Raw genomic sequence first — 57671 nt, forward strand, 5'->3', positions numbered from 1 at the left:
CGCCGATCTGCGCGGTGGTGTCGGCGAGGGTCGCCTTCGCCTTGCCGTCCAGCCACACCTTGTCGATGCCGGCGGCGAACGGGGGCGCCGCCTGGTCGTACGGCGTGCCGCCGGACCGCTTCGCCGACCGCCCGTTCTCCTGCGCGGCGCCGGTGAGGGCCGACCAGAAGGCCGTGGCCTGCGACCGGCGGGCCCGGACCGCCTCACCGCCGATGGAGGGAAGGCTGAGCGTGGTCCTGGCACCCGGCAGCGCGATGCCGCCCGGCGAGGCGGACGGGGCATCCGTGGCGGCGGGCTCACCGTCGGACGTGGCGCCCGTGGCGCCGGACTCACGGGACGGGGCGCTCGTGGCGGCGGGCTCGCGGGCCGCCGCGTCTTGCGTGTGAGTGACGATCAGGGGCAGTTCGCTGCTGTGCGCGTCGTCGTAGCCCTGCGCGATCAGCCGGGTCACGTCGAAGAGCTGCTTGTCGAGCCGGCCGGCCGCGATGTAGGCGACGGCCGGGTCGGGGTACACGTAGGTGTCCCCGCCCTCGGTGGAGACGCGCACGGAGCCCGTGGCTCCCGGCGCGCGCTCGACGTCCACAGAGGAGGCGGCGCCGGTCCGCTTGGTCACTTTCACCTTGTCGCCGGTGATCAGCGTCACCGTGGCGGTCGCACCGGGCACGCCGCCGCTCGTGGGCGGCGCTCCCGTAGGCGCTTGCGCAGGCGAAGCACTGTGCGCCACCGCTGGGGTGATCACAACGGCGGCGAGGGCCGCGGCGACGGACGCCGCGGCCCTCCGGGGGGAACAGGGCCTCACTTAGCCTCCAGAGTCGATGAACCGGACGAATCCGATCACCCCTGGCAAGGCCCTGTAAAGGACTTGAAGTTACTACTTTCTTCCTATAGTTTGCCCTTTTGTTAACTTTTCCGACATAAGCCGCATATCAGGACATCCGCCTCAGGGGCCTCCCAAGGACGCCCTTCACGGTGGCTCGGTGCGTCCCCGAAGGTCGCGCGTCGTGCTAGATCATCGCGGCAGGACCTCCTAACGAGTCCGGCCGGAAATCTCATCCACGAGGGCGGCAACGCGGCGACCAGTCGGCACGGTCTCCGTGTTCGACCGATTACGCGCGTATACGATCTACTGAGGCCCTTACGGCGGTTTCCATCCCCCCATGCCCCGGAGTCGATGTGAGCGAGCTGATGCGCATGCCCCTGGCCGACGGCGGCCAGGTCGTCGTGGAGATCGCGGACAACGAGCCGGCGGTCCGGCGGGCCTCACGCACCGGGGACAAGATCGAAGCGGCGGTGGACTCTCTGCAGTCAGCGCTCCAGCCCATCCGCAAGGCCGCCGAGGCGGCCCTTGAGACCTTTCGCGAGTCCGGTCCGGACGAGGTCGAGATCGAGCTGGGCGTCAAGCTGAACGCCGAGGCAGGGGCCGTCGTCGCCAAGTCCGCCCTCGAAGGACACCTGACCGTCAAGCTCACCTGGCGTCGCGTCGCGGAGTCCTGACATGCGCCGCTGGTCGGTTCGCGTCCGCGCAGGCTCAGGGACGTGCGGCGCCGGCGTCCTGATCGACGCCCGGCACGTGCTGACCTGCGCCCACGTGGTCAACGCCGCTCTTGGCCGGCACGCCGCCGAACGCTCCCGCCCGGCCGAACCGGTCGAGCTCGACTTCCCGATCGCCGCGGGGGGTGCGCGGTTACAGGCATGGGTCACCGACGACGGCTGGTTCCCCATCGAGGACGACGAACGCGGTGACGTGGCCATCCTGGAGCTTCGCACCACGCCGCCCGACGGAACCGCCCCCGCCGAGCTGACCGAGCGCGCCGAACGCGGCACGGCCGTGCGCGCCTACGGCTATCCCCCGGGACTCGACACGGGCGTGTGGGCGGTGTCGTACGAAGTGGGCGACCCCGGCGGTCCCGAATGGGTCCAACTCGACGCCACACGCGCCGTCGGCAGGCGTATCCAGCGCGGGTTCAGCGGCGCCGCCGTGGAACGCGACGACACCGGCCAGGTCGTCGGCATCGCCGTCACCGAGGACGGCGACGACGGTGCCAAGGTCGCCTGGATGCTCCCCGTCTCGGCCCTTCTACGCCGCTGGCCGCGCCTGGCCGCCTCCTGCCGGCCTCCCCATGCGGACGGGCCGGTCCGCTCGGAGATGACACCGGTCCCCCCGGAACTCACCGGCGTCCTTCGCCAGCTGTGCCAGGTCTCCGATGACCTGCCCTATCCGCTCCGCGGCGCTCATGGACGCTTCCCCCTGTCGGAGGTGTACGTACGGCAGAGCGTCGCCGCCGCTCCCGAACCGCGCAGACCGTGGGAGGAGGACGGCGAGGAGTTCCCGGAGGAGGACCGGCGGCCGTCCGCGGGCCTGGCGCAGCCGTTCGAGCAGGTCTTCGAGCAGCACGACCACCTGGTGATCGAGGGCGCGGCCGGCCTCGGCAAGACCACCCTCGGCAGGATGCTCGTCCGGCACTTCGCCAAGGCCCTGCTGGACGGCAAGGCCCAGGACGGCGAGGCGCCGCTGGTCCCCCTCATGCTGCCCGCCCGCGTGCTGGCCGTCCATCTCCGTGGCGGCTGGCCCGAGGCGTTGCGGGCCTCGGTCACCGCGGAGTACGGGCCGTCCGACGGCGAAGTGGCGGCGTCCCTGTTCACCGGGAAGGTGCGCGGCCGTCGGTGGCTGGTCGTGGTGGACGCCCTGGACGAGATCCCCGACCAGGACGACCGCGAGCGGCTGCTGACCGCGCTCGCGTCCCGGTTCCCTGGCGACGACGGCCCGGCTCGGTTCCTGGTCACCACCCGTCCGCTGTCCCCTGGCGAGATCGACCGCCTGCGCGGTCCGAGGGTCGGCTTCTACGAACTGCAGCCGTTCGACGAGGACGCCCTGGTTCAGTTCGCCCGCAACTGGTTCGACCCGGACGACGCGCCTGGGGGGAACGCGGCGGCGGAGGAGTTCCTGCGGCAGGTGCGGCTGGCCGGCCTTGAGGAGGTGCTCGTCGTGCCCCTCCTGGCCACCGTGGCCGCCCACCTCCACCAGTCCCGCCGCGACCGCCCGCTGCCGGCCGGGCGGTACGAGCTGTACGAGGAGTACATCGGGCGGTACGCCCAGGCTCGGATCGAGGCGGGAGCCTCGTCGCTGGCATCCCTGGACGAGGTCCCGGGCGGTCCGCGGCTCGCGGCGTGGCTGTACGAGCACCGGGTCGCGCTGATGGAAGCGCTGGCCACCGCCTACACCACCACCGAGACCCCGCTCATGGACGTCGCGCGGCGCTACCTGACCGACCATGCCCCGATGCCCGCCCGCATGCCCCTGGACTGGGAGAGCGCCCTCGCCGAGTGGCTGTCCCAGACGGGCGTGCTGTCGAGGAGCCGCACCCGCCTGCGGTTCCTGCACCAGACCTTCGCCGAGCACCTGGCCGCCACCGCCCGCGCCAAGACCCTTCCCAAGGACTTCCGTGCCAGCGAACCGCCCTGGGAGAAGCTGTTAAGCGACCTCCTGTTCGGCGACGACGCGGCCAACCGCGTGGTCCTGCACTACCTGCACCTCGTAGGGCCGGGCGCGGCACTCTTGGACGCGCTGCAGAACGGCACTCTCGACCAGCGCGCCACCGCGGACGGCCTGGTCGAGAAGGGCGCCCCCATCTCGGACGCCCAGCTCACGGCTTACCTGACCCGGCTGGAGAACTTGGTGGGAACGGGTTCGGTGACGGACCTGGAGGAGGTGATCGCCCTCACCCGCCACGCCCCCGTCCGCGAACGACTCGAAGGACTGCTGGCTGACGCATCCCTCGGCCCCGCGATCAGAATCTCCCTCATCGACCTGCTCCGGGAGCGATCGGGCGGAGTACGTCGCGACGGACCGGCGATATTGCGGGCTTTCACCGCTGCGGAGCCCGAGGCGAGAATCCGCTGCAAGGCCGCGACCGTCCTGTCCAAGTTCGGCGGTGATCACCGCGACGAGGCCGCGCGGTTGCTCGTCGCCCTCGCCGAGGACGGCGACACGGAGATCACCGACCGCGTCTCGGCCGCCGAGAGCCTGGCGCGGCTGGGCGGCCGACATCGGGCGCACGCGGCGGACCTGCTCCACCGGTTGGCCACCGACCCGGCGGTGACCGTCTGGCACCGCGCTGAGATGGCTGAAGAGCTGGCCAAATGCGGTCAAGAGCAGCGGCAGCGAGCCGCCGAGATCCTGCACGACCTGGCCATGGACCGCTCCTTGGACGGTATGGACCGACGATCAGCCGCTGAGAAGCTGCACAAGCTGGGAGGCCGCCACGTTCATGAGAGCGTTCACCTCCTGGGGCGACTGGCACACGATCTTCGCCGTGATCGATTCGACCACGCTCTGACCCTGGTCGCTCTTGTGAAGATCGAACCATCCCGCCGCCCTGAGGCCGTCGAAGCACTGCTGCGGGTGACCACTGACCTCAGCATCAGCGCAGGGTACAGACTCGCCGCTGCCCGCGAACTGGCGGAGCTCGGCGGAGCGCACCGGTCGACCGCTGCCCGGGTCATGTTCGACCTCGCCGTACGACCCGACGCCGAGAGCATGGTGGGCAGCCGCTACAGAGCGGCGGAGGACCTGATCGAACTCGGTGCCGGCTTCAAGGCGAGCGGCGTGCAGGCCTTCTACGCGATCAGCGTCGACGCAGTGCAGGCCGCGCACCTCCGCATGACGGCCGTCCAACTCGCCCAATTGGACGACGGCCATCGGATGCCGGCCGCCGACCTCCTGCTGAGACTGGTCGCCGGGCCCGCGCTCCCGTTCGGCCGCCGCCTCCAGGCGGCGAGCACGCTGGCCAATCTGGGAACGCGTTTCCTGCCGGGCATCCTGCGCTTCGTCGACGAACTCTTCCGTCACCCCTTCTCCTCGTCGGCCGAACGCGTCCTGGCGATGGCGACACAGGCGACGCTCCGGCCCGGCGACACACCGTTGGCCGCCACGCTGATCCATCGGCTGGCGATGACCGCGACAGCCTCCGCCGACGCTCGCTCCAACAGCGCCCAGGTACTCGTGGACCTGGGGGCCGCGCATCTCGACCAGGCGGCGGATCTGTGGAGGCGCTTGGCCTCCGACCACGCGGCGCCGCTCCGATCCCGGCGAAACGCGGTGGAGCGACTGCTCGATCTGGGTGCCCGATATCGTGAGGGAGCGGGCGCGTCTCTCCGGCGATTCACCGACGACCCCTCCATCAACGCAAGCGAAAAGACCCTTCTGCTTCTTGAGTCTCACCACCTGGCCTCCTCGCTCGGCGCCGATGTCTACGACCGCATTGCCTCCGATGTCACCGTCGATCACGATGAGAGGAGATTCGCCGTCCGCCAGGGGCACGCCGGCGACACCGACCGGCACCGCCGGGCCGTGGCCCTCCTGCACCAGCTCGCGACGGACCCCGCCGCCACGACGACGGCTCGTCTGAACTCCGTCCAGGAGCTGGCGTCCCTCGGCCCGGATCATCGTGCGCGATGTCTCGAGATGCTGGGGCGAATGGTTGAGGTGTCGGGTACCCATGTCCGGCATCGACCGGCGATCCTGGCCGATCTCGCGAAGCTCGACCCTTCACAGCGCGACAGCGTCGCCGAGCCGCTGCACCGGCACGCCACCGACCCGCTCGTCGCCCCTGACTCACGCCGCGAGGCCGCCGCCGAACTCGGCGAACTCGGCGATGAGCATCGCGAGCGCGGCGCGGAGGTCCTCACGCGGATGAGCCTCGACGTCCTCCTCGACGCACAGGTACGCCGCGAGGCGGCCGGTTCGCTGATCAAGCTGGGTGAGCAGGAGGAGAACACCGGGGTATACCTGCTGTACCGGCTGGCCACCGGTACCGGCGACGCAGGTGAGCGCGAGCCGGACGATCGCCGCCTGGCCGCGCGGGACCTCGCCAGGCTGGGCGGCGAGCGACGGGCACAAGGAGCCGAGGTGTTGCGCCGGCTCGCGGCGGATGCGTCGGCCGATGCCGGCGTACGCCTCGCGGCGGCCCAGGATCTCGCCGGACTGGGCGGCGATGAGCGCGACGAAGGCGCGGAGATCCTGTACCGGCTGGTCATCGAACTGGTCGACGATCCCGTCGAACGACTGCGGATGGCGCAGGACCTCGTCAAGCTCGGGCCCGTCGCCCAGTCCCGCGCCCTGGTGCTCCTCGGCGAACTGACGGTGGACACCGGCGCCGACGTCACGGTCCGCCGGTGGGCGGCGGAGTTCCTGGGCGGGCTACTGTCCCCGCAAGCGCTGGAGACCGCCGTAGTGGGCCTCCACCGTCTGGCCGAAGATCGCGACGTGGACTCCTGGAACCGGCTGTGGGCCATCGAGTCCCTGGCGAAGCTCGGCCCGGACGCGCGGCGGCTCGCCTTCGAGGCGGTGCGGGCGTTCCGCGAGGAGGCGGACGGGCCGGACGGCGACCTGCCGCGAGCGCTCGCGGTCGCGGCGATGGCCGACGTGAGCGACGCTTGCCACTTCGACGCGGTGGACCTGCTCACCCGACTGGCCGAGGACACCTCACGCCAGGGCCGCGAACGGCTCCTGGCCGCCACCGGTCTCCTGGAGATCAGCGACCTTCACGCGCAGCGGGGCACTCGCCTGCTCGGACTGATCGCCGAGGACCCTGCGGTCAGAGCATGGGAACGCCGCCAGGCCGCCGAAGCCCTCGCCCGTTTCGGGACCGCCTGTCGCGCGCGGGCCGTCGGCCTGCTCGACGCCATCGCCGACGACGTCTCCGCCGATCCCTGGGAGCGGGCGGAGGCCGCGATGGCCCTCGCCGAGCTTTCCGCCGACAAGCGCGAACGCGCGATCGGCCACCTGCGGCGCATCGCGGTGGGCCAGGGCGTCTCCGGCGACCAGCGCCGTCACGCCATCGGCATGCTCCTCGGCCTGGGGCCTGAGGCGCGTGCCGCGGGGATCAAGGCGCTCCAGTCGATGGCCGGCGACCGGAAGGCCGGAGACGACGAACGATGGGCGGCGCTGGCCGTCCTGATGCAACAGGAGGAGAGCCGCGACTCGCTCGCCCGCACGCTGCGCGAACTCGCGGGGGAAGCGCGCGCCGATGCGGAGGTACGGCGGCGGGCGGCGGAGGCGCTGGCGATGCTCGGCGACGAGCGACGCCGCGAAGCGGTCGAGGCGCTGCGGAACCTGTCCGCCGACCCGACCGTCACAGGCGCCCATCGGGCCCTGGCGCTGGACTCCTTGGCCGTCATGACCTCGGACGCGTCCGTCCTGGAAGAGGCCGGAGAGGCGCTGGCGCGGGAGGGGGCCGACGCCTCCACTCCGGCGCCCCTGCGTCGTCTGGCCGCCGAGGCGCTGGCCCGCCGTCACCTGGCGCACCGGGGTAGGGCCGCCGAACTCCTGCGGGAGATCGCCGCGGACGACGCGGCGGAGCCCGAGGAGCGAGTCCTGGCCGCCCAGGAACTGGCCGGAACGGGACCGGGCGGCCGGGACACCGCCGTCCGGCTCCTGGCGGAGTCCATCACCGACCCGCTCGCGAGCCCGTACGAGCGAGCCGTCATGGCCATGGCCCTCGCCGGGCTTCGGTCGTCGTACCGGAGGTCCGCCGGCGACCGCGCCCGAGCACTGCTGGACAACCCCGGCCTGCCGGCCGACCGGCGGCTGACGATCGCGCAGGGTCTCGCCGAGCTGGGGACGCCGTACCGGCAGGCCGCGATGGCCGTCATGCATGATCTTGTGGCCGACTCCTCCTCCTTCAGCACGATGAGGTGGCCCGCGGCCCAGGCTCTGGCCCGCGTGGCCGACGCCAAGGGCCGGGTCAAGGAGCCGCTCTCGCCCCGTGACGCGCCGGACTGACCAGAGACGGCGCAAAGCGGATGGAACACCAGACGGTGCGGCCGAGGCCGGGGCCGGAAGCGTGGGTGCCCCACTCCTCGGCCAGCTCGCGGATGATCAGCAGCCCCCGGCCGTGCTCCGCGTCCGGATCGTCGCGCACCACCGGTGCACAGTGCGTGGCCCCGGGATCGTTCACCTCCACGTGGATCGCGCCGTCGTCCTCCACGAGAGTCAGGGCGATGAAATCGTCCCGCCCGCACCCGGCATGCGTGATCGCGTTGGTCACCAGCTCCGAGACGGCGAGAACGACGTCGTCGGCCGCGGGGTGGCCGGCGTCCAGCCATTGGCGCACCTGACGACGCGCGAGCGGCACTGATTCGCGGACCCCGGGCAGGGCCGCGCTGCCCAGAACATTCGGCCGCGGATTCGCAGGCTCCATCGTTTCACCGTCCATTTCCGAAATCCGATGCCCAGGACTTCCGACGGTGTCAGACTCCGACTACGCTTAGTGCTTGATCGACTTCAACCAGTTATCAACGCTTCAACTGAAACCCTCGGTAAAACGCTGAGGAAAGGCCACCCGGAGCCCCCCATGCCAAAGGAAAGCGAGCTCAACCCGTCCGAATCCCCGACCGCCCTTTTCGGTTTCGAGCTGCGACGACACCGGAAAGACCGCGGTTGGTCGCAGATCCGCCTCGCCCGCGCGATCCCCTACTCGGTGGGCACGATCAGCATGATCGAGACGGCGCGGCGATCCCCGTCCGAGGACTTCGCCCGCCGCTGCGACGAGGCACTACAAGCCGAAGGCGCCCTCATGCGCCTGTGGCCCATGGTCAGCCGCCCCACCGCTCCCCCGTGGTTCCGCCCCTGGTTGGACGTGGAGACCACGGCCGAGTCCCTTCGGACATGGGAACCTCTCCTCGTTCCTGGTCTTCTCCAGACCAAGAGCTACGCACAGGCCATGCTGAGCGGAGAACCCGGCGTAAGCCCGGAGGAGGTCGAAGAACACCTGTCGGCGCGAATGGAACGACAGGCGATCCTCGGACGCCCCAAACCCCCCATGCTCTGGGTCGTTCTCGATGAGGGAGTGCTGCACCGGCACATAGGCAGTCCGGCCGTAATGGCCGAGCAGCTCACCTACCTCCTCGAAGCCGGTCAGAGCCCGAGGATCGTCATCCAGGTCCTCCCCTTCCGCGCCTATTCCACGACGGGTCTCCTAGGAGGGTTCGCCATCGCCCAAGCTCAGGGCACCCCCGACACCGCATACGTAGAAGCGGCCTCGAATGCCCAAGTGACCGACTGGACAGAAACCGTGCGAACCCTAGCATTCAGATACGAGGGAATTCGCTCCGAAGCATTGTCACAGCGCGATTCCCTAGAGCTGATCAAGGAGACGGTGCGGCGATGGACGAGCTGATCCGCGAGCTACGGAAAGCCAAGTGGATCAAATCGACCCACTCAGGAAGCAATGGCGGCAACTGTGTCGAGGTGGCGCGTCTCTCCGGAAGCCGTCGCGGCGTGCGCGACAGCAAGAACCCGCTCGGGCCGGTCCTGGTGTGCGAGGGGGCGGCGTGGGAGGTGTTCGTCGGCGGTTTGAAGGAGGGCGCGATCTCCTGACGCGGAGTCCCAGCGGGTGCGCCCGTGGTCGGCCTGTTCCGTGGCGGAGGGATCACCTCACCATGTTCAGGCATCACGGGCCGCCGGTCCCTCGCGAGGTTTCGCCGTCGAACCAGCGGAGGACATTTTGCGGGGGTATGGGTTAGTTGCTCCGTGTTCGGAGGCATGGTGAGCAGCACCCATGTTCGCGACCGGGGGCTGGACAGTGGGACGCAAGGAGACGGGCGCCCGAGACTGGGCGCGGCGGCGGGGCGCCAAGCGTGAGCGCTTGGAGGCCGTGCGGCCCTTCGCCTCCGGACGGGTGCTGGACGCCGGACACGTCCGCGAGGCCCTGGAGGCGCTGCTCCGCCCTGGCGACCGGGTGGCCCTCGAAGGGGACAACCAAAAGCAGGCGGACTTCCTCGCCGAAGCACTGGCCGGCTGCGATCCGGGCGTGGTGCACGACCTGCATCTGCTGATCTCCTCCATCAGCCTGCGCGAGCATCTGGACGTGTTCGAGCGGGGCGTGGCCCGCCGCCTGGATTTCGCCTACGCGGGCCCGCAGAGCGTGCGCATGGCGCAGCTTCTCGCCGACGGCAAGGTCGAGGTGGGGGCGATCCACACCTACGTCGAGCTGTACGCGCGGATGTTCGTCGACCTCGCGCCGGACGTCGTGCTGCTCTGCGCCGAGCAGGCCGACCGCGAGGGCAACCTGTACACCGGCGCCAACACCGAGGACACCCCGACCATCGCCGAGGCGGCGGCCTTCCACGACGGCGTGGTGCTGGTCCAGGTCAACGAACTGGTGGACGAGGTCCCCCGGGTGGACATCCCCGGCGGCTGGGTGGACCTGGTCGTGCGCAGCCCCCGGCCGTTCGCGCTGGAGCCGCTGTTCACCCGCGACCCGCGCCACATCGGCCAGGTGGAGATCCTGATGGCCATGCTGGCGCTGCGCGGCATCTACGAGCGGCACTCGGTGACCACGCTGAACCACGGCATCGGCTACGACACCGCCGCGATCGAGCTCATCCTGCCGACCTACGGCGAGGAGCTCGGCCTGCGCGGCAAGATCTGCAAGCACTGGACGCTCAACCCACATCCGACGCTCATCCCCGCCATCGAGAGCGGCTGGGTCGAATCGGTGCACTGCTTCGGCGGGGAACCCGGCACCGAACGCTACGTGGCCGCCCGCCCCGACGTCTTCTTCACCGGCGCCGACGGCTCGCTGCGGTCGAACAGAGTGCTCTGCCAGCTCGCGGGTCAGTACGCCGTCGACCTGTTCATCGGCTCCTCGCTCCAGATCGACGCCTGCGCGAACTCCTCGACGGTCACCGAGGGGCGCCTGGCCGGTTTCGGCGGAGCGCCCAACATGGGACACGATCCGCACGGCCGCAGGCACGCCTCTCCCGCGTGGCTGAGCCTGCTCACCGGTGAGGCCCCGGCGCTCCGAGGACGCAAGCTCGTCGCGCAGGTCACCCAGACCTTCCGGTCCGGCGGCACTCCGGCGTTCGTCGAGTCCCTGGACGCCGTCCTGGTGGGCGAGGAGACGGGCATGCCCATACCTCCGATCATGATCTACGGTGACGACGTCAGCCACGTGGTCACCGAAGAGGGAGTGGCCTATCTGTTCAAGGCCACGAGCATGGCCGAACGGCGCGAGGCGGTCGCGGCCGTCGCGGGCGCCACCCCGGTCGGCCGCGACATGGACGAGCGGCGCGTGGAAGAGCTGCGCCGCGACGGCCTGGTGGCCCTGCCCGAAGACCTCGGGATCGACGTCCGCAAGGCGCAACGACGCCTGCTGGCGGCGCGCAGCGTCGAGGATCTCGTCGCCTGGTCGGGCGGCCTCTACGACCCACCGGCCCGGTTCCGGACCTGGTGAGGGCCGATGTCCACGACGCACGAGCGGAGTCCGGCACGAGCACCGAGGCCCTCGGCGGACATGCTCGCCGACCTGGCCGTCCGAGCGCTGTGCGAGGAGGCCTGGTTGAGCCCCAAGCCCGGCCTGGTCGACGGGCGCGGCGCCGGCGCGCACGGGGACATGGACCTGGCGCTCCTGCTGGCCTCCGCCGAGGCGCTGCGGCCCGCGTTCCGGTCGCTCGCCGACGCGGCCCGGCGGACGGCAACCGGTGGCGGTCCTCGCGGGGAACTCGGCCTGCGCGAGGAACTCCAACCCCGCCGGGGACTCGGGCCGCGCGACGAGTACGACCCTCGACGGCTGCTCGCGCTTCGCGAGGAACTGGGACGGATCGGTCGCGCAGGCGAGGCGGCCATGTCACGGGTCACCGGAGGGGTGAACACGCACCGCGGCGCGCTGTGGACCCTCGGACTGCTGGTGGCCGCCACCGCCGTCGGCACCGCCACCGACCGCGAGGCCGCTCGCGTGGCGGCGCGACTGGCGAGCCTTCCCGACCGGAACGTCCCGGCGGGGGCGATCTCCCATGGTGAGCGGGCGCGGCGCCGGTACGGGGCGAGCGGGGCTCGCGGCCAGGCCGTGGCGGCCTTCCCGCACGTCATCGACGTCGCGCTCCCACGGCTACGCCTGGCCGGAGCGGCCGGGCTCCGCCAGGACGCGGCTCGCCAGGACGCGGCCAGGCTGGACGCCCTGCTGGCGGTGATGAGCCTGCTGGAGGACACCTGCGTCCTGCACCGGGGAGGGCTGGACGGGCTGCGCGTCGTCCGGTCGGGCGCCGGGCGCGTCCTGGCCGAGGGCGGCGCCGGTACGCGGCGCGGACGTGCCGCGCTCCTGGAACTGGACGAGCGGCTCACCGCCCGGCGGCTGTCGCCCGGCGGGAGCGCCGATCTGCTTGCCGCGGCCCTCTTCCTCGACATCGTCCCGTGGCCGTCTCCCGACGCGTGCCCGAACGCCGAACCCCACGACGCGTGGCGCAGCACCGAACTTAACGACGCGTGGCGCAGCACCGAACCTCAGGACGTGTGCCCGCGCGCCGGATCTCCCGGGTCGAGAAAGGCACCCGCATGCGAGTCCTGAACGACGAGATCACCGTCACCGCCGAGGGGAGGCGTCCCACATGCAGACGCTGAACTATCAGTTCCCCGCCGATCGGGAACCCGCCCGGCGGGCGCACGTCGGGGTGGTGGGGTCGGGGGACCTGGAGATCCTCATGACCCCGGAGGCGTCCGGCGGCGCTCGGGTACGCGTGCGCACCAGCGTCGACGGGTTCGACACGGTGTGGCGCACCGTGCTGGAGCGGTTCTTCGCGCGTCACCGCGTCGGCGGAAGCTTCGAGCTCAACGACTTCGGGGCGACGCCGGGCGTGGTCACCCTGCGCCTGCGGCAGGTGATCCAGGAGGGCGGCATATGACCTCCGCGCCGCTCTCTGGACAGGCGTCCCCAGACCGGCCGCCCCCGGACCGAACGGCCCCGCATCGAACGGCGCCGGATCCCGTGGCGCCGGACCGGGTGGCGCCGCTCGCCCGCGACAGTTTCATCGAGCTGCACGCCCGGGCGCGCGCCACCGCGCTGCTCGACGACGGCACCGCCCGCGAGCTGTGCGGCCCCTTCGACCGCATCGAGTCCCCCTGGCTGGCGGCCCAGGAGGTGGTCCCGCAGTCCGACGACGGCGTCGTGGTGGTCAAGGGAGAACTCGGCCGGCGACCGGTGGTCGTGATCGCCATCGAGCAGGCGTTCCAGGGCGGCGGCATCGGAGAGGTCTCCGGAGCCAAGATCACCGCCGCGCTGTCCCTGGCCGCCCAGGACAATCGGCACGGCGTCCCGACCGCCGCGATACTGCTGCTGGAGACCGGCGGCGTACGCCTGCAGGAGGCGAACCTCGGCCTGGCCACGGTCGCCGAGGTGTGCTCGGCGGTCCTGGAGCTGCGGGCGCTGAGCCCCGTCATCGGCGTCATCGCAGGAGCGCTGGGCTGCTTCGGCGGCATGAGCATCGCCGCCGGGCTCTGCACCGAGCTGATCATGACGAGAGAGGGGCGTCTCGGGCTCAACGGTCCCGAAGTGATCGAGTCCGAGGCGGGCGTCGCCGAGTTCGACGCCTCGGACCACACGCTGATCTGGGCTATCCACGGCGGCACGCAGCGCACCGCGACCGGTCTGGCGGACGTGCTCGTATCCGACGACGTGGCCGAGGTGCGATCCGCCGTACGCGAGGCCCTGGGACGCGGCGTGCCGGACGAGCACCGCTCCCAGCGGATCGGCGAGCTGCGGGCGCTCCTGGAGGCCGTCGACCCGGCGCACCCGCCGGACCCGGCCGACCTGCCCGCCCTACGGGCTAACGCCGCACCTGTCGGCAGCGCCGCACGGACGAACGCCGCACCCGGCGAATCGGCAGTACCGGCCAACACCGCACCCGGCGAATCCGCGGTACCCGCGAACGCCCCACCCGGGGAAAGCGCAGGACCCGCGAACGCCGCCCCCAGGGAAAGCGCCGTACCGGCCAACACCGCACCCGTACCCGCCAACGCCGCACCCGAGGAAAGGGGGCGCCCGATGAGGACGAGGGACGCGGCGACGGCGTCGCGGGGACTGGCCTGGATACGCGCGCTGGCCGGAGGGGAAGTGGGGTCCGTGGTCCCGTCCGTGGTGACGGCGGACGTGATGCTGGGGGACGATTCGGCCCGCCTGCTCGCCGTCGTGCCCGACCCGGGCAGCCCCTACCACCGTGCCCGTGCGGGCGAGGTCGGGCTCCGCGAGGGGCTGGCGCTCGCCGAGGCGGTGACCGAGGTCGTCACCAGGGATGTCGGGCTGCCCGAGGAGCGCCGTCGTCCCATCGTCGCGGTCGTCGACGTCCCCAGTCAGGCGTACGGACGGGTCGAGGAACTGCTGGGCATCCACCACGCGCTGGCCGCCGCCGTGGACGCCTACGCCTCGGCCCGCACCGCCGGGCATCCCGTGATCGCGCTCATCGTCGGAACGGCGCTGTCCGGCGGATTCCTCGCCCACGGTTCGCAGGCCGGCCGGATGCTGGCGCTCGACGACCCGAGGGTGGTGATCCACGCCATGCACGAACAGGCCGCCGCGCGGGTGACCCGGCGGACCGTCGCCGAGCTGGAGGAACTGGCCCGGCGCATCCCTCCGCTGTCCTACGACGTCGGCGACTGGGCGAAGCTCGGCCTGTGCGACGAACTGCTGGACGTCGGCGATGCCGACGAGCCGACCGGCGAGGACGTGCGGCGGGTGCGGGCCGCGCTGACCGCGGCCGCCGGCCGAGCCCGCCACGGACCTCGCGACCTGAGCGACCGCCTCACCTCACCCGCCGCCCTGCGCACCCGGGCCGCCTCACGCCGCATCCACGAAGCGCTCACGGCCCAGTGGCGATGACCAGGCGGCAACAGTGGCAGCCGCACGACCTGGTGCGGATCACCGACATCGCGGAGATCGCTGACGCGCTGCCTGACTGGTCCTGCGCCGCGCTCGAAGACACACCGCCCAGTCCGGCCCGGCCCGCATTCCCCGGCCACCCCCGACTCGAAGACACACTTACGGACCGGTCCCGTGCCGCGCTCCAAGACGCACCGCCCACTCCAAACCAGCCCGCATTGACCGACCGCCCCCAGCTCGAAGACACGCTGCCGGCATGCGCCCCGGCACCATTCCAAAGCACACCGCCCAGTCCGAACCGGCCCGCATTCTCCGACCACCCCCCACTCGAAGACGCGCCATCGGACCGGTTCCTTGCCACGCTCGATGACACACCGGCCAGTCCGCACTGGCCCGCATTGCCCGTCCGCCCCCGGCTGGAAGAGGCGCTGCCGGGGTGGGCCTCGGCCTCGCTCGCCGTCTGCCCTTGGGTCGTCGTGCGCCGGGCGCCGCATCCGTCCGGCCTCATCCCGATCGGCGTACGCGGCCCCGACCGGTGGCAGCGTCATGCCGCGCTGGTCCCCTCCCACGCGGTCACCCACACCGTGCCGCCCGAGGACCTGCGGGCTCGGCGCCCCGCCGATCGCCGGCTCGCCGTCACCCTGTCCGCCGTCGCCTCACTGCTCGCAGACGAACCGGAAGGACGACCCGGAGACGGTGGCCTGGTGTGGGGGCCCACCGGAGGAGTCGGCTTCGAACTCGCCACCGGGCGCGTCGTCACCCATTCCGGAAGCGACCTGGACCTGCTGGTCCGAACCCCGCACCGGCTGGATCGGGCGCGGGCCGCGCGCCTGGCGACCGCCTTCGCCGCCCTGCCCGCCCGGGTGGACTGCCAGTTGGACACTCCCCTCGGCGGGATCGCCCTCGCCGATTGGGCACGCCCGGACGGCCCGGTCATGGTGCGAACCGACCACGGCCCGGAACTGGTGGACGACCCCTGGGCGCTCGCATGACCGCCGGCCACCCACCCCGCCCACGACCCGGCGGCACGGCCTCTCCCAACCCCGCTTCTGATCCGGCGTCCGTCGCCGTGGAGCGGCCGTTCCCATGGACGGCCGACCGTCTCAGGGTCGCGTACCTGTATCCGGGCCAGGGGACCCAGCGACCGGGGATGCTCCATGACCTCCCCGATCACCCGGCCGTCACCGCGACCCTCGCCGAGGCGGAGCAAATACTGCCCGGGTCGTCGCGGCAGGACTCCGCACCCGCGTTGCGGTCCACCGTCACCACGCAGGTCGCCCTTTGCGTCGCCGGGGTCGCCGTGACCCGGGCACTCGCCGCGGAGGGCGCGACTCCGGACGTCGTGGCCGGGCACTCGGCGGGCGCGTTCGCCGCCGCCGTCGCCGCCGGGGCCCTCACCTTCGCCGAGGCGCTCATCGCCGTACGCCACCGCGGCGAACTGATGCGCGACGCCCATCCGTGCGGGTATGGCATGGCGGCCGTACTCGGGTTGGGCGTCGCGCAGGTGCGGCGCGTCGTCGCGTCGGCCGCCACCGACGCGGACCCGCTCTACGTCGCCGTCATCGACACCGACCAAATGGTCGTGGTCTCCGGTGGCCTTCGCGCGCTGGAGCGCCTGTCCGCCGAGTCGTCCCGCGCCGGCGCCCGCCGCGTCCAGCGTCTCGACATCGGCGTGCCCTCCCACTGCCCACTTCTCGGCCATGTCGCCGAGGTCATGGCCGACCATCTGGCCGCGATTCCCCGGCGCCGGCTCACGGTCCCGTTCATCGGCGGCGCGGGCCGGCTGCTCCGCGACACCGAGACCGTCCTTGCCGACCTCGCCCACGGCATCGCCACGACGGTGAGATGGCGTGACGCGAACGCGCTGCTCGGCGAACTCGGCACGGCACTGTTCATCCAGACACCGCCGGGGCACGTCCTGGCCGGCTTCGCACGGGCCGCGCATCCATACGCCCGCTGCGTCACCCTTTCCGACACCCCCATCGCCGAGGCCGCCCTGCTCAGCCACCGCGTCCATATCGGCACGTGAGCCCGCCACGAGCGGCCTTTTCTGGCGTCGATGCCCTCCCCGGACGTGCGCCTCCGCATAGAGGACAGAGCCGTGTCGGCGGCGGTCAGAGCGATGAAATCCGCGTCTGTCGAGACTCAACAGGCGCGTCTTCTCAAAGTGGTTGAAACAGTCAATAATGGCAGCGCGGTAGTAATCATCTGCACCTCGACGTCCAGGAGGTACCAGTGAGAACGACCCTTCGCGCCCTCAGGCCGGCACTCGGCGTGACAATCGGGCTGGCGCTGACGGTGTCCGGCGCCTTACCGGCGTCGGCGACGACGGTGGCCACGAGGACCGCCGCGAGTTCCTCCTCGGTCGCCACGACGGCGACGTGGGAACTGCGCGACATTGGGCAACGCATCTGCGTCACGTCGCAGTACGGTCACCCCGGCACGTACTTCTTGGTTCCGGTCTACGGGACCTGGTCGACGACCCTCACGACCGGACTGCGGAACCTGCCCCCCGGCTCGACCAGCGTCGGCGGCACACCGATCCCGCCTGGGTCGAACTACGACTCGACGATACGCGGATTCGTCCAGCTGACCGTGGCGCCGGCCCCGGTCGGAACCTACACCGCGGAGGTGTGGGCCTCGGACGGGACGGTGACCCAGGCCGTCCCCGCCACCATCAACGTCCGCGAGAGCTGCTGAAAGCCGGAGAGCACGGCGGTCTCGGTCGACAGAGCCCAGGGTGACGGCGGTCCGCCGTCACCCTTCGCGATGAGCAGGGTAGGTCACGGGGTCCAGGCCGGGTCGCGGCCGATGAGGCCGAGGAGGCGGGCGAAGGGCGGGGCGTCGTCCGGTACGGCCACCGGGGGGCCGAAGGCGCCGCGTTGCCTGCCCATCTCGACCATCTGGTCGGTGAAGCGCTTCGCCCGCGAGACGGCCTCGGCGTCCGGTTCGTACTCCTGGCCGGTGGCCGTGGCCAGGTCCCAGCCGTGCACCACCATGTCGACCAGCCACAGTTCGGGCAACGTGGCCATCGGCAGGCCCATGTCGCTGGTGCCCTCCCACGCCTCGGGCTTCGACCAGGCGGCCAGCATGCGCTCCGCCCGTTCGGGGAAGTCGCCCGCGTAAGGGCCCTGCACGGTTCTCGGCCCCTTGCGCGCCAGCGACTCGAACATCTCCGCCACCCACTCGATGTGGCTGATCAGGTCCTTGACGTCGAACTTCTCGCATGGCGTCGGGAGGCCGAGCTGCTCGTCCCGTACTCCGCGCACCAATTTCGCGGTCTGTTCGGTGGCACGCCTCATCACCGGCATCATGTCGTCCATGGCTGCCATCCTGCCGCGCTCGCCCGAGGCGCGGCTTGTAGAAACGCGACAGCGCGGCTGGGTGAACCCGTACGCGGGGCTCGCCGCCTTCGACTTCGCCCGCCAGGCGCCGTCATCCGACATTTCGGCCTATGTGGACCACTTCTGGGTGGTGACCTGGACCGGCCTGGCGGAGCCGTACGAACAGCGCATCGTCTCGCATCCGACCGTCAACATGACGATCACCCGGGACTTCCACCGGATCGCAGGGGTCATCAAGGGCGGGTTCTCCTACACGATGCGAGGCGACGGTCGCGTGCTCGGCGTCCGTTTCCGGCCCGGCGGCTTCCGTCCGTTCCTCGACGGCCCGGTGTCCCAGCTGACCGGCCGTTTCGTGGAGATCGGAGAGATGTACGGCCCGGCCGGCGCAGCCCTGGTCGAGGATGTCCTGTCCGAGCCCGACACTGCGGCCGCCATCGCACTCATCGAGACCTTCCTGTCGAGCCTCAAGCCGGTGCGGGATCCCGTCGCCGAGGAGGTCGCGGCGCTGGTGGGCATGGTGGAGAGCGACGTGTCCGTGACCAGGGTGGACGAGCTGGCCGCCAGATCGGGACGGTCGGTCCGCTCGCTTCAGCGGCTGTTCCGGGACTATGTCGGCATCGGCCCCAAGTGGGTGATCCGCCGCTTCCGGCTGCACGAGGCCGCCGAGCGGATCAACGACGGCCTGGAACTCGCCACGCTGGCCGTCGAACTCGGATACACCGACCAGGCCCACCTGACCCGCGACTTCACCGCCGCCGTCGGCATGCCCCCCGCCGCCTACGCCCGGCTGACGAACCGCCCCTGACCCATTCCACGGGTTCTACCCGCCGTACGCCACCGTCTTGCCGAGTGGTCGCTCCCTGCCCCAGCGGCGCGGTGCACGACGTCTCCGGCTTCGATGAGGGCGGGACGTACCGGTCGGGCATGCCGTCACACCCCGCGCCGCTTTGCCGTCCCCCATATACGAGCATATGCTCTTATCGCAGTACACGGGCATCCGGCCCGTACCGTGCCCGGTGCCCAGTGCCCGCGCTTGGGCGCACTGTCGCGTCACACCACGCGACGTCCTGTGGGTACGACCCTCCGCCGACTCGGCCGCGGGTCCGCCGTTCCTTCACGCGGCATGGCATGCCTGACCACACCCGCACTCAGATGCGGTCACCGACAAGGAGATCGACCGATGGTCGCCAGTGACCTTGTACTCATCGCCGGGGCCGGCGGCGTGGGCCGTATGGTCCTCGACCGGTTGCGCGCACAGGATGTGCCGGTGCGGGCGATGGTCCGCCGCGACGATGATCGTGCCGCCGAGATGCGCGCGCTCGGCGCGGAGGTCGTCGTCGGCGATCTGACCCGGCCCGAGACCGTGGCGGCCGCGCTGGAGGGCGTGGGGCGGATGTACTTCGCGATGCCCGTGTCGCCGGACCACCTGCTGGCGGCGACCGTGGTGGCCACCGTGGCGAGAGAGCACGGTGCACTCAGCGGCCTGGTGGGGCTGTCCCAGATGACGGTGTCGCAGATGACCGCGACCAGCACCGCGGAGTCGCACCAGCAACGGCTGCACTGGCTGGCGGAGCAGGTGCTGAACTGGTCGGGCCTGCCGGTCGTGCACCTCCGTCCGACGTCGTTCCTGGACAACCCGCTGTTCACCACGCTGGCGGCGCGGTCGATCCGGGCGAGCGGCACCATCGAACTGCCGTTCGGCACCGGGCGCACCTCTCCGGTCGCCGCGGAGGACGTCGCGCGGGCGGCCGCCACCGTACTGCGCGACCCGGCCCCGCACATCGGGCATGTCTACGAGCTGACCGGGCCCCGCGCGGTGGACATGAACGAGATGGCCGAGGAGTTCTCGCGGGCGTTGGGACGTCCGGTCTCCTACATCGACGTTCCTTTGGACCGGTGGCGGGCCGAGGTGCTCGCGAAGGCGGGCCTGCCGCCGCACACCGAACAGCACATCGCCACCATGGCCAGGCTGCACCGGGAGAACCGCTACGACCGCACGTCCGGCGACCTCGAACGCGTGACCGGCGCGCCCGCCCAGACGATCGAGGCCTTCGTGACCGCTCGCAGGGACTTCTACCTGGGCTGACACCGCTCGAGCGACCGCGCCGCGGGCTTACAGGGCTCGTGGCCAGGGACTGATGGTCGCGGGGGCTCGTGACGCGGGGGCACGCGGCCGGGGGCACGTGGCCGCGGGAACCGGCTGCTGTTGGTGGTGTTCCCAGAGCCGCGCCTCACTCGGCCCAGGGCTGGAAGCCGGTGTGGAGGACGGCTCCGAGGGAGGCGCGCAGCCGGGCCGCCTCGCCGGTTCCGAAGGTCTCCTCGAACCGGGCCTGCACGTCCCGCCACAGAGGCAGCGCGGCCTCCAGCCGGGAGAGCCCCTCAGGTGTGATCGTGACGACCCGCGCACGGCGGTCGGACGGCGACGACTCGACGGTCACCAGTCCCTCCCGGACGAGTGGCTTGAGGTTCGAGGCCAGCGTCGTGCGGTCCATGGCGATCATTTCGGCCAGCCCGGTGATCGTCGTCTCGCCGTGGACGCTGAGCTTCTGCAGGATGCTGAACTGCGTGGCGCGAAGCCCGGCGGAGGCCAGAGCCTTGTCATAGGTCGCGCCGAGATAGCGGGCCGCCTTGCGCAATGCCAGGTTGTTGCACGAGTCGTAGTGCTTCGCCGGCGCGGGATCCATCGTGTCCTCCAGAGCTTCTCCGTCCAGGATAAGAGCACCTGCTCCCAATTGCGGCGCCGCGCGCCCACGACCGCCCGGGGCGCCGGCGCGGAACCGAACACAAAGCGTCGCCGGAGTGCTAGGTACCGATGATCTCGTCGCGCGGAAGCGCCGCGAGAGTGCGTAGTCCACGGAGAAAGGCGTCGCGGTCCTGTTCGGGAAGCCGGGCCAGGAGGCGTTCCTCGTTACGCCGGATGGCGGCCTGCGCGGCGTCGCGTACGCGGCGGCCCTCAGCGGTCACCGACAGCAGGCGGGCGCGCCGGTCGCCGGGGTCGGGAGTGCGCTCGATGAGTCCTGCTCGCTGGAGGCGGTCCAGCACTCCGATGATGCGCGTCTTGTCGGCGCCGATGGACTCGGCGAGCGCGGCCTGGGTGCGCAGCGGCCGCTCGCCGAGGGCCAGCAGAACGGAGTACTCCCACATGGACAGGCCGTGCTCGCGCAGGACGGGCAGCTCGGCGTCGATCAGCGCCCGGGTCAGTGGGCTCATCATCGCAGCCAGGTCGGGGCGGTCGGGCACGCCAGCACTATACGGGTTGACAGATAATATGCCTACGTAGACCATAAGCATCTGCCTATTATCTATCAGTGCTTACGAATCATTCGAAGGAGACCCGTCATGGACATACGTGAGCTCGATCGGCGCGCGGTGCGCGCGAGCGTCGACGTGGTGGCCGCGGTGACCCCCGCCGACCTGCGCCGCCCGACCCCGTGCGCCGGCTGGGCGCTGTCCGACCTGCTCGCCCACATGACCGCCCAGCACCACGGCTTCGCCGCCGCGGCCGAGGGGAACGGCGACGACCTGACCGCCTGGAAGGTCCACCCGGCCGGCGAAGACGCCGTCCCCCGCTACGCCGAGGCGGCCGAGCGGGTGATCGCCGCCTTCGCCGGCGAGGACGTGCCGGGCCGCACGTTCTCGCTGCCCGAATTCGGGCCGGACGCGCGTTTCCCCGCCGAGATGGCCATGTCGTTCCACTTCATCGACTACGTGGTGCACGCCTGGGACGTCGCTCGCACGCTCGACAGGCCGTTCACCCCCGAGCCGGACCTGGTGGAGGCCGCCTGGCCCATCGCCCTGGCCGTCCCCAACGGGGAGGAGCGCCTGGCCCCAGGCGCCGCGTTCGCCCCCGCCCTGCCCGCGCCGGCGGACGCGTCCCGCTTCCACAAAATCCTCGCCCTGCTCGGCCGCACCCAAAGCTGACCCCCCGACGGGCTTCCTGAAGCGCCGTGGGGACCGAGCCGGAAATGTCGCCGACGGAGGGTACGGTCGGATCTCGGCATCTATCCGACCTGGGAAGATCCTCCCTCCGTCACGATCCAGGAGCGTACTGTGACCTCAGTTCTCAACCCTTACATCAGCTTCACCGGCCAGGCGCGGGAGGCCATGGAGTTCTACAAGAACGTCTTCGGCGGCACCCTGACGCTGAACACCTTCGGCGAGCTGGCCGCGCAGCACGGCGGCGACCCTGAGCAGATCATGCACGCCATGCTGAGGACCGACAGCGGCTTCACGCTCATGGCCTCCGACACCCCGCCCGGGATGCCGCACAACCCGGGGGACAACATCTCGATCAGCCTCAGCGGGGACGACGCCGAGGACCTGCGCGCCTACTGGAAGGCGCTCAGCGACGGCGGCACCGTGACCGTTCCCCTCGAAAAGCAGGTGTGGGGCGACGAGTTCGGCGCGTGCGTGGACCGGTTCGGCATCTCCTGGATGGTCGACATCGTCGCACCTCAAGCCTGATCCATCCACACCGCGAGCTCGGCCGACGCCGGGGAGGACCGCGCCGGCGAGACCGCGGCCCTCGCCGGCGCCATCCGAGGCCGTGCGCCCGGCGGCACCGTCCGGTCCGCCGCCCACACGACACGGGTGAGACGTCAGGCGGTCAGGCGGTCAGGCGGTCAGGCGGTCAGGCGGTCAGGCGAAGACGGTGCCCGTCTCGGTGAACAGGGCGTTGAGGACGCGGAGGGCGCGCCAGGTCTTGGTCATGCCGAACTGGGCGGAGAACCGCACGACGGCACGCACTTCCTCGGGCGTGGCTCCCGAGGCGATGGCCCGGGCCACGTGCACGCGGAAGCTCTCCTCCAGGGTCTGGAACAGCACGTCCACGGTCATCGTGGCGAACGCGCGCTCGCGCACGCTGAGCCGTCGCATCCCGGCGCGCATGCGCGACTGCAGCTCCATGTAGCCGGCGAAGGGGGCGTCGAGGTTGAGCACCGCCTGCCGGGTGGGCGCGGGCATAGGGCTGCCCTGGCCGTCGATGTCGAGCTCATGGCCTTCCCCCGACGGCTTCGGGAGGCCCTGTTCGCGCTCGATCTCGACGAGCCGGGCCAACGCGGCGAGGGCGGCCGGGTAGCCACTGTCGTAGGAGATGAAGCGCAGCAGTTCACGAAGGTCGTCGGCGCTCACGCCCAGCCGCGCCGCCGCCGCGACATGGAGTTCGAACGGGAGCCCGAGAGTCTGCTGGCAGACGTCGGCGACGACGCTGAGCAGGACCTTTTCCCGCATCGACAGCTCGGTGATCTCCTCCCACATGCGGTGGGCGGTGGCACCGTTCATCTCCGCGAAGGGTGCGTCCAGCGCCTTCACCAGAGTCTCGGACGTCATGTCCACGATCTTCCTCCATGGATGAGTGAACGGCCGTTAGTTAACGGCTGTAGCGCTACGACCGTAGTGCAACGCTCGTACGAATACAATGGCCGACCATGGACATGAGCTCTCCGCCCGACCACGGCGCCCCCCGCGGGAACGGCGGCGCCCGGGGGCGCAACCCCCGTGGCCAGGGGGAACGGCTGCGCGAAGAGATCATCACCGCCGCCCTCGTCCTGCTCGACGAGCTCGCCGACGACCAGGCGCTGTCCCTGCGGGCCGTCGCCCGGCACATCGGCATAGCGGCGACGTCGGTCTACATCCACTTCGCCGACCGGGATGCCCTGGTGCTCGCGGCCCTGGAACGATGCCACCACGACCTCGTGCGCGACATCGACCAGGCCGAGGCCGCCTCCCCCGACCCCGTGGCCCGGCTACGCGGGCGCACCCTGTGCCTCGGGAGGTGGGCCCACGAGCATTCTGGGCTGTACAAGGTGATGCACGAGAGCACGCTGAACCGGCGCAACGCCATGGCGTTCAAGCAAAGCCTCGCCGAACGCACCACCGCCGCCGTCCAGCGCTGCATGGACGCCGGGCTGGCCCCCGCCGGCGACGCCGAGGCGGTCTCGCTGGACCTGCGCGCCGCCGTCCACGGCAGCGTGTCGATGCGGGTCAACCAGCCCGACCTGCCCTGGCCTCCGCTCGAAGACCAGGTCGACCGCTTCCTCACCAAACTCGTCGGCGTCCCGGTCTCGTAACCCTGACCGTCTTCGGCCGGACGACAGCGGGCATCCGACGACCTCGCCGTCGGCGCATAGGACCGCTCCGGTTCAGAGCGCTGCTCTCTGCGCGTGGCGGTGCTCTGGTACAGTCGACGGGGTGAACGCCAGCCGCACCGCCCGTGAGCGGGTCAGAGCCGAGCTGATCGGCGAGATCAAGCAGGTCGCGCGGCGTCAGCTCGCCGAGCAGGGGGCAGCGGGGCTGTCGCTGCGCGCCGTCGCCCGAGAGCTGGGCATGGTGTCCTCGGCCATCTACCGCTACTTCCCGAGCCGCGACGACCTGCTCACCGCGCTCATCATCGAGGCGTTCGACGCGGTCGGCGCGGCCGTCGAGGAGGCCGAGGCCGCCTGCCCCCGCGACCGCCACCTCGATCGATGGATGGCCTCCTGCCGGGCCGTGCGCACCTGGGCTCTGGCCCACCCGCACGAGTACGCGCTCATCCACGGCTCCCCCGTGCCCGGCTACGTGGCCCCGGAGGACACCGCCGTGGCCGCCGCGCGCGACGGCATCGTCATGGCGCGCATCCTGCGCGACGCCCACGAGGCGGGCGAGCTGTCCCCGTTGCCGGGCCTGCCGCCCGCCCCCGCGTCCTTCGCCTCCGACGCGCAGGGGCTTCGCGAGGCTCTGTTCGTCGATCTGTCCGACGACGTCATCGCGCGCGCGCTCGCCGCCTGGACCTCCATCTACGGCTTCGTCAGCTTCGAGCTGTACGGCATGTACAGAAACGTCATCGAAACCGACCGCGCCGCCGCCTTCGACCACACCGCCCTCACCCAGGCCCACATCATGGGCCTGGCCCCGGCACCGCGTTGACGGCACCGAGATTGAGCCCACACAGAAACAGGTTCCTCCCGGTGGGTACCGAAATGGCCGATAAGATCCTCGACCGTGCTTCTCCTCCCCCGGCATGTGACCACCTGCATCCTTCTCCTGGCCGCGTGGCTCCCGACCGCTCCCGTACCCCTGCCGGTTCCTCTCGCAGCGCCGCAGACAGGCGAGGTCGCGGCGACCATCCCCTCCCCTTTGGCTTCCCCTTCCGCCCCGGCACCGGTGACGCCGCGTTGGCGTGAGGTGCCCTGGGGCTACCCCGCCGTGGTCAACAGTCCGCTCTACGCCGCACCCCGGGTTAAGGGGAGCTGCAGAATCGGCGCACTCAGGTCCGGCGGCTGGCCGTCCACGAAGAAGTACATGACGTCAATTTCGACCTGCTTGGACCGGATTTGGGGTGGCGTGTTCAAGGAGACGAGGATGCACTTCGGGCCGGCCAAACGGAAGTACATTCAGCACCGTGTACACGATCCCATCTGCGGAAATGTGCCCAGCAAGGGCGACACCGGCTACTACTGCGGCGGAACCGCCACGTACTACGTGCTGATCCCTGAGGACATGCTGCGCCCCTCAGCCGCCGCCTTTGTCGCCAAGCTGATCAGCCACGAGTACGGCCATCACGTCCAGCACTGGACGCATATCCTGGATTACGAGGCCGTAGAGGGCGACGCCACCACAAGACGAGCGACGGCGGACCTGTTGAGCAGGCGTCTTGAGTTGCAGGCCGAATGCTTCGCCGGAGTGGCCCTGAAGGCGATGCGCAGCGAAGATCTCGCGTGGCGGCAGTTCCGCGACCTGTACGTGGGCATCACCGACGATCCGTGGGCCCATGATCACGGCCGTCAGTCCACCCGGCTGAAGTGGCTCGAAAAGGGACACCGCTCGGGCAGGGCGGGTGCGTGCGACACATGGTCGGCCTCGAAGCGCGAGGTCACGTGACGAGCCACGGAGCGGGAGGCCGACCGGCGCCATCTTCTTCGCGATGTCCCTCCTCAGGCGCCATCTCCCAGTCGCCCACGAGTCGTCCCGTGGATCTGAGCTGGTCGGAGGCCGGCCGTGACCCCGCACTGACTTCCGGGAGGCCTACGGTCTCGTCATCTTCCTGATGTAAGGGCCATGAGAGTGGTTCGCCTCGAGTTATCGGGAGAAGCGTTTCGACGGCTCGCCTGTGAGGCGGCCGGGGGGCAGGCGGCGGCCGCAGATGGCGAGGAGGAGGTCCTGGGCCAGGCCCCGGACCGGTTCTCCTGTGCCGTGGCTCCAGGCGAGGTCGGTCGCCCGCAGGCTGACGCCTGTGAGGTCGGTTCCGAAGAACGCGATGTTCTTCGGCCGCATCCCGGCCAGCACCATGGCGACTCGTTCCGGCGGGACCCGGCGGTCGAGGCCGAGGCCCACGGTGATGTCCAGGCCGTGGATGACGTCGTGCGCGAGCGCTCCGGCGGCGCCGCCGCCGGGGGGCGTCCAGGGGTGGGCGACGTTGTCCCGCAACGAGGCGAGCAGCGCCTCCGGCGGCAGTTCGGCGGCGTCGCGGCGCGCGCAGCGGTCGGCCATGCGGTTGAAGTTCCCGCGCGCCTTGAGCAACTCCACCATCGTCCTGCCGAGCGAGGCGCGGAAGGGCATCGTCGTGTGGGCGACGACCTCGCGTACCCTCCAGCCGTCGCACAACGTGGGCGCGTCCCATTGTTCCGGTCGCAGAGCGGCGAGCAGGTCGGCCTGTTCGCGCCGTTCCGCCGCCACCGCGTCCCGAACGCCGTCTTCGGTCATCACGATCTCCTATCCATGCAGTGCGCACTGTCCGGCGCATGCGTTCGTGGTCGGTTCCAGTGGGGGTACGAGAGCGGCGCCGGAAAGTCATCGGTACGGCCCGCGCGATGTGTCGGTGACGGCGCATGTGGTCGTCTCGCGCGATGTGTCGGTGACGGCGCATATGGTCGGGGGATGGTGGAGACGCTGACCGGCGCAGACTCCCGTCTTGAGCCGTTCCGGGCCGAACTGACCGGCTACTGCTACCGGCTGCTCGGCTCCGGTTTCGAGGCCGAGGACGCCGTGCAGGAGACGCTGCTGCGTGCCTGGCGGTCGTTCGGCCGCTATGACGAGCAGCGGGCCTCGCTGCGCACCTGGCTCTACAGCATCGCCACCAACGTCTGCCTCGACATGCTGCGCAGCCCGCAACGCCGGGCGCTGGCGATGGATCTCAGCCCGGTGGGGACACCCGGGCCGAACATCGGTGCGCCGGCGCCGGAGCGGCTCTTCGTCCAGCCCGTTCCGGACGCGTCGGTGCTGCCGGCGGACGGCGATCCGCAGGAGCTGGCCGTGCAGCGTGAGACGATCCGCCTGGCCTTCGTCGCCGCGCTGCAGCACCTGCCGCCCCGGCAGAGAGTGGTGCTGATCCTGCGCGAGGTGTTGCGATGGAAGACCGAGGAGGTCGCGACCCTGCTGGATACCACCGCCGCGTCGGTGACCAGCGCGTTGCAGCGGGCGCGGTCGACGCTGAAGGCGATCGACGTCGTGTCCGGCGAGCCCTTCCGCCCGTCCGACCCCGCTCAGCGTGAGCTGCTCACCCGCTATTGCACGGCGTTCGAGCGCCATGACATCACCGCGCTCGTCGCCCTGCTACGCGAGGACGCGACGATGTCGATGCCTCCCTTCACCTGGTGGCTTCGCGGCCGCGACCAGATCAGGCGGGCGTTGCTGGACCCGGACGCGTCCTGCGCGGGGGCGCGCCTCATCCCGGTCGCGGCGAACGGCTCGCCGGCCTTCTGGCAGACCAGGCCTGGTACCGACGGTGCGCACGTCCCCTTCGCCCTGGTCCTGCTTGACGTGTCCGAGGGCCTGGTCAGCGGCATCACCACCTACCTGGACGCCGCCCGCCTGACCCGCCTCTTCGGCTCCCCGATGACGGCCGTTCCGGCGCCCTCGGGGAGCCCGCTCGCCGTCAGGTGATGGTCGCTCGCCACAGCGCGCTCACCGGCATGGCCCGCGTGCCTTCGCCGAAGGGAAGCGTCTGAGTTCGTGACATGTTCGTCGCGGTGTGCGTGACACGTCGGTCGCGGAGTCGCTGACACGTCGGTCGCATGCTCACTGACACGTCCGTCGCGTCCTTGCTGACACGTTGGTCGCTCCAGGGTGGCGACGGTGGCCGCCGGACCGGTGGCGGTGCCGGGGGGAGGATGCCGCGGTCAGCGGGCCGAGGACCGGCCGTGGCCGTGGTTCGGGTGGGGGGACTGCTTCCGGGGGGTGAACTGGGAGAGGTCGTGGATGCGCATGGCTTTTTCTATGTCGGTGACCCGGTGGACCACGGCGGTGAAGCCGCGCTGCCCGAACCGGCGGTGCTCCTCGGCCTCGAAGACCTCGCCCAGGCGGGCGTACTCCCTGGCGGGCGTCACCTTGCGGAAGACGGGGAAGACCACAGTGTCCTCCCGGGCCTCGTGGGGCTCGTACATGCGGATGAAGGCGGCCATGTCGGAGACCAAGGCATGGCGCTGGTGGGCCGAGAGCCTGGGATGGTGGGTGGCGGCCAGGATGCGGGCGGTCACCTCGCGTCCGCGCCTGTGCTGCTGACACAGAACGGCGACCGTGTGGCGGAGTCTGCCGGCTTCGCGGAGATGCGGGAAGACGTACTTCTCTTCCAGGTACTCGTGGTACCGCTCGATGAAGTCGCGGATGATCCGGGCCGCGGCGTGCAACTGCTGGGCGGGCACCTGCTCGCCGCGCTGGATCCGCCGGATCCCCTCCCGGTACACCAGTAGGACCCTCTTCAGCACCCCGTGCTCACGCATGAGGTCCTCCGGAGGCGTCACCCCCGGCTTGTGCCCGTGAGCCTGCGACGGGGACGCCGCCGCGAGCGCCGGAATGTCGGCTCCGGGAAAGACGGCGAGGGGCACCGCGCCGGCCAGGGCGACGGTGGACAGGCCCAGCAGGTCACGACGGCTCACCGCCGGCGAGTGATGATCTTCCACAATATCTCCGTTTTGCCCGGTTCTCAGGTTTCACCGCACGCACCTGCGTGTGATCGGAAAGTCCCCGGTCCCGCCGAGCCCCACGCCGACACGTGGGTAAATGCTTGATCCGCGGCATTGCCTCCTACTCCTCCCGTCTCGCGCCATGTGGCCTCGCGGCCATGACCGGATACGGCTTGCGCCGGGTGAGCGGCGCGGCGCGTGTGATCGGGCGGCAGGCGTCCTGAGCTGGTCCGATATCCATCGGCGGATGGATTCGGCATCGATCTCGATATTGGACGACAGCGGAACGGTCTGCTTTGCTCGCGGTTCCAGTCGATCTGCGAGTGAGGATGAGAATGCGAATGTTCGGGGTGCGCCGGTTCGTCGGGACGACGGCGGGCGCAGGTGTTCTGGCGGTCGCGGTCACGGCGGGCGTCAGCGGGTACGGAAGCGGCACGGCATGGGCCGCGCCGGGCGGAATGACACGAAGCGGGGCGACGGCGGTGCTGACGCCGTCGGCCCGCGCGGACGCCGCCGGCGGAGTGTCCCCGGTCGAGGCGCGACGGAGGCTACGCGAGCTGGAGAAGGCGTCCGACGTGCGCATCGGCGCGTACGTGGTCGACACCGCGACCGGGAAGGCGTTCGGCTACCGGTCCGGCGAGCGCTTCCCGCTGCTGTCCACCTTCAAGGCGATGGCCTGCGCCGCCGTGCTGAAGAAGGCGCGCACGTCGGACCCGGGCCTGATGAGCCGGGTCGTGCACTGGACGAAGGAGGAGCTGAAGGACAATTCGCCGGAGACCGAGAAGCACGTGGACGACGGGATGACCGTCTCCGAACTGTGCCGGGCGGCGATCATCTACAGCGACAACACCGCGGGCAACATGATCCTCAAGCAGATCGGCGGGCCGAAGGGCCTGACGCGGTACTTCCGCACGTTGAAGGACCCGGTCTCCCGGCTGGACCGCTGGGAGACCGAGCTGAACGTGTGGAGCCCCAAGGAGCGGCGGGACACGACCACGCCGGTGTCCATCGCCCGCGACCTGCGCAGGGTGGCGGTGGGCTCCGCGCTCGACGACCGGGACGAGGCGCGGCTGAACGCCTGGCTGCTGGCGAACACGACCGGTGGCGAGCGCATCCGGGCCGGCCTGCCCAAGAGTTGGATCATCGGCGACAAGACGGGCAGCACCGGCACCTACGGGGGCGCCAACGACATCGCCGTCATCCGCACCTCGCCGTCGGCCGCGCCGCTCGTCATGGCGATCTACACCAACGCCAGGACCGCCCAGGCGACCTACAACAGCAAGGTCGTCGCCGACACCGCCACCATCCTCGCCGGCACCCTCGGCAAGCTCCCCTGACCGTCATAGCCGGAATCGAACGCCGGTCCCTCACCGTGGACGGCGCCGGAATCCATCACACACCACCCCACCGACGCGGCTCCGACTGACGGCCGGTCGTGCGGAAGGGCGGCCCGGGTCCACCAGGCCGCCCTTTCGGGGTTACACGAAACCCCGCAAAAGCCGTTTTTCAGATGTTAAGGGAAAGCGAATGTCACCAGCGGCGAGAAAAGTGCTCACGGATCGGTAACGACCGCCAGCATGTGTCACTTGGAACGTGGCAAGCTTCATGGGAATCGGGGGATTCGGTGCTATCCACCAGCCTCAGGAGACGACATGAGCCAGCCGTACGGGCCACCGATGCAGCAGGGTCACTACGGCTACCCCGCTCTCCCGCCGAAGAAGAAGAAAACCGGCTTGAAGATCTTTCTCGGGCTCGTCGTTCTCCTGGTCCTCATGGGCGGATGCATGGCGATAATCGTCGGCAACGCACCCAGCGGGACCACTACGGCACAGGCCACCGACAAGCCGTCCAAGAGCGATCCGAAGACGCCGGCCGACAAGAAGCAGGACGCCGAACGCGCCACACCCGGCATCGGCAAAGTCGTCAAAGACGGCAAGTTCGCCTTCAAGGTGACGAAGCTGTCGAAGGCCGCACGCGTCGGCGGCCAGTTCCTTCACAAGGACGCGCAGGGCGTGTTCTGGCTGGTGAACATCACCGTGAAGAATGTCGGCGACGAGCCGCAGACCTTTATCGGCGACTCCCAGAAGGTGTTCGACGCGAAAGGCCGCGAGTACTCCGCGAGCACCGAAGCCGCGATCTACCTCCACAACTCCAAGAGTCTCTACGAGGAGATCAACCCCGGCAACACCGTGCACGGCGTCGTGCTGTTCGACCTGCCCAAGAGCGTCAGGGCCGACAAGATCGAGTTGCACGACTCGATGTTCTCCGGCGGAGTCACGGTCGTCCTCCACTAGCCGTGCTCCGTCGCGAACGCCGCGCCGGATATGAGGCCGGGGACGCGTCCTCACTTGATCGCTCCTGGCGGACTGGTCGGGATTTCGGGGGGCTTATTCCGCTTGTTGGAGTGCTGCGCGGGACTGGGTGCGGCGGTAGTGGGAGGGGGAGACGCCGTAGCGGTCGAGGAATGCTTGGCGGAGCGACTCGGCGGTGCCCAAACCACAGCGACCGGCCACGGCGGCCATGGGCAGGGTGGTTGAGGTCAGCAGGTGGGCAGCGGCCTCGACGCGGGCCTGCCGCACGAACCTGCCCGGCGGCTGCCCCAGGTGCCGCAGGAACAGCCGGGTCAGATGACGCTCGCTCACGCCCGCGTGGGCGGCGAGCGTCGCGACGGCCAGGTCGGCGGAAAGGTGGGCGGTGATGTGGTCGACCACCTTTCTGACCAGGCCGTCGGAGGGGGGCGGCGGGGCGGTGAACACGCTCATCTGCGCCTGGTTGCCCGGGCGTTGCAGGTAGGTGACGAGCTGCCGGGCCACGACGCGCGCCAACTCGGGGCCGTTGTCCTCCTCGATGAGGGCGAGCGTCAGGTCCAGGGCGCTGGTCACGCCGGCGGAGGTGTAGACGTTGCCGTCCCGGATGAAGATGGGATCGGCGTCCACGCGGACCTCCGGATGGGCGGCGGCCAGCTCGGCCGCCCAGCGCCAGTGGGTCGTGGTCCGGCGGCCGTCCAGGATCCCGGCGGCGGCCAGGATCCACGTTCCGGTGCACACCGACGCCACCCGCCGGCTCTCCGCCGCGAGCCGCCGGACGTGCCCGAGGATCAGCCGGTTGCCCGCGGCGTCCTGGCTGCCGCTCCCGCCGGACACGAGCAGCGTGTCGATCGGGCCGGTGATCCGTTCGAGTATCTCGCCTGGCTGCAGCGTCACGGTCGGGCCGCAGTCGATGGGCCGCGCGCCCGGGGTGGCCAGGCGGACCTTGTAGTAGGGGGCCGCGCCGTACCAGTTGGCGCATTCGAGGGCCGCCACGACGCAGGCGATGTCGAGCAACTCGGCGGCGTCGTAGCCGACGATCACGAAGTCTCGCGCGTCCATCCCCCGACTGTAGGCCGGAAGGACCGGATGCCCAAGATTCCGGACCTCACCGTCGGCGTCCCTTGGGCGCGGCGCGCCCGGCTCACATAGTCGGACCATGACGCAGACAACGACGACATCGACCTCCGCGGACGCGCGCGGCGGATGGCTCCGGTTCACCCTGCACTACGTCGAGATGATTATCGCGATGGCCGCCGGAATGGCCGTCCTGGGGTTCCTGCGGTCCGCGGCGGGTCTGGACGTCTCCCACACTCGGCACCCCGACGTCGGCTACCTGCTGATGGCCTTCGACATGTCGGTCGGCATGGCCGTGTGGATGCGGGTGCGCCGCCACTCCTGGCGGCACACGCTGGAGATGTGCGCGGCGATGTTCGCCCCGGCCGTCCCGCTGTTCCCGCTGCTCTGGCTGGGCGTGATCGACGGCGGCGCCCTCATGGTGCTCGCGCACCTGGCCATGCTGCCGTTGATGCTCGGCGTGATGCTGCTGCACCGCTCCGCGCACACCTGAGACTCCCGGCAGACGCGGCAGGCGGAGCCGACATGGCCAACGCGGCGGGGCCGGCGGGGCGGACGCGCAGGCGGGGCACGCAGGGCGGACGCGCGGGCGGGGCACGCGGAGTGGACGCGCAGGCGGGACGGCGGGGCCCGTCCGGCGGGCACTGTCGGACGAGGGTCCCGTCCGGCGGGCACTGTCGGACGAGGGTCCCGTCCGGCGGGTCGACCGCCGGACGGGCCCACGGCGCGTCAGCGTCAGCGCAGGGCGCGGTTGACGGCGCTGAGGATGGCCTTGAGGGAGGCGGTGACGGTGTTGCCGTCGACGCCGACGCCCCACAGGACGCGGTCGCCCATCTGGCACTCGACGTAGGCGGCGGCCCGGGCGTCGGAGCCCGCGCTCATCGCGTGCTCGGTGTAGTCCAGGACGCGGACCTCGACCCCGATGCGGCCGAGGGCGTCGACGAAGGCGGAGATGGGGCCGTTGCCGACGCCCTCCACCTCGCGGATCTCGTCGCCGACGCGGATGTCGGCGCTGATGGCGTCCTTCTCGTCGACCTTGGAGACGTTGCGGTGGGCGAGCAGCCCGTAGCGCCCCCACGGCTTGGTGGCGTTGGGCAGGAACTCGTCGCTGAAGACCTCCCACATCTGCGCCGGGGTGACCTCGCCGCCCTCGTCGTCGGTGTGGGACTGGATGACGCCGGAGAACTCGATCTGCAGGCGGCGCGGCAGGTCGAAGCCGTGCTCGGCCTTCATGATGTAGGCGACGCCGCCCTTGCCGGACTGGCTGTTGACCCGGATGACCGCCTCGTAGGAACGGCCGACGTCCTTGGGGTCGATCGGCAGGTAGGGCACGGCCCAGGCGAAGTCGTCGACCGGAACCCCTGCGGCGACGGCGTCGCGCTCGAGGGCCTCCAGGCCCTTCTTGATCGCGTCCTGGTGGGAGCCGGAGAAGGCCGTGTAGACCAGCTCGCCGCCGTAGGGGTGGCGGGGGTGGACCGGGAGCTGGTTGCAGTACTCGACGACGCGGCGGATCTCGTCGATGTCGCCGAAGTCGATCTGCGGGTCGATGCCCTGGGAGAACAGGTTCAGGCCCAGGGTGACCAGGCAGACGTTGCCGGTGCGCTCGCCGTTGCCGAACAGGCAGCCCTCGATGCGGTCGGCGCCGGCCTGGTAGCCCAGCTCGGCGGCGGCGACGGCCGTGCCGCGGTCGTTGTGCGGGTGCAGGGACAGGACGATCGAGTCGCGGTAGGCCAGGTTGCGGTGCATCCACTCGATCTGGTCGGCGTAGACGTTGGGAGTGGCCATCTCGACGGTGGCCGGCAGGTTGATGATGACCTTGCGGTCAGGAGTGGGCTGCCAGACGTCGTTGACGGCGTCGCAGACCTCCTTGGCGTACTCCAGCTCGGTGCCGGTGAAGGACTCGGGCGAGTACTGGAAGTAGATCTCGGTGTCGCCCATGGTCTCGGCGAGCTTCTTGCACAGCTTGGCGCCCTCGACCGCGATGGCCGTGATGCCGTCCTTGTCCTGGCCGAACACGACGCGGCGCTGCAGCGTGGAGGTGGAGTTGTACAGGTGGACGATGGCCTGCTTGGCTCCGTGCAGCGACTCGAAGGTGCGCTCGATCAGCTCGGGACGGGCCTGGGTCAGCACCTGGATGACCACGTCGTCGGGGACGCGGCCCTCCTCGATGATCTGCCGGACGAAGTCGAAGTCGGTCTGCGAGGCGGCGGGGAACCCGACCTCGATCTCCTTGTAGCCCATGCGGACCAGCAGATCGAACATCTGCAGCTTGCGGTGGGAGTCCATCGGGTCGATCAGCGCCTGATTACCGTCGCGCAGGTCGACCGCGCACCATTGGGGGGCCCGGTCGATGACCTTGTCGGGCCAGGTGCGGTCGGTGAGGCGTACGGGCGTGAAGGACTGGTAGCGCTTGACGGGCATGGCGCTGGACTGCTGCTTGGGATACATGCGTGCTCCTGGTCGTGTCGGAACCGGGGCGGCACACGTCAGGACACAACACCTGAACTGGTCTGAAACCTCAGAAAGTGGTCGCCACCGGGGTTAACCCTCATAGCGGCCGACGCGCATGGCTCGCTCCGCGGCGAGGGAGCCGGCCTCTTACAGGCCCTCGCCGCGGCAGCTAAGAAGCAGCCCGCGCAGCATACGAACGACGGTAGCAGACCCCGCCCCATCCCCGTAACGCGATCACCCGATCAGGGGCACCAAGGGGTCATAGCCGCTCGCTCAGCCCCGTCAACTACTGCCGCCAGGATCCCAGAGGCCCCGCCGGACTCGAGAATTCCCGGCGGGGCCTCTGGCTTGGTCAAACCGACAGTACCCGCAGCGCCTCGGCATACGAATTAGCCGGGGCAAGCTCGGACATCTTCCTGAAAAAGATCACCCCAGCCGCTTTGACCGCATCCAAGAACTCCACGGATGCGGCACTTGCCGTCTTCACTTCATCGCCTATCTTGACAGTCAGCAACACGCGAGACCCGGTAGCCCGGAAAGACAACTTGATCGGCTGATCCGGGAAATATGTCTCCGCGTAACCTGACGACTGCGTTTTGTTCACCATCTCGGCGATATAACACCAGAGCTGGTCAACGTAATCCCACTGTTCGGTGCCGATGACTTCCAGCCCATCAACGGACAGTCGTATTGCTCCTTCAATGTAGTCACTGTCGGGGGGCGGGGTCCGGCAAGCTTCCACCCGCACGAACTTACCGTCCACAGCCTTCAGGAACGTCTCGACCTCGACCACTTCTGGGGTCCTTCGACTACGGTTATTCCGGAAAGAACTGACCCACTCGCCCTCTGTTCACACCGAGTACGTAATCGGTACCGCCAACGTTCCCGCGAATCTGATACATACCCTGGCTTCCTCGCTGAACCAGCGTATCGCGATTCTGTCGCATGACTTGGCCGATAGCGTCTTGTACGTCATCGATGCTCATACTCGGATGGAAGAAGGTCTGTTCTTCCTTGACCGATCCATCCCAATACTTCGGGTGATGGCGAGTGAGGATGTGTTCCATTCCCTTCTTGTCGAGCAAAAAGTTCTGATCCCCGAACTGGAACCGCTGACTGCTCCAGTTCCGGAGAGCGCGAAGACATCCTCCACTGTTATGGACCAGCACCGGCGTGGTTCCGGCGACCACATAGTACGTGTGGGTGTCGGCGATGGTGAGGTCGTGGACGGTGGGGTGGATCCGTAGGGGGATGGCGGTGACCACGGGGAGGTTCTGGCCGCCGGGTGACCGTAGGCGGTCAGCCGGGGTGAGGTCTTCGGCTCGGGTCCAGGTCTGGTGCTTGGTGTCCCAGAAGAGGTGGTGTTCGGTGGCGAGGATGACGGCGGTGTCGTCGCCCTTCTTGCCGTCGGTGTCGACGGTGATCTGGACGAGGGCGAGGTAGGCGACGCCGGAGAAGGCGGCCAGGACGGGCTGGGGGGCCGTCTTACCGGTCAATGGGTCGGTGGCCAGGACCTTCTCGCCGGGCTTGATCTTCTCGATGGCCTTGGCGGAGCCGTCGGCGAGTTTGACCATGGTGCCGGCGACGAAGCTGTTGCAGCCCCGTGGGGAGCCCGAGCCGGCGCGCGGCTTTCCGCCCGCCTTGGCCGCCGCTTTGGCCGCCGCCCCCTCGGCGTCCTCCGCGCCGGCGCCCCCTAGCTTGCCCAGGGCGGCTCTGGCCTTGCCGGCCGCCTTGCCGACCGCTCCGGCGACGACCTTGCCCGCCGCGGTGGTGGCCAGCTTGCCCAGGGCCGCCGAGGCGGCCTTGCCCGCGAAGCCGCCGGCCGCTCCGCTGATGGCGCCGACGGCCGCGGACTTGAAGGCGCCGCCCGCGCTCCACTGGTCCCGGGGGGTCGAGACCAGGTAGCCGGCCAGGTTTCCCGCGGCTCCGCCCGCCGCCGCGCAGCCGACGCTCCCGACTCCGCCCGTGGCGACCTCGCAGCCGACGGTGACGACGACCGTGACGGCGACGTTGACGATCGTGGCCTTGTGCTGGTCCCAGAAGTTCTTCGCCTTGCAGCCGAAGCTGAAGGTGCCGCAGTGGCGCGGGGCACTCGGTGCCGGCGGCGGCGGACCGCCGCTATCCCTCTTGCCACCGCCACCGCCGCAGTTCTTCCCGGCGTAGTAGCAGTCCTGGTTTCCGGTCAGCGGGCCGTCGAGGCCGGTGGGGTCGCTGATCGTGACGGGGTTGTTCCCCGCGTAGGCGTAGCCGTTCCAGCTCTGCGGGTCGCCGTTGTCGAAGACCGGGTCGACGGAGATGAACCGGCCGGTCTCGGCGTCGTACTCGCGGGCGCCGAGGTGGGTGAGGTCGGTGGCCTCGTCGATGACGCCGCCGACGAAGCCCCGCCGGCCGGGCCAGTACGACGGCGGCGTGCCGCGTTGGCGGCCGAAGGGGTCGAAGCGCCGGCGCGTGGGCGTCTGGGCGGCGTCGTCGGAGACCGAGACGTCGGTGGTGCCGTGGTGGTCGCCGGCGAGCCAGGTGAGGCCCTTGCCGTTGGTGCGGGCGGCGACGACCTGGCCGCCGTGGCTGTAGTAGCGGGTGGCGCTCTTGGATCCGGTGGTCCTGTCGAGCCGGATCTCGGTGTCGCCGAGGTAGAGGGTGGTCGCGGCCGGGTCGCGGCGGATCAGCCGTTCGCCGTCGGCGTCGTAGACGTAGGTGCTGACGCCCGAGGGGTCGATGGACTTGGCCAGGTGGCCTTCGACGTCCCATTCGAGGGTGCGGCCGGAGCCGCGTTCGGTGGTGTTGCCGGCGGCGTCGTAGGCATAGGCGTCGCTCTGGCCGTCGCGTTCCCCGCCCTGGTAGGCGACCGAGGTCAGGGTGTGCGGCCGGGGCTTGCCGGGCCCGGCGTAGGTGTAGGTCTTGGTGAGGTCGCCGCCGGTCTGGTGGTCGACCTCCTTGGTGCGCTGGCCGAGCCGGTCGTAGGCGAAGGACTGCCAGTACGGGGCGGGTCCGCCGATAACGTCGGCCGACGGCGCCTCCGCGCAGTCGCCGGCCTGGGTCCAGGCCTCGGTCAGGCGCTGCAGGTGGTCCTGGATGAAGCACTGCACGTCGGGCGTCTGGCCGGACGGGGTGTCGGCGATCTTGGTGATGTTGCCGGACTCGTCGTACTTGTAGTTGGTGTCGGCCACCGAGATCGGGGAGGTCTCGCGCTCGAACAGCGACCGGGTGAGCCGGCCGGTGCCCTCCTCGTAGAAGTTGGTCTCCTTCAGCCGCTTGCCGCCGCTGGACAGCGTCAGGTCCAGCAGGTCGCCGAGCTTGGAATAGGTGCTGGCGGTGACGTACGGGGTCAGGCCGCGCGTGGTGGTGGGGTTGCCGAGCTCGTCGTAGTCGTAGAGCATCGTCTCCCCGGGCAGCCCGCCGGCCGCGGGCAGCGTCGTGCGGTGGACGGTGCCGTCGAGGTTGTAGTCGCTGGTGGCGGTGTAGGTGCCGGCCAGGGCGCCCTCGGCGGCGGGGATGGTCGTCTGGGTCTCCAGCGGCCGGTAGGCGTCGTCCAAGCGGGTGACGGCCGTGGTGTAGAGGTCCGTCGCGCCCGTGGTGGTGTTCTTGACGTACCGGGTCGAGGACGTCGGCTGGCCCTTGACGACGGTGCCGTCCGGCAGAGTGTCGTACTTCCACTCGGCGAGCTTGGTTCCGCTCGCCGAGGTGCCCTCGTACTCGGCGGTCTTGCGGCCGAGGGCGTCGTAGGTGAAGGACAGGCTCTTGCCGCGGGCGTCGGTGACGCTTCGCAGCCAGTCGGTCCGGTCGTCGTAGGCCAGCGTGGAGGAGCCCTTGTCGGGGTCGTCGAGCTGGACGAGGCGGCCGAGCAGGTCGTAGTGGTAGCTCCAGGTGTTGCCTTCGGCGTCCTTGACGGTCGTGGGCTGCCCGGTCGGGGTGTAGGTGTAGCGGGTGGAGTCGTAGTCCCCGCTGGGGCCGTCTCCCTTGTACTGCCGCAGCTCGACCAGTTGGCCGTCCGCGTCGGTGATCCGGGTGATCGGCGTGGACCCCTTGGGCGGGTCGACGCTCACCCGGTCGCCGCCGTAGGTGGTCGTGGTGCGCCACTGCTCGGCGCCGCGCTTGCGGAAGATCTGCGCGGTGGGCCACTCCATGCCGTTGTAGAGCGTGACGTCCTGCCCGGGGACGTCGTTGTCACTGGCCGGGGTCCACAGGATGGTGCCGGGCGAGCCTTCGGCGTAATACTCGTGGTTGCTCTTGCCGACCAGGCCGCGGGTGTCGTAGAGGGTGTCCTCGACGACCCGGCCGCCACCCGGCGCGGGCTGCTGGGCCTGCCTGTGGCGCAGCAGGCCGTCGTAGAGGGCGTAGCCGGTGGTGTAGTTCGCGCCGTCGTTGCGGAGGGTCGAGGTGGACACCGAGGTCGGCCCGTCCGTGCGGATCAGGTAGGCGAACCTCATGTTCGGGGTGGCCGCGTAGGAGGACCTGGCGCGGCCGGGCAGCCACACGCCGGTGAGCCGGCCCAGCGGGTCGTAGGCCAGGTCGGTGCGCTTGCCGTTGACGTCGACGGTGGCCACGGGCAGGCCCCAGGCCGGCTCGAGTTCGGTCCTGGTGACGTGGCGAGCCGGGTCGGTCTCCTGCTTGACGGTGACCAGGCCCGTCGCCGGGGTGTAGGCGGTGGTCGTCGTGCCGCCGGAGGCGTCGGTGACCACCAGCGGCCGGCCGTAGACGTCGAAGGTGCTGGTGCCGACGGTGACGTACTGCGGCCCGCCGTTCCAGGAGCCGAGCTTCTCGGTCCTTGTGACGTCGCCCTTGGCGGGCGCGGCGCCGAGCGCCTTGCCGTCGTAGTACTTGCGCACGTCGGAGAGCACGTCGCCGGGCCGGTCGGGCGTCGCGCCGCACGCCTTGGCGACGGACTCGACGCGGGAGGCGTAGGAGATCAGCCAATTGGCGTCGTCGCGGGCGGTGTAGGTGGTGCGGGTGCACTGGTCGTCGCCCGCCGTGGACTCATCGCCCAGGTCGTCCACCTGGGTGGGCAGGCCGTCGGCGTTGTAGACGGTGCCGGTCGAGGTGTACCGCCAGCCGCCGGACGCCAGCGCCGTGCGGACGCGTTCCTGGTTCTCGCGCACCATGGTCGCGGTCGTCGTCCCCCAGGAGCGCACCCGCTTGGCGGTCTGCTTCACCCAGTAGCCGGTGACGGTGCCGCTCATGGCGGGGCCGCCGGGGCCGTCGTAGTGGATCTCCTCGCGGACCCGTCCCTGCAGGGCGTCGGCGTCGTCCAGCGGCGGGCCCTCGGAGGCGGAGACCTTCACGTCGCGGGTGCCGCCGCCGGGCAGCTCGTCGCCGTCCATGCCGCGGAAGTAGGTGGTCTCCGACTGCGAGAGCTGTTCGGGGGCCTCGCCGTGGGTGACGCGCACCTTGCCGTAACCGCGCCACTGCGACCAGGTCTTGTACTTCTCCTTGGTGAGGCCGTCGTCGTCATCGTGGTGCCAGGCGCCGCCGCCGAGGTACTCGTAGCTCGTCACCTCGTCGGGTGCTCCGCCGGTGCGGTCGATCGCGCGCACCTGGGTGACGACGTACTTGTGGAACCAGTCGAGCTTGGGAGCGGTGGCGCCCTCCGGCGACCAGTACTGGGGGTAGCACCGCCGGGTGTTGGTCCCGATGTCGGGTTTGTCGCTCGCGACGCAGTCCTCGTCGGAGTAGGCGATCGACAGGGAGCCGCCCGTCTCGTTGTCGATCGCCGAGACGCGCCACTTGGTCAGCGGCGGGCGTCCCTCGAGGGCGTCCACGCGGTTGGGCTTCTGGACGCCCTCGAACTGCACCGACGGCAGCGCGGCCGAGCCGCCGACCTTGCCGGTGTGCTCGATGCCGGCCAGCCACAGGGTGGGGGCGGTGCCGTCCCCCGGGGGGCGCATCTTCTGGTCCAGCGTCCAGATGTCGACGTCCTTGTAGGTGCTGCCCGAGACCAGGACCTGCGTGGTCACCGAGGTCAGCCGCTTGCGCGACCAGAAGGTCGGCGAGTAGTCGTCCAGGCACTTCTCGCCGGAGTCGCACTTCTGGTCGTAGGGGACGTCCGGCCAGTACTTGGCGTTGTCCTTGGTGAACTTGGCGGCCGCGCAGTCGAAGGTCGACGTCGGGACGCATCGCTCATCGACCTTGAAGGAGACCCGCGCGGGCGCCGAGGAGGAGAAGATCGCGTCGGCGCGCTGGCCGTAGTCGATGCGGCTGAGGTAGCCGCCGCGGTCGTAGGAGGTCGGGGTGCCGTTGGGCACGCCGTCGGTGAGCGTGGTGACGTCGCGCCGGTAGTAGTTGCCCTCCTTGCCGTACCAGAAGGTGCTGACCGTGCCGTGCGGGTCCACGACGTAGTCCAGGTTCCACCGCCATGCCTGGCGGCACCAGGAGTCGGAGAAGCCGCCGTCCTTGTGGCAGGGCTCGCCGTCGTCGTCGCCGTAGACCGGCACGGTCCAGGTCGAGTCGGTCTCGGTCTTGCCGGCGCTCCAGCCGGGCAGGTGGTTCAGACCGAAGTAGTACTGCGTGCCGTCGGGGGTGGTGACCTTCCAGTGCTCGCCGTCGTTGTCGCCGTTGTCGGCGCCGGTGAGCCGCTGCACCTTGGTGCCGTCGTCGTCCTTGGGCTGCCAGGTCCCGGTCGCGTCGTCCAGGACGAGTTCGGTGGCCTGGCCGTTCAGCGACAGGGTGGCGTTGTGGTTGCCCCAGCACTGGTCGTTGCGCTTGGGCGTGACGCCGTCGTCGGCGCACGGCTTGTACCGGCGCTCGACGAAGCCGGGCCAGTAGTCGAAGCCCTCGCCGATCCAGGACGCCTGGTTGTTGGTGGCGACGGTGCGCCCGTCGATGCCGCCTGAGGAGTAGGCGAAGGCGAGGTTCGGGGTCGGCCCGCCGGGCGTCGGGGGCAGGCGCAGGGGGTAGCTCCAGGCGAACGCGCCGCTCTGCTCGCTGACGTCCCACGTCGCCGACGGCGACAGCGAGGTCGCCTCGTAGGTGCCCGCCGAGCCCGACGGCGCGGCCACCGCCGCGAGCGTCATCGTCGAGGCCGAGGAGAGGTCCACGTCGGCGGCCAGCCGGCCCGTCGTGACGTCGTTGCGGGTCGGCAGCGGCGTCCGGGTCTGGCACTCGGGACGGTCGGGGGTGGTGGCGGCGCAGTCGGGCAGGCGTACCAGGCGCAGCCGCGAACCCCAGTCGCCGCCGTAGGCGTACCGGAAGCCCGAGTAGTCGACCTCCACCGCCATGCGGGACCGGCCGGCGGGCGCGGTCTGGGGGGTCAGTCGCAGGCCCAGGCCGGTGATCTGGGACCGGGCGGCGGCCTGGGCGTCCAGCACCCGCACCTGGACGGCGGGGATCGGGCCGTCGGACGGCGTGGGCGACGGCTTCCCGCTCCCGGCGGCGGCCCCGTCGGGCTTCTCCTTGGACGTGCCGTCGGACTTGTCCGCGGACGTGCCGTCGGAGCTCTGCGCGGCCGCGGCGCCGGCGGAGGCCGGTGGGCCGATCCAGACCGGAAGCGTCCCGGCGCGCACCTTGGCCGGCGTCGCCGTGGCCCGGCTCCTGTCCTGGTCCGTGGCCTGGTCCGTGGCCCGGTCCGTGGCCTGGTTCGCGGCGGTGGTCGCCCGTGCCGGGTCGGCCACCGCCGTGCCCGGCCTGGGCCAGGACACCGGCGGGGCGTCCTTGAGGTCGTAACGCGCGCCGGGGTCGGCGTGTGCGGGCCTGGCCTTGCCCTCGCGGCCGGGCACCGGTGACTGCTCCTGGGCCTGGTGCCACCCCGGGCCGCCGGACGCCCGCACGTCCGGCGCGGCGACGGCCAGCGTGGCCGGCACCACGACCGCGAGCACTCCTGCGACCCGAACCCAGCCTCGCCACTCAGCGAGCACGACTACCTCCGGAGGAACGTGGTGAACGTCGATGGACGAGCACGGGCAAGCCGCTCAGCGGACGGGCAGGCCGCTCAAGGGGACGGGCAGGCCGCTCAGCCGTCCTCGGGCGGGCCCTGGGCGAGGTCGGCGATCTCGGCGCCGGTGAGCACTCCGGTGTAGACGCGGACGTCGTCGATGTCGCCGGTGAAGTAGTCGACGTAGGCGCCCTTGTACTTGACCCGGCCTATCTGCAGCCCGCCGCCGGCGTGCCAGCCGGTCGAGGGCCGGAAGTCGGACAGGTATCCGTTGACGTAGAGCCGGATCTGCTTGGCGACCTCGTCGTACACCCCGGTCAGGTGCGTCCAGGAGTTGGTCGCCGAGCAGTCGACCGGGTCGGCGGACTTGGCGACCGTCATCTTCTCGCCGTCGGTGTCGTCGCTCGGGGTCGAGAACCCCCACCGGGGCACCTGGACGCCGTTCTCGGTGTAGACGCGGTAGCTGAGGTAGAAGGCGCTGTTCCTGCTGCCGTCCTGGCCGACGGCGGTCATGACGTGGTCGGGCATCGCGCAGGTGTCGTCGCCGTTGAGGCGCACCCGGGCGGCCACGGTGAAGCCGTGGTCGGTGCGCACGGGGGCCGAGGCGGTGGAGGCGTACGCGGTGGTGCCGTTGAGGCTCAGCACGGCCGAGCCGTCGAGGCCGTCGTCGGACCAGCCGGCGCCGCCCTTGAGCGTCGCGGTCCTGCCGTTGCCGGAGGCGTCGGCGGCCGTGGCGCCGGTCCCCTCGTCGAGGTTCCACCGGCCCGCCTCGACCGGGGGCCGCTTGGCCATGGCGGCGATCTCGTTGCCGAGGTCCAGGTCGGTGGCGGTCTGCGGGTCGTCGGACAGGATGCGGTCCCAGACGCGCACCTCGTCGAGGTCGCCGGGGAAGTACTCGGTGAGGTCGCCGTTCCACTTCACCCGCCCGATCTGCAGCGGGCCACCGGCGTCCCACGGCGTCGCGGTGTACGCGCCGGGGGCGGACTGGCGGATGCCGTCGACGTACAGCCGGAGCTGCCTGGCCGGAGCGTCGTACACCCCGACGAGGTGGGTCCAGACGCCCAGCTGCGGCTCGGCGTCACCGACGGCCCGGGTGATCGTGGGATCGTCCCCGTCGGTGTCGTGCCTGTTGAAGATCCACCGCTTGTAGGAGGAGGAGTAGTAGAGCGAGAAACCGGAGGCGCGCAGGCCGGACTGGCTCACCACCGTGGCGTTCTTGGCGGTGGAGGTCAGGCGGGCCCACGCCGAGACGCTGAATCCCCGGTCGGTGCGCACCACGGGCCCGCTCGTCGCGCCGTAGCCGCTCGTCCCGTCGAGGCGCAGGGCTCCCCGCACCCGGCCGCCCGTCCAGCCGGCGCCGCCGCCCAGAGCCACCCCGTGCGGGGCGGTGCCCGAGTCGGCGGCCGTGGCGCCGGAGGTCTCGTCCAGGGCCCACCGCCCGACGGAGTCCGCGCCCGCGTTGACGTAGAAGGTGTAGGCGGCCGGAGTGGTGCCCACGTTGCCGGCCTTGTCCACCGGCCACACCCACAGGGTGTTCACCCAGTTGTGCCGGGGGGCGATGGACACCTGCACCGAGGTCTGCCCGGCCGGCAGGTTGACCTGGGTCGCGGCGGTGCCGGTGCTCGCGTCGTCCAGGGCGTACCGGAAGCCGCTCACGTCGGTCTCGCCGTCGCCGGGCGCGAAGGTGAAGGCGCCCGCCAGCCCGACCCCGCCCCGCCAGTCGTCGGTGGTGCCGGCCGGGTAGTCGGCCGAGGTCACCTTCGGCAACTGCTCGGGCCGCACGTTGTCGACCGTGAACTCGCACCAGGGGCTCCACGCGCTGCCGTCCGTGCCGTCGTAGGCCCGCACCTTGTAGGAGTAGGTCTCGCCGTCGGCCAGGCCGGTGAGGACGACCGAGTGGTCGGTCGCCTGCGTGGTGTAGGCGTACGCGGTCCTGCCGCCGCCGGGCAGCGAGGCGGTGATGCTCTCCCAGGCCGCGGTCCCGGAGTTGTAGTGGTTCATCTCGAACTCGGCGCGGACGCCGTCGTTGGCCTTGTCCGGGTCGTAGATCCTCGCGATGAGCTTGATCGGGTGCTGGGGGTCGCCGCCGTTGAGGTAGGGGCGGCTCGCCCCCGTGACGCACGGCGCGGCGGGGTAGGTGCTCACTCCCGTGGGCACGGACGGCGGGGTGTTGTAGTCGATGACCAGCTTCGGCGAGGCGCTGAAGCCCTTCCAGCCCCACACGCTGCCGGCGCCGTCGTCGTAGTCCCTCAGCCCGAACGTGGTGTTCGCCCAGCCGCCCTTGGCCGCCGCGACGACCGTGCTCGTGACGTCGAACTCGATGCCCTTGTCCGGGCAGGAGGAGCTGTAGCCGGCGTCGGAGGCCACGCTGCCCAGGTGGTCCTTCCAGGACGGCTGGTGGCTCCACGTCGTGGACTTGGAGATCGAGCCGGTCAGCCACAACTGCACGACCTGGGGATCGGAGGTGCACCCCCACGACTTGTTCTGGGTGATGCGGAAGGTCCCCTTCAAGATGTGCTTGCCATTGACGTTGTCGGAGTCCATCCGGAAGAACGACCGCTTGACCCCGCTGCCGTAGTACCCGACCTCCGGGCTGTGGGTGGAGTCCCAATACGACTGGGACGGGTAGGACTTGTCGACGTAGGTCCAGTGCTGCCTGCCGCCCGACCACTGCGGATCGATGTACACCGGGTAGGTCGTGCCGGGGCCGGTCAGCAGGGCGCGGTCCGGTGTGAGGGCGACGCGGTCCGCGGCGACCTCGACGCCCATCACGGCCTGCCTGTTCTGGCGTTCCGGCCCCAGCGCGAGCGTCGGCCGCAGGGTCGCGCCCGAGGAGTCCCACATCCGCGGCGCGGGCGAGTGGAAGACCTCCGTGCCCGCGTCGTTCACGGCGCTGAGGCCGCCGCTCGCGGTCCCGCGCACCGCCAGGCCCTTCGCCCGCATCCCGAAAGCGATCTTGGCCAACCCCGGGTCGGCCGCGGCCTCCCTGTTCTTGACCACCAGGACCTCGGAGAACCCCAGCACCGACGCGGTGACCTTCAGGTCCACGCCGGGGAGCACGGAGCCGTACGTCGCGGTGTCCCCCTGGAGCACCGGCTTCGGCAACCTCCCCGGCCAGGTCATGGCGACCGAGCGGCCGTCCTGGCCGATGGAGGCCAGCGGAGCCGTCCCGCCACCGGAGAAGGCCAGGTCCAGCGGGGTCGCCGTGGTGCGCACGGTGCCGTCGGCGGCGAAGGCCAAGGTCGTGTCGACCTCCGCCCAGCCTCCGCCACGGCGTATCCGCTCGGGCAGGGCCGAGGTCTCGGAGGTGAACGTGCCGTCCGGGTTGGCGAACACCTGGCGGGTCTCCGTGCGCGCGGCGAGCGCCTCGACGCGCCTGCCGTCGCCGCGCGCCCGCGTCAGCGCGTCCTGCTCGGTCCAGGCGGGCGGGTCGGCGGTGGCCGCCGCCGCGGGCGCCGCGGCGTGGACGGCGCCGCCGGCCACGAACGAACCGGTCGTCAGCGACACGGCCACGGCCAGGACGATCGCGTGGGGGAAGCGGCGCATCAAGTCTCCAGACAATCGCCTTGACCGCGTTCACAGGAAGCTCTGAAAAACAAGGGGGTGCCGTCTCGGAGAGGCGGCGCCGAGCCGGTTATGATCGGCTGCCGAATTCGTTTCACGAATGAACGCACAGGAGACGGCCGTCCCCGGTGCGCGCATCGCCGACGGAGAGACGCCGGTGATGATCAGGCCCCCGTCGGCCTCCGAGTGTCCTCGGGTTCCGGCGGCTGGAGAACCACCTTTCCATCTGCCTGGAAAAGCGGAGGTGGCGCGAGTGCTGAGGATCCATTTCACCAGCGAGGACCTGGCTCGCACGACGATCGCGCCGGGCCCCGACCCCTTGTGGGAGGCGCTGCTCAGCCTTTACCGGTTGCGCAACTCCGGCGGCGGGGTGTTCTTCTCGGAATGGCGCAGGCAGGTGCGGCCGAACCTTCCCGTCTCGACCCATCTGCTGTCCGACCTGGCGCCCCCGAAGGGTTACTCCGCCGATTTCATGACCCCCACCCGGCACATGACCTCCATCAGGGACGGCGTGGAGGCGGTGCGGAGCACCCCGCGCGCCCGATTACGCGACGACATCGCCGAACTGGCCCGGCGCCACCCGGGGCGTCCCTTGCGCGCGTGGATGAAGGGGCTGGCGGCCGGCGCGGCCGGGGAGCTCGCCAGGGTGGCCGACGCCATCGACCGGTACTTCGAGGTCTCCCTCGGCCCGTACTGGGCGCACGTCCGGGCCCAGGTCGACCACGACCGCGTCCGCAGGTCGCGCACGCTGGCCGCGGAGGGCTGGGAGTCGGTCTTCGCCACGCTGCATCCGTCGGCGCGCTGGAGCTACCCGGTGCTCGAACTGGACTTCCCCGCCGACCATGACATCCACCTGGGCGGGCGCGGGCTGCTGCTGCAACCGGCGTTCTTCTGCTGGGGACCCCCCACGACCCTGCTGGACACCAGCCTGCCGCCGCGGCTGGTGTACCCGATCGAGCACCAGCTCGGCTGGGCGGGCGGCGGCCTCGAGCCCGCGCGTGATCTCGCGCTGCCCGCACTGCTCGGGCGCACCAGGGCCGGCGTGCTGCGGGCCGTGGCCGAGGGCGAGTGCACGACCACCGAACTGGCCCTGCGCCTGCACATGCCCCCGCCCACCGCCAGCCGCCAGGCGGCCATCCTCCGCGACGCCGGCCTGATCACCACGCGGCGCCACCACCAGGCCGTCATCCACGCTCTCACGCCGCTCGGTGTGAGCCTGCTCGCGGGCAGGCCGTCCGCGCCGTCGCCGTAAGCTCGCTGGTGACGACAGGAGGAACAGAAGATGCAGGATGGCGAGATCCTCGCGAAGATCAAGGGTCTTATCGCGGAGGAGCACGATCTGCGCTCGCGGGTGAGCACCGGAGAGGTCTCCTCCGACGAGGAGCACGGCCGGGTCCGCGAGCTTGAGGCGGCCCTGGACCAGTGCTGGGACCTGCTGCGCCAGCGCAAGGCGCGCAGGGAGTTCGGCGAGGACCCGGACTTCTCCAGCCCGCGCCCGGTCAGCGAGGTGGAGAACTACCAGCAGTAGCCCGGCCGTGAGCGCGCCGCCACGGACTCATCTCGTGGCGGCCGCGCGCCGGTCGTCGGGCGCGCACGGCCGGCGTCAGTACGCCCGGCGTTCGTACGGCCGGCGCCGAGGTCGGCAAAGAAAGCCTGGTCGTAGCCTCGGGGCTTTTTGCTCGCATTTTCGACACTAGGTCCCTTTTGCACGCTGTAATCGGACTACGGGACGACTTCGGAAGGACGATCGCAGGGACCGTACGACGAGGAGGCGGGCTGGTGATCTACACACGGGAAGCCCCGGCTCCGGCGAGCAAGGTGGCCCGCAAGGGCCGGCTGCTTCTCGGCTGGGCCACCTCCACCGATCACAAGGTGATCGGCAACATGTACCTCATCGCGTCGTTCGGGTTCTTCGTCCTCGCCGGGATCATGGCCATGGTCATCCGGGCCGAGCTGGCCCGGCCCGGCATGCAGTTCGTCACCAACAAGCAGTACAACGAGATGTTCACGATGCACGGCACGCTGATGCTGCTGCTGTTCGCCACTCCCCTGTTCGCCGGCTTCGCCAACGCCGTCATGCCGCTGCAGATCGGCGCGCCGGACGTGGCCTTCCCCCGGCTCAACATGTTCAGCTTCTGGCTGTTCCTGTTCGGCGGGCTGATCGTGACCGCCGGGTTCTTCACCGCGAGCGGCGCGGCGGACTTCGGCTGGACGGCCTACACGCCGCTGTCGCGCTCGACCTACTCGCCCGACGTGGGCAAGGACCTGTGGGTGATGGGGCTGGTGATGTCCGGCCTCGGGACCATCCTCGGCGCGGTCAACTTCATCACCACCATCATCTGCATGCGCGCCCCCGGCATGACCATGTTCCGGATGCCGATCTTCACCTGGAACACCCTGCTGACCAGCATGCTGGTGCTGATGGCCTTCCCGGTGCTGGCCGCCGCGCTGCTGGCCCTGGAGGCCGACCGCAGTCTGGGCAGTCACATCTTCGACCCCGAGACCGGCGGCGTGCTGCTGTGGCAGCACCTGTTCTGGTTCTTCGGCCATCCCGAGGTCTACATCATCGCGCTGCCGTTCTTCGGCATCATCACCGAGGTGCTGCCGGTGTTCAGCCGCAAGCCGGTGTTCGGCTACATCGGCCTGGTCGGGGCGACCATCGCCATCGCGGGCCTGTCGATGACGGTGTGGGCGCACCACATGTTCGTCACCGGCCGCGTCCTGCTGCCGTTCTTCTCGTTCATGAGCTTCCTCATCGCGGTGCCGACCGGGGTGAAGTTCTTCAACTGGGTGGGCACGATGTGGCGCGGCCAGCTCACCTTCCCGACGCCGATGATGTTCGCCGTGGGATTCCTGGTGACATTCCTGTTCGGCGGCCTGACCGGGGTCATCCTCGCCTCACCCCCGCTGGACTTCCAGGTGAGCGACACCTACTTCGTGGTCGCCCACTTCCACTACGTGGTCTTCGGCACGGTGGTCTTCGCGATGTTCGCCGGGTTCTATTTCTGGTGGCCGAAGTTCACCGGGAAGATGCTGAACGACACCCTCGGCAAGTGGCACTTCTGGACGCTGTTCATCGGCTTCCACACCACCTTCCTCGTGCAGCACTGGCTCGGCGCGCAGGGCATGCCGCGACGGTACGCCGACTACGCCAGGACCGAGGGCTTCGAGGTGGGCAACATGATCTCGTCGCTCGGGGCGTTCGTGCTGGGCGCCTCGACGCTGCCCTTCCTGTTCAACATCTGGTACACCTGGCGGCACGGCGAGAAGGTCACCGTCGACGACCCGTGGGGCTTCGGCAACTCGCTGGAGTGGGCGACCTCCTGCCCGCCGCCGCGGCACAACTTCACCAGCATCCCGCCGATACGCTCCGAACGCCCGGCGTTCGACATCCACTACTCCCACCTGCCGCTGAAGATCCAGCGGGCGGGCCGATCGCAGGAGTGAGCGGCCCTCACCCGGCTCACACGGCTCACACGGCTCACACGGCCAGGAGGCGGTGCACCTCCTCCTCGCGGAGCTCGTCGGCCGTCCCCGCGCGCACGACGTGCCCGGCGTCCAGGATGAGGAAGCGGTCGGCCAGCCGCAGCGCGAGGTCCAGGTACTGCTCCACGAGCAGCACCGCCAGCCCCGACCGGTGCAGCCCCTCGATGGCCTCCTCGATCTCCAGGATGATGGACGGCTGGATGCCCTCGGTCGGCTCGTCCAGGATCAGCAGCTTGGGCCGGGTCACCAGCGCCCGCGCCATCGCGAGCTGCTGCTGCTGGCCGCCGGACAGGAAGCCCGCCCGCTTCTTCAGCAACGGCTTCAACCGGGGGAAGACCTCGAGGGCCTCCTCGATCGCCCCCGGGTCCCTGTGCGTGGACGCCTCCACCGTCACCATCAGGTTGCCCAGCACGCTGAGCTGCGGGAAGGTCTCGTGCCCCTGCGGGACGTAACCGAGGCCGAGCCGCACCCGCTCGTCCGGCCGCAGCCGCGTGACGTCCCGCCCCTCGAAGGTGACCGTCCCCGCGGTGGCGGGCAGCACGCCCATGACGGCGTTGAGCAGGGTGGTCTTCCCCACCCCGTTGCGGCCCATGACGCACACCAGGCGGCCGGGCTCCACCTCGAAGGACACCTCGAACAGCACCCGCGCCCTGCCGTAGCCCGCTGACAAGCCCTGTACCGACAGCATCACTTCACCTCTCCGGCGGCGGCGGTGGCGGCGGCCGCGCCCGTGGATCTCTCCTCGGCCCTGCCCAGATAGACCTCCTGTACACGGGGATCGGCCCTCACCTGGTCGACCGAGCCCTCGACGAGCACCTTGCCCTCGTGCAGGACGGTCACCTGGGAGGCGTACCGCCGCAAGAAGTCCATGTCGTGCTCGATCACGACCACCGTGTGGTCCCTGGCGATCTCGGTGAGCAGCTCGCCGGTGCGCAGGCGCTCCTCCGCCGACATGCCGGCGACCGGCTCGTCCAGCAGCAGCAGCCGGGGCCGCTGGGCGATGAGCATGCCGATCTCCAGCCACTGCCGCTGGCCGTGCGACAGCACCCCGGCGGGGCGGTCGGCGAGCAGGTCGAGCCCGGTGGTCTCCACGGCCGCGGCCACCGCCTCGCTCACCCCGCGCCTGCGGCGGGCCAGCGACCACAGCGGCCTGCGGAACGACGCCGCCAGGTCGAGGTTCTCCACCACCGTCAGCTCCTCGAACACCACCGAGGTCTGGAAGGTGCGCCCGACGCCCGACCGGACGATCTCGTGCTCCTTGCGGCCGACCAGGTCGGCGCCCTCGAACCGCACCGAGCCCGAGGCGGGCCTGGTCAGGCCGGTGATGACGTCGACCAGCGTGGTCTTGCCCGCCCCGTTCGGGCCGATGAGGAAGCGCAGCTCCCCCTGCTCGACGGTCAGGTCGACCCCGTCCAGCGCGCGGAACCCGTCGAAGACCACCGACAGCCCGCGCACCTCCAGCAGTGCCCCGCTCATGCCCTCGGCTCCGGTACCTCGATCAACGGCGTGCTGACGTCGTGTTTCGCGGCGGTCGCGCCCGGCGGGCCGCCGTCCGGCACGGCCCGGCGCGGCAACCGGGCGGCCAGCAGGGTCCGCGCGGAGGCGGCCAGGCCGAACACGCCCTTGGGCGCCAGGCTGATCACCAGGATGAACAGCGCTCCCTGCAGGTAGAGCCAGCCGTCGGCGAACTCCTCGCTGAAGGCCGTCTTGGCGTATCCCATCAGCACCGCGCCCAGCACCGCCCCGGCCAGGGAGAACCGGCCGCCGACCGCCACGGCGACCACCAGCTCCAGCGAGGGCACCACGCCGAGCAGGGCGGGCGAGATGATGCCGACGACCGGCACGAACAGCGCCCCGGCCAGCCCGGCCATGCCCGCCGACACCGCGAAGGTGACGGTCTTGACGGTGGCGGGGTTGTAGCCGAGGAACCGCACGCGGTCCTCGCCGTCCCTGACCGCGACCAGCAGCCGGCCGAACCGGCTGCGCACGAGCTGCCAGGCCAGCAGGTACAGCACGCCGAGGACCGCCGCCACCACCAGGTACAGCCCGCGCTGCGTCTGGTCGGCCGCCAGGTCCTGGCCGAACAGGTCGAAGAAGTTGGTCAGGCCGTTGGTGCCGCCGGTCAGCCCCTGCTGCCCGACCAGCAGGATCACCGTGGCGGCGGCCAGCGCCTGCGTCAGGATCGCGAAGTAGGCGCCGCGGACCCGCTGCCGGAACACCAGCGCGCCGAGCAGCACGGCCAGCAGCACCGGCCCGGCGACGGCGAAGGCGATGGCGAACAGCGGGTTCTCGAACGGCGCCCACAGCGCGGGCAGCTTCTCCACCCCGCTCCACACCATGAAGTCCGGCAGGTCGCCGCCCGCGTCGTGCAGCTTGAGGTACATGCCCATCGCGTAGCCGCCGAGCCCGAAGAACACCCCCTGGCCCAGGGTGAGCATGCCGCCCTGCCCCCAGGCCAGGCCGATGCCGAGCGCGACGATGCCGAAGCAGAGGTACTTGGCCAGCAGCCCCAGGCGGAACGGCTCCAGCAGCATCGGAGCGACCACCAGGGCCAGCACGGCGACCAGCGTGAACACCGCCGGGCCCCGGAGCCGGTCGCGCCACGACCCGCCGCGGCCAGGAGGCGCGAGCGGCACGACGTTCCGCGCGGTCGCCGTCATGTGAGCGCCCTCCGAATCCGCCGGACGCCCGTCCGGGGGGACGTCCCTGGTCTGCGCGGGGTAGCAGCCGTCATGTGAGCGCCCTCGCTCTCAGCATGAACAGTCCCTGCGGGCGCACCTGCAGGAACCCGATGATCACCACCAGGACGATGACCTTGGCCAGGCTCGCGTTGGTCCAGAACTCGGCGTAGGAGTTCAGCAGGCCCAGGGCGACGGCCGCGATCACCGCGCCGCGCAGCTGCCCGAGTCCGCCGGCGACCACGACGAGGAACGCGTCCACGATGTAGTAGGTCCCGAGCGCCGGGCCGACCGGGCCGATCAGCGTGAGCGCCACCCCGGCGATGCCCGCCAGGCCGGAGCCGATGAAGAACGTGCGCTGGTCCACCCGCCCGGTGTTGATGCCGCTCACCGCGGCGAGCTGCCGGTTCTGCATGACCGCCTGCATGCGCCGCCCCTGCGAGGTGCGGTTCATGTACGCCCAGATCGCCACGACGCTGCCGACGGCCAGGGCGAAGATGAACAGCCGGTTGTAGGGCAGGATGCCGATGCCGCCCTGCAACCACGCCGGCGCCTGCACCTGGACGTTGGGCGCGCCGAACAGGTCGCGGGCGAGCTGCTGCAGGACCAGGCTGACGCCCCAGGTCAGCAGCAGGGTGTCCAGGGGGCGGCCGTAGAAGTGCCTGATGGCCAGCCGCTCCAGGATCAGCCCCATGACCCCGGCCACGGCGAACGCGACCGGCAGCGCGACCAGCACCGCCTGCCGTCCCGCCCAGTCCTGCAGCAGGTAGGCGGTGTACGCGCCCGCCATGATGAACTCGCCGTGCGCCATGTTGATGACGCCCATCTGGCCGAACGTGAACGTCAGGCCGAGTGCGATGAGCAGCAGCACGGCCGCGATCGACAGGCCGATGGGCAGCTGGTTGACTATGGCCTCCATCCGGGGCTCACCTCCCTTGCCTTCCCCGCCGGTTCCGCGTGCCGCCGAGCGGCCGTCTCGCTGTCACTGATGGGTGCTCCTCGCGCAGCCGTGTCCTTGGCGTGTCCGGTCACGGGCACCGGGTCCGGTGTCCCGTCGGGGCCAGGACTGGTGTCCCGTCGTGGGGCCAGGACTGGTGTCCCGCGGTGCGGACCTGGCCCGGTGTCCCGTCGGGGGGCCGGGCGGGGACCGCTCCCCGCCCAGCCGTGCCGTCCATGGCGATCAGGTGAGGCCGCCGGCCCAGGAGTAGGTCTTCAGATACGGGTCGGGCTTGATCGGCTTGCCGGAGTTCCAGACCTCCTTGATCTGGCCGTCCGGCTCCACGACGCCGATGCGCGCCGTCTTGTACATGTGCTGGTTCTCGCCGTCGATGGTGACCGCGCCCTCGGGCCGGTCCAGCGTGATGCCGCCCGCGGCCTTCTTCACGGCCTCGACCTCGGTCGTCCCGGCCTTCTTGACCGCCTCGGCCCACAGGTAGACCGAGTTGTACCCGGCCTCCATCGGGTCGGAGGTCACCCGGTCGGCGCCGTACTTGGCCTTGAACGCCGCCACGAACTTGGCGTTGGCCGGGTTGTCAGTGGTCTGGTAGTAGTTCCAGGCGACGAGGTGGCCGGCGATGTTGTCCACGCCGATGCCCTTGACCTCCTCCTCGGCGACGCTGACCGACATGACGGGCATGGCGTCGGCGCCCACCCCGGCGCTCTTCAGCTGCTTGAAGAAGGCGACGTTGCTGTCGCCGTTCAGCGTGTTGAACACCGCGTCCGGCTTCGCCTGGACGACCTTGTTCACGAGCGTGCTGTATTCGGTGTGCCCGAGCGGGGTGTACTCCTCGCCGAGGACCTGCATTCCGTTCGCCGCCGCGTACGCCTTGATAATCTTGTTCGCGGTGCGCGGGAAAACATAGTCGCTGCCGACCAGGAAGATCTTCTTCTTGCCCTTTTCCTTGAGGTAGTCAAGGCCCGGGACGATCTGCTGGTTGGTGGTGGCGCCGGTGTAGAAGATGTACGGCGAGCTCTCCAGCCCCTCGTACTGCACGGGATACCACAGCAGGGCCTTGCGCTTTTCGAAAACGGGGAGCATGGCCTTGCGGCTGGCCGAGGTCCAGCCGCCGAACACGGTGGCGACCTTGTCCTGCGCGATCAGCTTGGTGGCCTTCTCGGCGAAGGTCGGCCAGTCGGACGCGCCGTCCTCGACGACGGGCACCAACTGCTTGCCCAGTACGCCGCCGGCCTTGTTGATCTCCTCGACGGCCAGCAGCTCGGAGTCACGGACGGTGACCTCGCTGATCGCCATGGTGCCGCTGAGGGAGTGCAGGAGCCCCACCTTGATGGTGTCGCTCCCGCCCGACGCGGCGGTGCCGCCCGTGGTCGTCGATGGCTGACCACCGCAGGCCGCGAGCCCGGTTGCCAGGACCGCCGCGGCGGCCCCGATGCGCCAAGCTGAATTCCGCAATTACTCCTCCTTGCCGATACCGGCCCCCGCACCGACCCGTCTGCCGCCAAGGTGATCGAGTCACGTTTCCCGTGAACGTCGCGATTGTTAATTGCCGTTTACCGGCTCTTCACCGGGTCAACGCGAAGGGACTGTAAGGCGCGGCCGTATTGGCCGTTCCGGTGCCGGCCGTTTAGGGTCGGATGGGTGCGCCATGGCCGACCCTCTTCGCCGTGAAATGGGCTTCTGAATCGCCGGACGGGTGAATACGCGGGCGCCGTCGCGTCCGACACAGACCGGAAATGCGGGCGACACGTCACCGAAACGACGGTTGCCTAGGGTCCGGCCATGCGGCTCACCCCACACGAACAGGAACGCCTGCTCATCCACGTCGCGGCGGGCGTCGCGCGCGACCGTCAGGCCCGGGGGCTGCGCCTGAACCATCCCGAGGCCACCGCGATCATCGCCTCGTTCCTGCTCGAGGGCGCGCGGGACGGCCGCACCGTCGCCGACCTGATGGAGGCGGGCCGCAAGGTGCTGCGCCGCGAGGACGTCATGGAAGGGATCCCCGAGATGCTCGAATCGGTCCAGATCGAGGCGACCTTCCCCGACGGCACCAAGCTCGTCACCGTCCACCGGCCGATCCTGTGACGCCCGGCCCGATGACGCCCGGAGAGATGACGCCCGGAGAGATCGTCCACGCCGAGGAGCCCATCCCGCTCAACCCCGGGCGCGAGCGCCTGGTGCTGCGCGTGGTGAACACCGCCGACCGGCCCGTCCAGGTGGGGTCGCACTACCACTTCGCCGCCGCCAACCCCGGTCTCGGCTTCGACCGGGAGGCGGCCTGGGGGATGCGGCTGGACGTGCCCGCCGGCACCGCGGTCAGGTTCGAGCCGGGCATCGAGCGGGACGTGACGCTCGTGCCGATCGCCGGGCGGCGCGTCGTCCCGGGTCTGCGCCCCGAATGGGCCGGCCGGCTGGACGCCCGCACGGCGCACCCGGACGCCGGCGTGGGCGGCGGCGGCCCGTCCGAGCCGGGCGCCCGCACGACCGAGGGAGAGTCCGATGACTGAGCCGCGGCCCTCGATCGAGCGCTCCCGGTACTCCGCGCTGTACGGCCCGACGACCGGCGACCGCATCCGGCTGGCGGACACCGACCTGTTCGTCGAGATCTCCGACGACCTGTCCCAGGGACGCCAGGGCGCCGGCGACGAGGTGGTCTTCGGCGGCGGCAAGGTGATCCGCGAGTCCATGGGCCAGGCCAGGACGACACGCGCCGAGGGCGCCCCCGACCTGGTGATCACCGGGGCGGTCATCCTGGACCACTGGGGCGTGGTCAAGGCCGACATCGGGGTCAGGGACGGACGCATCGTCGCCATCGGCAAGGCGGGGAACCCCGACACCATGGACGGCGTCCACCCCGACCTGGTGATCGGCCCCTCCACCGAGATCCTGGCGGGCAACGGCAGGATCATCACCGCCGGGGCGGTCGACTCGCACGTCCACCTCATCTGCCCGCAGATCGTGGACGAGGCGCTCGCCGCCGGGGTGACCACCGTCATCGGCGGCGGCACCGGTCCGGCCGAGGGCACCAAGGCGACCACCGTCACCGGCACGTGGTACCTGGCCCGGATGCTGGAGTCGATGGACGGCATGCCGGTCAACGTGGCGCTGCTCGGCAAGGGCAACACCGTCAGCGAGGAAGGGCTGCTGGAACAGCTCAGGGCCGGCGCCTCGGGGTTCAAGCTGCACGAAGACTGGGGGACGACGCCGTCGGCCATCGACGCGTGCCTGCGGGTCGCGGACGCCACCGGCGTGCAGGTCGCCATCCACACCGACACGCTGAACGAGGCCGGGTTCGTGGAGTCGACGCTGGGCGCGATCGGCGACCGCGGGATCCACGCCTACCACACCGAGGGCGCGGGCGGCGGGCACGCGCCCGACATCATCCGCGTCGCGGCGCACGCGAACGTGCTGCCGTCCTCGACGAACCCGACGCGCCCGCACACCGTCAACACCCTCGACGAGCACCTCGACATGCTCATGGTCTGCCACCATCTCAACCCGTCCGTGCCGGAGGATCTGGCCTTCGCCGAGTCGCGCATCCGGCCGACGACGATGGCCGCCGAGGACGTCCTGCACGACATCGGGGCCATCTCCATGATCGGGTCCGACTCGCAGGCGATGGGACGGGTGGGCGAGACGATCATCCGTACCTGGCAGACCGCGCACGTGATGAAGCGGCGCAGGGGGCCGCTGCCCGGTGACGGCCGTGCCGATAACCTGCGCGCTCAGCGCTATGTGGCGAAATATACGATCTGCCCGGCCATCGCCCACGGGCTGGACGCGCACGTCGGCTCGGTGGAGGTCGGCAAGCTCGCCGACCTGGTGCTGTGGGAGCCGGCGTTCTTCGGGGTCAAGCCGCAGCTCGTCGTCAAGGGCGGCGTCATCGCCTACGCGCAGATGGGCGACGCCAACGCCTCCATCCCCACCCCCCAGCCCGTCATGCCGCGGCCGATGTTCGGCGCCGCACCGGTCACCGCCGCGGCCACGTCCCTGCACTTCGTCGCGCCGCTCGCCATCGAGGGCGGCCTGGCGGACCGGCTGCGGGTGAACCGGCGGCTGGCGCCGGTCGCCGACGTGCGCACGCGCCGAAAGGAGTCCATGCCGCTGAACGACGCGCTCCCCGACATCGAGGTGGACCCCGACACCTTCGCGGTCCGCGTCGAGGGGGAGCTCATCGAGCCGGCCCCGGCCGTGGAGCTTCCCATGGCCCAGCGCTACTTCCTGTTCTGACCGGGCTCTGGTCATGGACGCGGCGCTGCTGCTTCTCGCCGACTCCCGGCTCCCGGCCGGTGGCCACGGCCACTCCGGGGGCGCGGAGCAGGCGGTACGCATCGGGGCGATCACCGGCCCGGAGGAACTGGCGCGGTTCCTCCGTGGCCGGCTCGCCACCTCAGGCCTGGTGGCCGCCGCTCTCTCCG

47 protein-coding genes (2 of these 47 running past the window's edge) are annotated in these 57671 nt (G+C 70.6%); 29 read left to right on the top strand and 18 right to left on the bottom strand.

Features of this window, described 5'->3' with window-relative positions:
- Window positions 1-664 carry the beginning of a S8 family serine peptidase gene (locus ABZU32_RS00505; protein WP_354915153.1) on the bottom strand. 3089 nt of this gene lie to the left of the window's left edge, so the window shows 664 of its 3753 coding nt (coding positions 1-664); its start codon is at window positions 662-664; the stop codon falls past the left edge of the window.
- A 509-nt stretch (window positions 665-1173) separates the two neighbouring features.
- On the opposite strand from ABZU32_RS00505, the gene ABZU32_RS00510 reads away from it, so the two are divergent.
- Both ABZU32_RS00510 and ABZU32_RS00515 read left to right on the top strand, forming a co-directional pair.
- Window positions 1174-1494 carry a CU044_2847 family protein gene (locus ABZU32_RS00510; protein ID WP_354915155.1) on the top strand — a complete coding sequence of 107 codons (321 nt, stop codon included), beginning with the start codon at window positions 1174-1176 and terminating at the stop codon, window positions 1492-1494.
- A gap of 1 nt (window position 1495) precedes the next feature.
- Entirely contained in the window at window positions 1496-7783 is a 6288-nt protein-coding gene (locus tag ABZU32_RS00515) for a trypsin-like peptidase domain-containing protein (protein WP_354915158.1), read from the top strand.
- Here the strand turns inward: ABZU32_RS00515 and ABZU32_RS00520 are convergent.
- Window positions 7746-8216 (bottom strand): ATP-binding protein, encoded by a 471-nt coding sequence (locus tag ABZU32_RS00520; RefSeq protein ID WP_354915161.1) that lies wholly within the window; start codon window positions 8214-8216, stop codon window positions 7746-7748. The genes ABZU32_RS00515 and ABZU32_RS00520 overlap by 38 nt on opposite strands.
- 54 nt (window positions 8217-8270) lie before the next feature.
- On the opposite strand from ABZU32_RS00520, the gene ABZU32_RS00525 reads away from it, so the two are divergent.
- The 9 genes from ABZU32_RS00525 to ABZU32_RS00565 all read left to right on the top strand — a co-directional run bounded on the left by ABZU32_RS00525 (window position 8271) and on the right by ABZU32_RS00565 (window position 17351).
- Window positions 8271-9179, top strand: a complete 909-nt coding sequence (locus ABZU32_RS00525) for a helix-turn-helix transcriptional regulator (protein ID WP_354915164.1) — start codon at window positions 8271-8273, stop codon at window positions 9177-9179.
- Window positions 9167-9379, top strand: a complete 213-nt coding sequence (locus tag ABZU32_RS00530; protein WP_354915167.1) for a DUF397 domain-containing protein — start codon at window positions 9167-9169, stop codon at window positions 9377-9379. The genes ABZU32_RS00525 and ABZU32_RS00530 overlap by 13 nt, the downstream gene beginning before the upstream one ends.
- 181 nt (window positions 9380-9560) lie before the next feature.
- A complete protein-coding gene (gene mdcA / locus ABZU32_RS00535; RefSeq protein ID WP_354915170.1) occupies window positions 9561-11237 on the top strand; it encodes a malonate decarboxylase subunit alpha in 1677 nt (558 codons plus the stop codon).
- Window positions 11238-11243: 6 nt separating this feature from the next.
- Complete coding sequence (locus ABZU32_RS00540; protein WP_354915173.1) at window positions 11244-12347, top strand: triphosphoribosyl-dephospho-CoA synthase; 1104 nt, start codon at window positions 11244-11246, stop codon at window positions 12345-12347.
- 40 nt (window positions 12348-12387) lie between these two features.
- Window positions 12388-12681, top strand: coding sequence for a malonate decarboxylase subunit delta (locus ABZU32_RS00545; protein WP_354915176.1), 294 nt, complete (start codon window positions 12388-12390; stop codon window positions 12679-12681).
- Window positions 12682-12764: 83 nt separating this feature from the next.
- On the top strand, window positions 12765-14651 hold the full coding sequence (locus ABZU32_RS00550; RefSeq protein ID WP_354915179.1) for a biotin-independent malonate decarboxylase subunit beta: 1887 nt from the start codon (window positions 12765-12767) through the stop codon (window positions 14649-14651).
- Between the two features lie 398 nt (window positions 14652-15049).
- On the top strand, window positions 15050-15643 hold the full coding sequence (locus tag ABZU32_RS00555; RefSeq protein ID WP_354915182.1) for a malonate decarboxylase holo-ACP synthase: 594 nt from the start codon (window positions 15050-15052) through the stop codon (window positions 15641-15643).
- The gene (locus tag ABZU32_RS00560) at window positions 15640-16680 is read left to right on the top strand and encodes an acyltransferase domain-containing protein (RefSeq protein WP_354915185.1); all 1041 of its coding nucleotides are present in this window, start codon (window positions 15640-15642) and stop codon (window positions 16678-16680) included. Before ABZU32_RS00555 ends, ABZU32_RS00560 begins: the two co-directional genes overlap by 4 nt.
- 206 nt (window positions 16681-16886) lie before the next feature.
- Window positions 16887-17351 carry a DUF5980 family protein gene (locus ABZU32_RS00565; RefSeq protein WP_354915187.1) on the top strand — a complete coding sequence of 155 codons (465 nt, stop codon included), beginning with the start codon at window positions 16887-16889 and terminating at the stop codon, window positions 17349-17351.
- A gap of 83 nt (window positions 17352-17434) precedes the next feature.
- Here ABZU32_RS00565 and ABZU32_RS00570 read toward each other — a convergent pair whose 3' ends face one another.
- Window positions 17435-17974 (bottom strand): TIGR03086 family metal-binding protein, encoded by a 540-nt coding sequence (locus tag ABZU32_RS00570; RefSeq protein ID WP_354915190.1) that lies wholly within the window; start codon window positions 17972-17974, stop codon window positions 17435-17437.
- Between ABZU32_RS00570 and ABZU32_RS00575 the strand changes: the two genes are divergently transcribed.
- Complete coding sequence (locus ABZU32_RS00575) at window positions 17973-18800, top strand: helix-turn-helix domain-containing protein (protein ID WP_354915193.1); 828 nt, start codon at window positions 17973-17975, stop codon at window positions 18798-18800. The genes ABZU32_RS00570 and ABZU32_RS00575 overlap by 2 nt on opposite strands.
- Before the next feature lie 375 nt (window positions 18801-19175).
- Complete coding sequence (locus tag ABZU32_RS00580) at window positions 19176-20081, top strand: NAD(P)H-binding protein (protein WP_354915196.1); 906 nt, start codon at window positions 19176-19178, stop codon at window positions 20079-20081.
- Window positions 20082-20226: 145 nt separating this feature from the next.
- On the opposite strand, the gene ABZU32_RS00585 is transcribed toward ABZU32_RS00580, so the two are convergent.
- Complete coding sequence (locus tag ABZU32_RS00585; RefSeq protein WP_354834893.1) at window positions 20227-20679, bottom strand: MarR family winged helix-turn-helix transcriptional regulator; 453 nt, start codon at window positions 20677-20679, stop codon at window positions 20227-20229.
- A gap of 118 nt (window positions 20680-20797) precedes the next feature.
- Entirely contained in the window at window positions 20798-21235 is a 438-nt protein-coding gene (locus ABZU32_RS00590; RefSeq protein ID WP_354915199.1) for a MarR family transcriptional regulator, read from the bottom strand.
- A 99-nt stretch (window positions 21236-21334) separates the two neighbouring features.
- On the opposite strand from ABZU32_RS00590, the gene ABZU32_RS00595 reads away from it, so the two are divergent.
- Together ABZU32_RS00595 and ABZU32_RS00600 are read left to right on the top strand one after the other, a co-directional pair.
- The gene (locus ABZU32_RS00595) at window positions 21335-21916 is read left to right on the top strand and encodes a TIGR03086 family metal-binding protein (protein ID WP_354915202.1); all 582 of its coding nucleotides are present in this window, start codon (window positions 21335-21337) and stop codon (window positions 21914-21916) included.
- 129 nt (window positions 21917-22045) lie between these two features.
- A complete protein-coding gene (locus ABZU32_RS00600; RefSeq protein ID WP_354915205.1) occupies window positions 22046-22459 on the top strand; it encodes a VOC family protein in 414 nt (137 codons plus the stop codon).
- Window positions 22460-22633: 174 nt separating this feature from the next.
- Here the strand turns inward: ABZU32_RS00600 and ABZU32_RS00605 are convergent, their stop codons facing one another.
- Window positions 22634-23323 carry a carboxymuconolactone decarboxylase family protein gene (locus ABZU32_RS00605; RefSeq protein WP_354915208.1) on the bottom strand — a complete coding sequence of 230 codons (690 nt, stop codon included), beginning with the start codon at window positions 23321-23323 and terminating at the stop codon, window positions 22634-22636.
- Window positions 23324-23421: 98 nt separating this feature from the next.
- Between ABZU32_RS00605 and ABZU32_RS00610 the strand changes: the two genes are divergently transcribed.
- The 3 genes from ABZU32_RS00610 to ABZU32_RS00620 all read left to right on the top strand — a co-directional run bounded on the left by ABZU32_RS00610 (window position 23422) and on the right by ABZU32_RS00620 (window position 25852).
- Window positions 23422-24063 carry a TetR/AcrR family transcriptional regulator gene (locus tag ABZU32_RS00610; RefSeq protein WP_354915210.1) on the top strand — a complete coding sequence of 214 codons (642 nt, stop codon included), beginning with the start codon at window positions 23422-23424 and terminating at the stop codon, window positions 24061-24063.
- Window positions 24064-24184: 121 nt separating this feature from the next.
- Window positions 24185-24898 (top strand): TetR/AcrR family transcriptional regulator, encoded by a 714-nt coding sequence (locus tag ABZU32_RS00615; RefSeq protein WP_354915212.1) that lies wholly within the window; start codon window positions 24185-24187, stop codon window positions 24896-24898.
- 375 nt (window positions 24899-25273) lie between these two features.
- Window positions 25274-25852, top strand: coding sequence for a neutral zinc metallopeptidase (locus ABZU32_RS00620; RefSeq protein ID WP_354915215.1), 579 nt, complete (start codon window positions 25274-25276; stop codon window positions 25850-25852).
- Window positions 25853-26050: 198 nt separating this feature from the next.
- Here the strand turns inward: ABZU32_RS00620 and ABZU32_RS00625 are convergent, their stop codons facing one another.
- Complete coding sequence (locus tag ABZU32_RS00625) at window positions 26051-26674, bottom strand: maleylpyruvate isomerase family mycothiol-dependent enzyme (RefSeq protein ID WP_354915218.1); 624 nt, start codon at window positions 26672-26674, stop codon at window positions 26051-26053.
- A 174-nt stretch (window positions 26675-26848) separates the two neighbouring features.
- On the opposite strand from ABZU32_RS00625, the gene ABZU32_RS00630 reads away from it, so the two are divergent.
- Window positions 26849-27853 (top strand): sigma-70 family RNA polymerase sigma factor, encoded by a 1005-nt coding sequence (locus ABZU32_RS00630; protein ID WP_354915221.1) that lies wholly within the window; start codon window positions 26849-26851, stop codon window positions 27851-27853.
- Window positions 27854-28089: 236 nt separating this feature from the next.
- Here ABZU32_RS00630 and ABZU32_RS00635 read toward each other — a convergent pair whose 3' ends face one another.
- Complete coding sequence (locus ABZU32_RS00635; RefSeq protein WP_354915224.1) at window positions 28090-28845, bottom strand: hemerythrin domain-containing protein; 756 nt, start codon at window positions 28843-28845, stop codon at window positions 28090-28092.
- 362 nt (window positions 28846-29207) lie between these two features.
- Here ABZU32_RS00635 and bla point away from each other — a divergent pair, with 362 nt between their 5' ends.
- Together bla and ABZU32_RS00645 are read left to right on the top strand one after the other, a co-directional pair.
- On the top strand, window positions 29208-30209 hold the full coding sequence (gene bla, locus ABZU32_RS00640; protein WP_354915227.1) for a class A beta-lactamase: 1002 nt from the start codon (window positions 29208-29210) through the stop codon (window positions 30207-30209).
- 315 nt (window positions 30210-30524) lie between these two features.
- Complete coding sequence (locus ABZU32_RS00645; protein ID WP_354915230.1) at window positions 30525-31166, top strand: DUF4352 domain-containing protein; 642 nt, start codon at window positions 30525-30527, stop codon at window positions 31164-31166.
- 93 nt (window positions 31167-31259) lie between these two features.
- Here ABZU32_RS00645 and ABZU32_RS00650 read toward each other — a convergent pair whose 3' ends face one another.
- The gene (locus ABZU32_RS00650) at window positions 31260-32240 is read right to left on the bottom strand and encodes a GlxA family transcriptional regulator (RefSeq protein ID WP_354915233.1); all 981 of its coding nucleotides are present in this window, start codon (window positions 32238-32240) and stop codon (window positions 31260-31262) included.
- Between the two features lie 97 nt (window positions 32241-32337).
- On the opposite strand from ABZU32_RS00650, the gene ABZU32_RS00655 reads away from it, so the two are divergent.
- A complete protein-coding gene (locus ABZU32_RS00655; RefSeq protein ID WP_354834921.1) occupies window positions 32338-32748 on the top strand; it encodes a hypothetical protein in 411 nt (136 codons plus the stop codon).
- Between the two features lie 242 nt (window positions 32749-32990).
- Here ABZU32_RS00655 and leuA read toward each other — a convergent pair whose 3' ends face one another.
- The 4 genes from leuA to ABZU32_RS00675 all read right to left on the bottom strand — a co-directional run bounded on the left by leuA (window position 32991) and on the right by ABZU32_RS00675 (window position 46116).
- Window positions 32991-34703, bottom strand: a complete 1713-nt coding sequence (leuA, locus tag ABZU32_RS00660; protein WP_354915236.1) for a 2-isopropylmalate synthase — start codon at window positions 34701-34703, stop codon at window positions 32991-32993.
- A 355-nt stretch (window positions 34704-35058) separates the two neighbouring features.
- Window positions 35059-35499: a hypothetical protein gene (locus tag ABZU32_RS00665; protein WP_354915239.1), complete on the bottom strand. Its 441-nt coding sequence runs from the start codon at window positions 35497-35499 to the stop codon at window positions 35059-35061.
- 22 nt (window positions 35500-35521) lie between these two features.
- Window positions 35522-42553 (bottom strand): polymorphic toxin-type HINT domain-containing protein, encoded by a 7032-nt coding sequence (locus tag ABZU32_RS00670; protein WP_354915242.1) that lies wholly within the window; start codon window positions 42551-42553, stop codon window positions 35522-35524.
- A 95-nt stretch (window positions 42554-42648) separates the two neighbouring features.
- Window positions 42649-46116 carry a LamG-like jellyroll fold domain-containing protein gene (locus ABZU32_RS00675; protein ID WP_354915245.1) on the bottom strand — a complete coding sequence of 1156 codons (3468 nt, stop codon included), beginning with the start codon at window positions 46114-46116 and terminating at the stop codon, window positions 42649-42651.
- Between the two features lie 271 nt (window positions 46117-46387).
- Here ABZU32_RS00675 and ABZU32_RS00680 point away from each other — a divergent pair, with 271 nt between their 5' ends.
- From ABZU32_RS00680 to ctaD, 3 genes are all read left to right on the top strand, one after another.
- Window positions 46388-47386 carry a winged helix-turn-helix domain-containing protein gene (locus ABZU32_RS00680; protein ID WP_354915248.1) on the top strand — a complete coding sequence of 333 codons (999 nt, stop codon included), beginning with the start codon at window positions 46388-46390 and terminating at the stop codon, window positions 47384-47386.
- A gap of 30 nt (window positions 47387-47416) precedes the next feature.
- On the top strand, window positions 47417-47662 hold the full coding sequence (locus ABZU32_RS00685; RefSeq protein WP_354915251.1) for a DUF2630 family protein: 246 nt from the start codon (window positions 47417-47419) through the stop codon (window positions 47660-47662).
- A gap of 251 nt (window positions 47663-47913) precedes the next feature.
- Window positions 47914-49581, top strand: a complete 1668-nt coding sequence (gene ctaD, locus ABZU32_RS00690; protein ID WP_354915254.1) for a cytochrome c oxidase subunit I — start codon at window positions 47914-47916, stop codon at window positions 49579-49581.
- Window positions 49582-49615: 34 nt separating this feature from the next.
- Here ctaD and urtE read toward each other — a convergent pair whose 3' ends face one another.
- From urtE to urtA, 5 genes are all read right to left on the bottom strand, one after another.
- Entirely contained in the window at window positions 49616-50308 is a 693-nt protein-coding gene (gene urtE / locus ABZU32_RS00695; RefSeq protein ID WP_354915257.1) for an urea ABC transporter ATP-binding subunit UrtE, read from the bottom strand.
- Window positions 50308-51096 (bottom strand): urea ABC transporter ATP-binding protein UrtD, encoded by a 789-nt coding sequence (urtD, locus tag ABZU32_RS00700; RefSeq protein ID WP_354915260.1) that lies wholly within the window; start codon window positions 51094-51096, stop codon window positions 50308-50310. The genes urtE and urtD overlap by 1 nt, the downstream gene beginning before the upstream one ends.
- Entirely contained in the window at window positions 51093-52280 is a 1188-nt protein-coding gene (urtC, locus tag ABZU32_RS00705; RefSeq protein WP_354915263.1) for an urea ABC transporter permease subunit UrtC, read from the bottom strand. The genes urtD and urtC overlap by 4 nt, the downstream gene beginning before the upstream one ends.
- Before the next feature lie 70 nt (window positions 52281-52350).
- Window positions 52351-53217 (bottom strand): urea ABC transporter permease subunit UrtB, encoded by an 867-nt coding sequence (gene urtB, locus ABZU32_RS00710; protein ID WP_354915266.1) that lies wholly within the window; start codon window positions 53215-53217, stop codon window positions 52351-52353.
- Between the two features lie 261 nt (window positions 53218-53478).
- On the bottom strand, window positions 53479-54708 hold the full coding sequence (urtA, locus tag ABZU32_RS00715) for an urea ABC transporter substrate-binding protein (protein ID WP_354915269.1): 1230 nt from the start codon (window positions 54706-54708) through the stop codon (window positions 53479-53481).
- Window positions 54709-55035: 327 nt separating this feature from the next.
- Between urtA and ABZU32_RS00720 the strand changes: the two genes are divergently transcribed.
- The 4 genes in view from ABZU32_RS00720 to ABZU32_RS00735 are tightly spaced (at most 26 nt apart) and all read left to right on the top strand, a layout consistent with a single transcriptional unit that may run on beyond the window.
- Entirely contained in the window at window positions 55036-55338 is a 303-nt protein-coding gene (locus tag ABZU32_RS00720) for an urease subunit gamma (RefSeq protein WP_354834947.1), read from the top strand.
- Window positions 55339-55364: 26 nt separating this feature from the next.
- Window positions 55365-55760, top strand: a complete 396-nt coding sequence (locus ABZU32_RS00725) for an urease subunit beta (protein WP_354915272.1) — start codon at window positions 55365-55367, stop codon at window positions 55758-55760.
- The gene (locus ABZU32_RS00730; protein ID WP_354915275.1) at window positions 55753-57483 is read left to right on the top strand and encodes an urease subunit alpha; all 1731 of its coding nucleotides are present in this window, start codon (window positions 55753-55755) and stop codon (window positions 57481-57483) included. The genes ABZU32_RS00725 and ABZU32_RS00730 overlap by 8 nt, the downstream gene beginning before the upstream one ends.
- A gap of 13 nt (window positions 57484-57496) precedes the next feature.
- Window positions 57497-57671, top strand: the 5' end (the start) of a protein-coding gene (locus tag ABZU32_RS00735) for an urease accessory UreF family protein (RefSeq protein ID WP_354915278.1). 557 nt of this gene lie beyond the right edge of the window; only the first 175 of its 732 coding nucleotides appear in the window; the start codon lies at window positions 57497-57499; its stop codon lies off the right edge, out of view.

The organism is Sphaerisporangium sp. NPDC005288 (assembly GCF_040607475.1).
GTDB classification, from domain to species: domain Bacteria; phylum Actinomycetota; class Actinomycetes; order Streptosporangiales; family Streptosporangiaceae; genus Sphaerisporangium; species Sphaerisporangium rhizosphaerae.

Excerpts from the sequence above, each read along its gene's own strand:
- ABZU32_RS00605 (WP_354915208.1), bottom strand. The coding sequence starts at position 23,323 with ATGACGTCCGAGACTCTGGTGAAGGCGCTGGACGCACCCTTCGCGGAG.
- ABZU32_RS00610 (WP_354915210.1), top strand. The coding sequence starts at position 23,422 with ATGGACATGAGCTCTCCGCCCGACCACGGCGCCCCCCGCGGGAACGGC.
- urtC (WP_354915263.1), bottom strand. The coding sequence starts at position 52,280 with ATGACGGCGACCGCGCGGAACGTCGTGCCGCTCGCGCCTCCTGGCCGC.
- leuA (WP_354915236.1), bottom strand. The coding sequence starts at position 34,703 with ATGTATCCCAAGCAGCAGTCCAGCGCCATGCCCGTCAAGCGCTACCAG.
- ABZU32_RS00630 (WP_354915221.1), top strand. The coding sequence starts at position 26,849 with ATGGTGGAGACGCTGACCGGCGCAGACTCCCGTCTTGAGCCGTTCCGG.
- ABZU32_RS00645 (WP_354915230.1), top strand. The coding sequence starts at position 30,525 with ATGAGCCAGCCGTACGGGCCACCGATGCAGCAGGGTCACTACGGCTAC.
- ABZU32_RS00560 (WP_354915185.1), top strand. The coding sequence starts at position 15,640 with ATGACCGCCGGCCACCCACCCCGCCCACGACCCGGCGGCACGGCCTCT.
- ABZU32_RS00580 (WP_354915196.1), top strand. The coding sequence starts at position 19,176 with ATGGTCGCCAGTGACCTTGTACTCATCGCCGGGGCCGGCGGCGTGGGC.
- ABZU32_RS00650 (WP_354915233.1), bottom strand. The coding sequence starts at position 32,240 with ATGGACGCGCGAGACTTCGTGATCGTCGGCTACGACGCCGCCGAGTTG.
- ABZU32_RS00625 (WP_354915218.1), bottom strand. The coding sequence starts at position 26,674 with ATGACCGAAGACGGCGTTCGGGACGCGGTGGCGGCGGAACGGCGCGAA.
- ABZU32_RS00530 (WP_354915167.1), top strand. The coding sequence starts at position 9,167 with ATGGACGAGCTGATCCGCGAGCTACGGAAAGCCAAGTGGATCAAATCG.
- urtD (WP_354915260.1), bottom strand. The coding sequence starts at position 51,096 with ATGAGCGGGGCACTGCTGGAGGTGCGCGGGCTGTCGGTGGTCTTCGAC.
- ABZU32_RS00720 (WP_354834947.1), top strand. The coding sequence starts at position 55,036 with ATGCGGCTCACCCCACACGAACAGGAACGCCTGCTCATCCACGTCGCG.
- ABZU32_RS00570 (WP_354915190.1), bottom strand. The coding sequence starts at position 17,974 with ATGGACGACATGATGCCGGTGATGAGGCGTGCCACCGAACAGACCGCG.
- ABZU32_RS00730 (WP_354915275.1), top strand. The coding sequence starts at position 55,753 with ATGACTGAGCCGCGGCCCTCGATCGAGCGCTCCCGGTACTCCGCGCTG.
- ABZU32_RS00520 (WP_354915161.1), bottom strand. The coding sequence starts at position 8,216 with ATGGACGGTGAAACGATGGAGCCTGCGAATCCGCGGCCGAATGTTCTG.
- mdcA (WP_354915170.1), top strand. The coding sequence starts at position 9,561 with ATGTTCGCGACCGGGGGCTGGACAGTGGGACGCAAGGAGACGGGCGCC.
- ABZU32_RS00595 (WP_354915202.1), top strand. The coding sequence starts at position 21,335 with ATGGACATACGTGAGCTCGATCGGCGCGCGGTGCGCGCGAGCGTCGAC.
- ABZU32_RS00675 (WP_354915245.1), bottom strand. The coding sequence starts at position 46,116 with ATGCGCCGCTTCCCCCACGCGATCGTCCTGGCCGTGGCCGTGTCGCTG.
- urtE (WP_354915257.1), bottom strand. The coding sequence starts at position 50,308 with ATGCTGTCGGTACAGGGCTTGTCAGCGGGCTACGGCAGGGCGCGGGTG.
- ABZU32_RS00585 (WP_354834893.1), bottom strand. The coding sequence starts at position 20,679 with ATGGATCCCGCGCCGGCGAAGCACTACGACTCGTGCAACAACCTGGCA.
- ABZU32_RS00515 (WP_354915158.1), top strand. The coding sequence starts at position 1,496 with ATGCGCCGCTGGTCGGTTCGCGTCCGCGCAGGCTCAGGGACGTGCGGC.
- bla (WP_354915227.1), top strand. The coding sequence starts at position 29,208 with ATGCGAATGTTCGGGGTGCGCCGGTTCGTCGGGACGACGGCGGGCGCA.
- ABZU32_RS00620 (WP_354915215.1), top strand. The coding sequence starts at position 25,274 with ATGACGTCAATTTCGACCTGCTTGGACCGGATTTGGGGTGGCGTGTTC.
- ABZU32_RS00685 (WP_354915251.1), top strand. The coding sequence starts at position 47,417 with ATGCAGGATGGCGAGATCCTCGCGAAGATCAAGGGTCTTATCGCGGAG.
- ABZU32_RS00540 (WP_354915173.1), top strand. The coding sequence starts at position 11,244 with ATGTCCACGACGCACGAGCGGAGTCCGGCACGAGCACCGAGGCCCTCG.
- ABZU32_RS00725 (WP_354915272.1), top strand. The coding sequence starts at position 55,365 with ATGACGCCCGGAGAGATCGTCCACGCCGAGGAGCCCATCCCGCTCAAC.
- ABZU32_RS00655 (WP_354834921.1), top strand. The coding sequence starts at position 32,338 with ATGACGCAGACAACGACGACATCGACCTCCGCGGACGCGCGCGGCGGA.
- urtB (WP_354915266.1), bottom strand. The coding sequence starts at position 53,217 with ATGGAGGCCATAGTCAACCAGCTGCCCATCGGCCTGTCGATCGCGGCC.
- ABZU32_RS00545 (WP_354915176.1), top strand. The coding sequence starts at position 12,388 with ATGCAGACGCTGAACTATCAGTTCCCCGCCGATCGGGAACCCGCCCGG.
- ABZU32_RS00575 (WP_354915193.1), top strand. The coding sequence starts at position 17,973 with ATGGCTGCCATCCTGCCGCGCTCGCCCGAGGCGCGGCTTGTAGAAACG.